43 protein-coding genes are annotated in these 45,536 nt (G+C 67.9%); 28 read left to right on the top strand and 15 right to left on the bottom strand.

Annotated elements, in window-relative coordinates; translation table 11 throughout:
* Positions 1–53 precede the first annotated feature (53 nt).
* The 4 genes from RDU24_RS12250 to RDU24_RS12235 all read right to left on the bottom strand — a co-directional run bounded on the left by RDU24_RS12250 (position 54) and on the right by RDU24_RS12235 (position 4,479).
* Positions 54–3,209 (bottom strand): tetratricopeptide repeat protein, encoded by a 3,156-nt coding sequence (locus tag RDU24_RS12250; RefSeq protein ID WP_308736053.1) that lies wholly within the window; start codon positions 3,207–3,209, stop codon positions 54–56.
* A gap of 111 nt (positions 3,210–3,320) precedes the next feature.
* Positions 3,321–3,785: a hypothetical protein gene (locus RDU24_RS12245; protein WP_308736052.1), complete on the bottom strand. Its 465-nt coding sequence runs from the start codon at positions 3,783–3,785 to the stop codon at positions 3,321–3,323.
* 13 nt (positions 3,786–3,798) lie between these two features.
* A complete protein-coding gene (locus RDU24_RS12240; protein WP_308736051.1) occupies positions 3,799–4,002 on the bottom strand; it encodes a DUF1737 domain-containing protein in 204 nt (67 codons plus the stop codon).
* A gap of 18 nt (positions 4,003–4,020) precedes the next feature.
* The gene (locus tag RDU24_RS12235; protein ID WP_308736050.1) at positions 4,021–4,479 is read right to left on the bottom strand and encodes a DnaJ family domain-containing protein; all 459 of its coding nucleotides are present in this window, start codon (positions 4,477–4,479) and stop codon (positions 4,021–4,023) included.
* 789 nt (positions 4,480–5,268) lie between these two features.
* On the opposite strand from RDU24_RS12235, the gene RDU24_RS12230 reads away from it, so the two are divergent.
* The 9 genes from RDU24_RS12230 to RDU24_RS12190 all read left to right on the top strand — a co-directional run bounded on the left by RDU24_RS12230 (position 5,269) and on the right by RDU24_RS12190 (position 14,386).
* The gene (locus RDU24_RS12230; RefSeq protein WP_308736049.1) at positions 5,269–6,084 is read left to right on the top strand and encodes an undecaprenyl-diphosphate phosphatase; all 816 of its coding nucleotides are present in this window, start codon (positions 5,269–5,271) and stop codon (positions 6,082–6,084) included.
* Positions 6,085–6,185: 101 nt separating this feature from the next.
* Positions 6,186–7,451, top strand: a complete 1,266-nt coding sequence (locus RDU24_RS12225; RefSeq protein WP_308736048.1) for a phenylacetate--CoA ligase family protein — start codon at positions 6,186–6,188, stop codon at positions 7,449–7,451.
* A gap of 39 nt (positions 7,452–7,490) precedes the next feature.
* Positions 7,491–8,786, top strand: coding sequence for a ChaN family lipoprotein (locus RDU24_RS12220; protein WP_308736047.1), 1,296 nt, complete (start codon positions 7,491–7,493; stop codon positions 8,784–8,786).
* Between the two features lie 2 nt (positions 8,787–8,788).
* Complete coding sequence (mutM, locus tag RDU24_RS12215; RefSeq protein WP_308736046.1) at positions 8,789–9,655, top strand: bifunctional DNA-formamidopyrimidine glycosylase/DNA-(apurinic or apyrimidinic site) lyase; 867 nt, start codon at positions 8,789–8,791, stop codon at positions 9,653–9,655.
* A gap of 151 nt (positions 9,656–9,806) precedes the next feature.
* Positions 9,807–10,304, top strand: coding sequence for a hypothetical protein (locus RDU24_RS12210; protein WP_308736045.1), 498 nt, complete (start codon positions 9,807–9,809; stop codon positions 10,302–10,304).
* Positions 10,220–11,110, top strand: coding sequence for an MFS transporter (locus tag RDU24_RS12205; protein ID WP_308736044.1), 891 nt, complete (start codon positions 10,220–10,222; stop codon positions 11,108–11,110). The genes RDU24_RS12210 and RDU24_RS12205 overlap by 85 nt, the downstream gene beginning before the upstream one ends.
* A 259-nt stretch (positions 11,111–11,369) precedes the next feature.
* A complete protein-coding gene (locus RDU24_RS12200) occupies positions 11,370–12,902 on the top strand; it encodes a hypothetical protein (protein ID WP_308736043.1) in 1,533 nt (510 codons plus the stop codon).
* Entirely contained in the window at positions 12,892–13,731 is an 840-nt protein-coding gene (locus tag RDU24_RS12195) for a hypothetical protein (RefSeq protein ID WP_308736042.1), read from the top strand. Before RDU24_RS12200 ends, RDU24_RS12195 begins: the two co-directional genes overlap by 11 nt.
* A gap of 118 nt (positions 13,732–13,849) precedes the next feature.
* Positions 13,850–14,386: an acyl-CoA thioesterase gene (locus RDU24_RS12190; protein ID WP_374989772.1), complete on the top strand. Its 537-nt coding sequence runs from the start codon at positions 13,850–13,852 to the stop codon at positions 14,384–14,386.
* A 52-nt stretch (positions 14,387–14,438) separates the two neighbouring features.
* Here RDU24_RS12190 and RDU24_RS12185 read toward each other — a convergent pair whose 3' ends face one another.
* The 9 genes from RDU24_RS12185 to RDU24_RS12145 form a co-directional block, all read right to left on the bottom strand.
* Entirely contained in the window at positions 14,439–14,831 is a 393-nt protein-coding gene (locus RDU24_RS12185) for a YraN family protein (RefSeq protein ID WP_308736041.1), read from the bottom strand.
* Entirely contained in the window at positions 14,807–15,487 is a 681-nt protein-coding gene (locus tag RDU24_RS12180; protein WP_308736040.1) for a ribonuclease HII, read from the bottom strand. The genes RDU24_RS12185 and RDU24_RS12180 overlap by 25 nt, the downstream gene beginning before the upstream one ends.
* Before the next feature lie 196 nt (positions 15,488–15,683).
* The gene (rplS, locus tag RDU24_RS12175) at positions 15,684–16,034 is read right to left on the bottom strand and encodes a 50S ribosomal protein L19 (RefSeq protein WP_308736039.1); all 351 of its coding nucleotides are present in this window, start codon (positions 16,032–16,034) and stop codon (positions 15,684–15,686) included.
* 42 nt (positions 16,035–16,076) lie between these two features.
* Entirely contained in the window at positions 16,077–17,393 is a 1,317-nt protein-coding gene (gene trmD, locus RDU24_RS12170; RefSeq protein ID WP_308736038.1) for a tRNA (guanosine(37)-N1)-methyltransferase TrmD, read from the bottom strand.
* Between the two features lie 58 nt (positions 17,394–17,451).
* Positions 17,452–18,042 (bottom strand): ribosome maturation factor RimM, encoded by a 591-nt coding sequence (gene rimM / locus RDU24_RS12165; RefSeq protein WP_308736037.1) that lies wholly within the window; start codon positions 18,040–18,042, stop codon positions 17,452–17,454.
* A 3-nt stretch (positions 18,043–18,045) separates the two neighbouring features.
* A complete protein-coding gene (locus tag RDU24_RS12160) occupies positions 18,046–18,279 on the bottom strand; it encodes a KH domain-containing protein (RefSeq protein ID WP_305571572.1) in 234 nt (77 codons plus the stop codon).
* 94 nt (positions 18,280–18,373) lie between these two features.
* Entirely contained in the window at positions 18,374–18,613 is a 240-nt protein-coding gene (rpsP, locus tag RDU24_RS12155; RefSeq protein WP_308736036.1) for a 30S ribosomal protein S16, read from the bottom strand.
* A gap of 83 nt (positions 18,614–18,696) precedes the next feature.
* The gene (ffh, locus tag RDU24_RS12150) at positions 18,697–20,256 is read right to left on the bottom strand and encodes a signal recognition particle protein (RefSeq protein ID WP_308736035.1); all 1,560 of its coding nucleotides are present in this window, start codon (positions 20,254–20,256) and stop codon (positions 18,697–18,699) included.
* Positions 20,257–20,352: 96 nt separating this feature from the next.
* The gene (locus tag RDU24_RS12145; protein WP_308736034.1) at positions 20,353–20,817 is read right to left on the bottom strand and encodes a hypothetical protein; all 465 of its coding nucleotides are present in this window, start codon (positions 20,815–20,817) and stop codon (positions 20,353–20,355) included.
* A 171-nt stretch (positions 20,818–20,988) separates the two neighbouring features.
* On the opposite strand from RDU24_RS12145, the gene RDU24_RS12140 reads away from it, so the two are divergent.
* From RDU24_RS12140 to RDU24_RS12130, 3 genes are read left to right on the top strand one after another with little or no spacing between them, the layout of a single operon-like run.
* Entirely contained in the window at positions 20,989–22,515 is a 1,527-nt protein-coding gene (locus RDU24_RS12140; RefSeq protein ID WP_308736033.1) for a benzoate-CoA ligase family protein, read from the top strand.
* Between the two features lie 27 nt (positions 22,516–22,542).
* The gene (locus RDU24_RS12135) at positions 22,543–22,782 is read left to right on the top strand and encodes an acyl carrier protein (RefSeq protein WP_308736032.1); all 240 of its coding nucleotides are present in this window, start codon (positions 22,543–22,545) and stop codon (positions 22,780–22,782) included.
* 2 nt (positions 22,783–22,784) lie between these two features.
* Positions 22,785–23,924: a hypothetical protein gene (locus tag RDU24_RS12130; protein ID WP_308736031.1), complete on the top strand. Its 1,140-nt coding sequence runs from the start codon at positions 22,785–22,787 to the stop codon at positions 23,922–23,924.
* A gap of 2 nt (positions 23,925–23,926) precedes the next feature.
* On the opposite strand, the gene RDU24_RS12125 is transcribed toward RDU24_RS12130, so the two are convergent.
* Positions 23,927–24,616 carry a histidine phosphatase family protein gene (locus RDU24_RS12125; RefSeq protein ID WP_308736030.1) on the bottom strand — a complete coding sequence of 230 codons (690 nt, stop codon included), beginning with the start codon at positions 24,614–24,616 and terminating at the stop codon, positions 23,927–23,929.
* Between the two features lie 107 nt (positions 24,617–24,723).
* On the opposite strand from RDU24_RS12125, the gene RDU24_RS12120 reads away from it, so the two are divergent.
* The 16 genes from RDU24_RS12120 to rnr all read left to right on the top strand — a co-directional run bounded on the left by RDU24_RS12120 (position 24,724) and on the right by rnr (position 44,476).
* Complete coding sequence (locus tag RDU24_RS12120; RefSeq protein ID WP_308736029.1) at positions 24,724–27,090, top strand: xanthine dehydrogenase family protein molybdopterin-binding subunit; 2,367 nt, start codon at positions 24,724–24,726, stop codon at positions 27,088–27,090.
* The gene (locus RDU24_RS12115) at positions 27,087–27,557 is read left to right on the top strand and encodes a (2Fe-2S)-binding protein (protein WP_308736028.1); all 471 of its coding nucleotides are present in this window, start codon (positions 27,087–27,089) and stop codon (positions 27,555–27,557) included. The genes RDU24_RS12120 and RDU24_RS12115 overlap by 4 nt, the downstream gene beginning before the upstream one ends.
* Positions 27,554–28,393, top strand: a complete 840-nt coding sequence (locus tag RDU24_RS12110) for an FAD binding domain-containing protein (RefSeq protein WP_308736027.1) — start codon at positions 27,554–27,556, stop codon at positions 28,391–28,393. Before RDU24_RS12115 ends, RDU24_RS12110 begins: the two co-directional genes overlap by 4 nt.
* A 760-nt stretch (positions 28,394–29,153) precedes the next feature.
* Entirely contained in the window at positions 29,154–30,758 is a 1,605-nt protein-coding gene (locus RDU24_RS12105) for an ATP-binding protein (RefSeq protein WP_308736026.1), read from the top strand.
* Positions 30,755–31,450 (top strand): response regulator, encoded by a 696-nt coding sequence (locus RDU24_RS12100; protein WP_308736025.1) that lies wholly within the window; start codon positions 30,755–30,757, stop codon positions 31,448–31,450. The genes RDU24_RS12105 and RDU24_RS12100 overlap by 4 nt, the downstream gene beginning before the upstream one ends.
* A gap of 408 nt (positions 31,451–31,858) precedes the next feature.
* A complete protein-coding gene (locus RDU24_RS12095; protein ID WP_308736024.1) occupies positions 31,859–33,277 on the top strand; it encodes an ammonium transporter in 1,419 nt (472 codons plus the stop codon).
* 39 nt (positions 33,278–33,316) lie between these two features.
* Positions 33,317–33,649: a P-II family nitrogen regulator gene (locus RDU24_RS12090; protein WP_308736023.1), complete on the top strand. Its 333-nt coding sequence runs from the start codon at positions 33,317–33,319 to the stop codon at positions 33,647–33,649.
* Positions 33,650–34,007: 358 nt separating this feature from the next.
* A complete protein-coding gene (locus tag RDU24_RS12085; RefSeq protein ID WP_308736022.1) occupies positions 34,008–35,015 on the top strand; it encodes an ABC transporter substrate-binding protein in 1,008 nt (335 codons plus the stop codon).
* On the top strand, positions 35,012–37,081 hold the full coding sequence (locus RDU24_RS12080) for a SpoIIE family protein phosphatase (RefSeq protein WP_308736021.1): 2,070 nt from the start codon (positions 35,012–35,014) through the stop codon (positions 37,079–37,081). The genes RDU24_RS12085 and RDU24_RS12080 overlap by 4 nt, the downstream gene beginning before the upstream one ends.
* 35 nt (positions 37,082–37,116) lie before the next feature.
* Complete coding sequence (locus tag RDU24_RS12075) at positions 37,117–37,449, top strand: STAS domain-containing protein (protein ID WP_308736020.1); 333 nt, start codon at positions 37,117–37,119, stop codon at positions 37,447–37,449.
* A 6-nt stretch (positions 37,450–37,455) separates the two neighbouring features.
* Complete coding sequence (locus RDU24_RS12070) at positions 37,456–37,971, top strand: ATP-binding protein (RefSeq protein ID WP_308736019.1); 516 nt, start codon at positions 37,456–37,458, stop codon at positions 37,969–37,971.
* 263 nt (positions 37,972–38,234) lie between these two features.
* Positions 38,235–38,642, top strand: coding sequence for a universal stress protein (locus RDU24_RS12065; protein WP_308736018.1), 408 nt, complete (start codon positions 38,235–38,237; stop codon positions 38,640–38,642).
* A 100-nt stretch (positions 38,643–38,742) separates the two neighbouring features.
* Entirely contained in the window at positions 38,743–39,861 is a 1,119-nt protein-coding gene (locus RDU24_RS12060; RefSeq protein WP_308736017.1) for a tRNA(5-methylaminomethyl-2-thiouridylate) methyltransferase, read from the top strand.
* A gap of 179 nt (positions 39,862–40,040) precedes the next feature.
* The gene (locus RDU24_RS12055; RefSeq protein ID WP_308736016.1) at positions 40,041–40,754 is read left to right on the top strand and encodes a Bax inhibitor-1/YccA family protein; all 714 of its coding nucleotides are present in this window, start codon (positions 40,041–40,043) and stop codon (positions 40,752–40,754) included.
* 58 nt (positions 40,755–40,812) lie between these two features.
* Entirely contained in the window at positions 40,813–41,925 is a 1,113-nt protein-coding gene (gene lpxK, locus RDU24_RS12050; protein ID WP_308736015.1) for a tetraacyldisaccharide 4'-kinase, read from the top strand.
* A 97-nt stretch (positions 41,926–42,022) separates the two neighbouring features.
* Positions 42,023–44,476, top strand: coding sequence for a ribonuclease R (gene rnr / locus RDU24_RS12045; protein WP_308736014.1), 2,454 nt, complete (start codon positions 42,023–42,025; stop codon positions 44,474–44,476).
* 579 nt (positions 44,477–45,055) lie between these two features.
* Here rnr and RDU24_RS12040 read toward each other — a convergent pair.
* On the bottom strand, positions 45,056–45,536 hold a 481-nt coding region (locus RDU24_RS12040), incomplete at its 5' end, for an RHS repeat-associated core domain-containing protein (RefSeq protein ID WP_308736013.1).

The following is a 45,536-nucleotide window of genomic DNA, read 5'->3' as shown; positions in this document are numbered from 1 at the left end:
CCCTTTCGGCGCATGCTGGGGGTCCGGGGGCCGCTGCCCCCGGCCGCCGGAGGCTACTGCGCCTTGGCCTTTTTCTTGGACGTCTTGCTCTTCTTGGCGGGCTCGTCGTCCTTGGCCTTCTTCTTCGACTTTTTCTTGGCAGTGGCGGGCTGCTCGTCCTCTGCGTTGGATTTCTTGGACTTCTTGGACTTGCGCTTGGGCGGCGGAGTCGGCTCCGGTTCGTCGTCCATGTCTTCCTCGTAGGACTCCGAGGCCTTCTTGAGCTTGGTCATGCCGAGCATGGCGGTGAGGTTGCGCGGGAAGATGGCCAGCGAGCGCGTGAACAGGTTCTGGGCCTGGCCGGGGTGCTCCAGGCCCAGCAGCGCCCAGCCCATGCCCGACAGGGGCGCGGCGTAGGGCGTCTGCGCGTTGTAGGTGCGCAGCCAGTCGAAGGCGTGCAGTGCCTTGTCGTACTTCTTCTGGTGGTAGGCGGCCCAGCCCAGCTTGTCCATGAGGTGGCTCCACTTGTCCCAGGAGGGCGAGGTCTCCGGGGCGCGGGGCAGCAGCTTGTCGAAGGACTTCTCGGCCAGCGCCCAGTCGGCCTGCAGGTAGGCCGTGGCGCCGAGGCCGAACTGGGCTCCAATCTTGTTTGGCGAGGCGGCGAGGATGCGCTCGAACTCGGCGCGGGCCGGGGCCAGGTTGAGGGCGTAGAGCTGGCTCCAGGCCAGGTCAACTTCCAGGTCGCCCAGATGGTAATGCCGCGCAAGGAGGCGGCCCAGCTCCTGGTCATCCAGGTAGGCCGGGTCGAGGTTCAGCCCGGTGAGGAGCTCCTCGCGGGCCTGGCGCGCATCGCCCAGGGCCACCAGGGAGAAGGCCAGCCCGTAGCGCGGGGCGGCAAGGCCAGGGTCTTCGGCCACTGCGCGGTAAAAGTCGCGCACGGCGTCGCGCAGGCGGCCTTCGGACAGGGCGTTGAAGCCCCTGGCGCTCATGCGGTCCAGGCGCTCCAGGCGAGATTTTGGCGAGGATTTCTGCGCGGCCACGGCCTCCTGCTGCTTGCCCTGCCGCGTGAGCAGCAGCACCAGCGCCCGCCATGCCTGGGGGTTGGTGGGCTCCAGGCGCACGGCGTCGCGCAGGTGCGGTTCCGCCATGTCCAGGTGATTGCGGGAGAGCAGCGCCAGGCCGTCGCCCAGGTGCGCGTCGGCGTCGTCCTTGTTCACGGTGAGCAGGGTCTGGAACAGGGCGTGGGCCTTGTCCTCCTGCCCGGCCCAGAAGCTGGCCCAGGCCAGGGCGCGGCGTCCGGCGCGGCTGTTTGGGTTCTGCTGCAGATACTCTTCGAGGTAGGGCGCGGCGGCGGTGGGGTAGAGCTTGCGCGCGTAGGCCTCGCCCATTTCCAGGAACAGCTCGCTGTATTCCGGCCGGGAGCGCATGAGTTCCAGCACTTCCGGGGTGGCGGCGAAGTCCGGGCTCAGGAAGATGGCCTCGGCCAGGCTCTGGCTGGCCCTGTCCGGCTTGTCCTGCTTGGCCAGGGTGATGCCCAGGCCGTAGGCCGCGGCGGGCAGCGACGGGTTCAGCCGGCGGGCCTCGGAAAAGGCCTGGAGCGCGTCGGCGTACTGGCCCAGGCGCAGGCGCGCCCAGCCCAGCCCGTTCCAGGCGGCGACGGAGCGCCGTTCCTGGGTTGCCAGGCGGAAGTACTCGGCGGCGGCGGCGTCGTAGTCGCCGCGCTCGAAAAGGATTTTTGCCGCGGCCATGCGGCTGTCCACGTAGTCCGGGCGGGCGCTCAGGGCGGCGCGGAAGTGTTCCAGGGCCTTGGTGGGGTTGTTCTGCGAGAGTTCCAGGTGCCCCAGGGTGTTCAGGGCCACGGCGTTGTCGGCCTTGGCGGCCAGCGACTTGGCCAGCAGCGCGCGCGCCTCGTCCACGCGGCCCAGGGACAGCGCGGCCGCGCCCATGCCGGCGAGGGGGTCGGAGGGGGCGGCCTTGGCGGCCCGGCCAGCGTCCTTGAAGGCCTCCAGGGCCTGGACGCTCTGGCCCAGGCGCAGGTGGCTCCAGCCCAGGCCGATGAGGCAGTCGTAGTCCAGCGGGTCCACGTCGTCCAGGTAGGCCGAGAGCTTGGACAGGGCCTCAAGGTAGCTTGCGCGGTGGAAATAGGCCAGGCCCCAGTCCTTGTTCAGCGGCCGGAGCAGCGGGTCGGCGGCGATGGTGCGGCTCAGGGGCTCGGCCAGGGTGGGCTCCAGCACCACCAGGCGGCGCAGGGCGGAGAGGGCCTCCGTGGCGCGGGCCTGGGCCAGCAGCAGCCGGGCCTGCCCCAGCAGGGCCTCGGGCTGGTAGAACTGCCCGCCCGCGAGGCTGGCGTAAACGCTCAGGGCCTGCGCGGCGTTGCCGCTGGTTTCGAGGAGCCGGGCGGTTTTGAGTCGCGCCAGTTCGTCGCGCGTCACGTCGCCCTGGAAGCGCGAGGAGCGCCTAGGCACCTCGGCCCAGGCGGCCAGGGCGCTCGAGGTGTCGCCGGCCAGGGCCCGGGCGTCGCCCAGGGCCAGGTGCAGCTCCTTGGGCGAGGCCAGCAGGTCGGTGCCGGTGGTGGCGGCCTGCAGCAGGCGCGTGGCCTCGGCGGCGTTGCCCCGTCCCAGGGCGATGAGCCCCTGGCCGAAGAGGGCGTCGGCGCTGACGGACTCGCGCAGCATGTCCGGAAGGCCGCTGTGCTGGCCGTCGGCCGGGCGCCGGCTCTGGTTCAATGCCTCGGCGAAAAGCTCCACGGCGGCGGAGGTGCGGCCGCGGGAAAAGGCGGCCCAGCCGGAGCCAAGCAGGCCCACGGACTGGAGCTCGGGGCTTTGGCGCACCCGGTTGAACTGGTCCTCGGCCTCGGCCAATTGGTCCAGGCGCAGCAGGGTGAAGCCCAGCACGGCGCGGGTGTGGGCGGCCTCGGGCGATTCGATGGGGCTCGGGAGCTGCTCCGCCTTCTGGACGGGCGAGATCACCGGGGTGAGGCTGGGCCGGGCCGTCGCGGCTTGCGGGGGCGTGGTCGTGGGCAGCGCGTCGCGAAGGAGGCGTGCGGCCTCGTCGTATTTGCCCTGGCGGTAGAGCTCCATGCCCTGAATGTAGGGCGATTCGGCCCGCGCCGTGGCTGGCGCGAGGATGGTCAGGCAGCAGGCGAGGCTGACGGCGGCAAGGCCCAGCGCCAACGCTGGCAGGACCTTGGCGAGAGACAGAGACAATCTGGCGGGCTGGGCGGCGCGCATGGGCACTCCTTGAGGAAACTCGCCTGGCGGCGGACAGGGGGGACTATGCCCCAAGGGGTGCGCTTCCGTCCACAGTCTTGATGCGGGAGGCCGACCCCTTGCGGGCCTGGCTCAGATGGCCCGCTGGTCCGGCGCCGGGGGCTCCGCGGGCGGGCTGTTCTTGGGCTTGTCCGAGTGCTTTTCCAGCTGCTTGTCCAACTCCCGGCTCAGGCGGTCCAGGGCCGCGCGGGAGCCTTCCACCATGCCGCGCAGGGAGTCGCGCAGGGCTTGGCGGGGCGATTTTCCGTTTTTGGCCGCGGCGGGGTCGGCGGCCTTGTCCTGCTCGCGCGTGTCGGCCAGGGTGCGCGAGGCCTCGTCCAGCGAGGCGCGCAGCTCGCCCAGGTCCTGGCGCATGGCGGTGATGTCGGCGGCGAGCCTGGCCCGCTCGGTGGCGGATTCCTGCTCCAGGCGCTCCACCCGGGCGCGCAGCTGCGCCATCTCGGCATCGCGCGCGGCGGGCGGCTGGGACGAGCAGGCCGAGAGCGTCAGAACGGCGAAGGCCACGGCCAGGGCTGGTTTGCGGAACTTGTCGGTCATGTCGTGCCCTGGGTTACATCTTGGAGAGGTCAATGTCCGGCGAGAACTCGCCGACCACTTCCTTGACCACGGCCTGCCCGGCGATGACGCGGCCCTTGGTGGGGTCGAAGGTCAGGGTGGGGCCGCCGTGCAGCTCCCAGCCGTTGCTCAGGGCCTCGCTCACGCGCAGGCAGAAGGCCGAGTCGTCTGGTCCGGTGAAGTAGCGGTACAGTTTCATGGCGTTTCCTTGCTGCGTTCATCCAGGCGTTTTGTCGTTGACCGGCACGCGGGCCACGACCTTGTCGTAGTATTCCTGGCGCGCCTCCAGGTTGATGGGGCGGCGGCGCGACTCGTTGAGCTTGGTGATCATGAGGTTCAGGCGCTGCATCTGCGCGTGGCGCTCGGCCTCGTCGGTCATGCCCGCCAGCAGCTCGCGGGCGGTGTGGATCTCGCGCCGGGCCAGGAGCTCCGGGGGCAGGCAGTCGGCGTTCTTGAGCACGCGCCAGGCCATGCGCAGGTCCTCGGGCACGTGGGCGTCGTCCTCCAGGTCAAGGGGCTTGCCGCGTCCCGGCAGGTCGTCGAAGGCGCCCTGGTCCTGGGCCTGCCTGATGCGCTCCTCGGCGAGCCGCTCGATGAAGGCGAGGTTCAGGAAGCTCATGGGCGGATGGTGCTTCGACAGCGTCCGAAAGTCAATGCGCCAAGGGGTCGAAATCATGTGCCCGCAGGGCGGGAATCCTCCAGCCGGAACCTTTACATTCGCGCCCTCGTGCTTAGGTATAAGGGTACAAGGGACCTGACCGGTCCCGGCCGACTTGATAGCGCGGGGTGAAGGCCCGGAAGGCGAGCGGCGGGGGCGAGGCCACAAGGCCCAAAGGACGTGACGGGGGTCCCAGGCGATACAAGGCGGAAACGCGGAAGGAGGGTAGCCCGGCCTGGCTGAAAAAGCTCTCAACATATGGCGGATAGAGCCGCCCCTCGCACAAAAAGAGAAAAGTGCGCCGTGAACAAGTGCTCGCGGGTCCCTGGAAGCAAGCGGACCGGAGCAGGCCGGAATTACCGGCAAGCGGCGCACGACCATTTTGACGGCCCCGAGGCGCGCTCCCCGGGGCTTTACATCCGGCCCGGCGTGCTTATTTTTTGGGAACAGGGAGCCGCTCTAGGCCCAGCCGCTTCCCGCCGGGGGGCGGGCGGCGAGGGGGCCGATGCCAGTAGGCGTGGCCGCAACGGCGTGGCCTGAGAAGGCGAGTGGCTCCCCCCACAGCGCGTGAGCCTGCCTGGATGGAGGAACGGAGGAGCCAATGTGCAAAGCAGCCGACATATGGCTGATTGAGCAGCCGCCCGCACACAAAGAAGCAAGTGCGCCGTAGACAAGACCTCCGCCGCCCCGATTGCAAGGGACCGGAGCCCCCCGGGTAAACCGGGAACGGCGCACATTCCTTTTTGCCTTTCGCGAGCGCCTCTGCTACCCCGCCCCTATTCGTCCCCGCAAGGAGCACCCCTGTAAATGGCCCCCTGGTACATCGCCGTCGTCATGGGCCTCGTGGAAGGCCTCACCGAGTTTCTGCCCGTGTCGAGCACGGGGCACCTCATCCTGGCGGGGCACGCCCTCGATTTCATCGGGGCCAAGGCCGACACCTTCGAGATCGCCATCCAGCTCGGGGCCATCCTGGCCGTGGTGGTCATCTACTTCGACCGCTTCCTGGGCCTGGTGAAGCCGGACCCGGCGCGCAGCTTTTCCGGTCCGCGCGGCCTCTGGCTGCTGTTCCTGACCTCGCTCCCGGCCCTGGGCCTGGGGTTTCTGGCCCACAAGGCCATCAAGGCGCACCTCTTCGGACCCAAGACCGTGGCCCTGGCCCTGTTCGTGGGCGCGCTCTTGATGTTCGTGGTGGAGGCCCGCGCCGCGCGGCTTAAGCGCCCCCTGAAGCGTCCGGTGGATTCCCTGGACGCCGTGACCCCGCGCCTGGCGCTGGGCATTGGCCTGTTTCAGTGCCTGGCGCTGTGGCCGGGCTTTTCGCGCTCGGGTGCCACCATCATGGGCGGCATGCTGCTCGGGGTGGACCGCAAGACCGCGGCGGAATACTCGTTTTTGGCGGCGGTGCCGGTGATGTGCGCGGCGGTGGGCTACGACATGCTCAAGAACTGGCGCCTGTTCGACACCGCCGACCTGGTCTTCCTGACCATCGGCTTCGCGGTGTCCTTCGTGTCCGGTTGGGCCGCGGTGCGCGGCTTCATCAGCCTCCTGTCGCGCTTCACGCTCAGGCCTTTCGCCTGGTACCGGCTGGCCCTGGCGCCGCTGGTGTGGATCTTCTGGCCGAACTAGGCCCGTCCTCCAGCCTTGCAATTCCGCGCTGCTTCCGTTATGCTGCGCTATTCGGCGAATAGCGCCTCTTTTTCTGTCAACTTTTCAGGAGGATTCCTCACATGACCCGCAAGGACCGCACCGAGGGCATCTACAGCCGTCGCGAGGTGCTCGACGATTCCGAGCGCCGCCAATATTACCAGCTTCAGCTCAAGGACCTGCTGTCCTACGCCTACAGGTATTCCGAGGACGTGAAGAAGCGCTTTGACCGTTCCCAGTTCAACGTGGACAAGTTCAAGGCGCTCTCCGACCTGAAGCACGTGCCCATCCTGAAGAAGAAGGAGCTCATCTTCCTCCAGAGCATGGGACCGCGCCTGGGCGGCCTTCTGACCAAGGACCTGGGCGAGCTTCGTCGCGTCTTCCTGTCCCCCGGGCCTATCTTCGACCCCGAGGACCGCATGGACGACTACTGGGGCTGGACCGAAGGCTTCTACGCCGTGGGTTTCCGCCCCGGCGACGTGGCCCAGATCACCCTGCCCTACCACATGGCCCCGGCCGGGCTCATGTTCGAGGAGCCGCTGAAGAACCTGAACTGCGCGGTGATCCCCGCCGGTCCGGGCAACACCGGCAGCCAGCTCGACATCATGCAGAAGCTGCGCGTCACCGGCTACATCGGCACGCCCAGCTACCTGCTGCACCTGGCCCAGAAGGCCGAGGAGATGGGCCTGTCCCTGCGCAAGGACCTGTTCCTCGAGGTGGCCTTCGTCACCGGCGAAAAATTCTCCGAGAAGATGCGCACCACGCTCGAGAAGAAGCTCGACTGCGTCATGCGCCAGGGCTACGGCACCGCGGACGTGGGCTGCATCGGCTACGAATGCTTCCACAAATGCGGCCTGCACCTCAGTAACCGCGCCTTCGTGGAGATCTGCCACCCGGACACCGGCATTCCGCTGAAGGACGGCGAAGTGGGCGAGATCGTGGTCACGGCCTTCAACAAGACCTACCCGCTGATCCGCCTGGCCACCGGCGACCTGGGCTTCATCGACCGCGCGCCCTGCCTGTGCGGCCGCACCAGCCCGCGCCTGGGCAACATCGTGGGCCGCGTCGACACCACCGCGCGCATCAAGGGCATGTTCGTGTACCCGCACCAGGTGGAGCAGGTCATGGCCAAGTTCGAGGAGATCAAGCGCTGGCAGATCGAGGTCACCAACCCCGGCGGCATCGACGAGATGGTGCTCTCCATCGAGTCCGGCGCCTTCAAGCGCGAGGAGGAGCTGCTGCACACCTTCCGCGAGAAGATCAAGCTGCGCCCCACGCTCAAGATCCTGGCACCCGGCACCCTGCCCCCGCAGATCCGGCCCATCGAGGACAAGCGGACGTGGGACTAGCCGGGGACTAGCCCGGAGCCGCCCGAGACTGGAGGCTTGATGCCCCTGTTGACCATCACCCGCGCCCTGGTTCCTGCACTTCGCAGGGGCCGGGGCGCGTTTTTCGTGCGCAGCGCCGTCCTCCTCGCCGCCCTCCTCCCCGTCTTGGGCCTGGCCGCCTGCGCCGGGCCTGTGCCCGTCAACCAGCCCATGGCCGTGAGCTTCCTGCCCGCGCCGGGCCAGTTCCTCACCGACGGCGGCGATCCTCTCGCGCCCGAGGCCTTCCGCCAGCGCGCGGCCGGCGCCGACTACATCCTGGTGGGCGAGAGCCACGGCAACCCCTGCGACCACGAGGCCGAGGCCCGCGTCATCACCATCCTGGCCCACGCGGCGCTTGGCTCCGGCCCGCAAGTCGTCGTCGGGCTGGAGATGGCCCCGGCCACGCTCAACCCGGTGCTGGCCGAGTTCTCCGCCGGCGGCTTCCCGCCAGAGGACCTGGAGAAGCGCCTGGACTGGAAGACCAACTGGGGCCACCCCTTCGCCAAGTATCTGCCGGTGTTCCGCGCCGTGCGCGACTGGAAGCTCCCGGTCTACGGCCTGAACGTGCCGCCGGGCGTCATCCGCCGCCTCTCCGCCGCGGCCCTTGCCAACGCCACCGCCGCCGATCCCGTGGCCAGCCTCCCGCCCGAGGACCGGGCGCTCTTGCCCGCGCGCATCATTCCCCCCGCGCCGGAGCAGCTGGATTTCCTGCACGAGGTCATGGGCAGCCACCCCGGCAAGGCCAAGGGCCGCAAGGGCGAGAGCGCCGTCGACCCCCGCCGCGAGGCGCGCTTCCTGCTCATCCAGAGCGTGTGGGATTCGGCCATGGCCGAGCAGGCCGTGCGCGCGCGCAAGGCCACCGGCAGGCCCGTGGTGGTGCTGGCGGGCTCGGCCCACGTGGAGGGCGGCCTGGGCATCGCCCGGCGCATCGCGGCCTTCGACCCCGGCGCGAAGGTGCTGCTGGTGTCGCCCTGGCGCGGCGGCGAGTTCGACAAGGCCGACGCCCAGGTGCGCGTGTACTGCCCGGAGAGCTTCGAGAGCCGCATGGGCATGACCCTTGAGACCCGGCCCTTCGGTGAGGGCTTCGAGGTGGTGGTGACGAACGTCCGGCGCGGCTCCATCGCCGAGGGCGCCGGCCTCCGGCCCGGCGACCTGGTCACGCGGGCGGGCGGCTACCGCATGCGCTCGCTCACCACGCTGCACCTGGCGGGCAGCGACGCCTTCCGCGAGAGGAAGAACCTGGTGCTCGTCATCCGCAGGGGCGAGGACAGCTACGTCGTGGACCTCGGCCCCCTGGGCAAGCAGAAGGGGAAGTAGCCATGCCCGAGCTGCCGGAAGTCGAGACCATCGCCCGCACCCTGGCCGGAGAGGTGGAGAGCCGCCTCATCCAGGCCGTGGAGGTGCTGGACGAAAGCGCCGTGGAGCCGGAGGCTGAGGCCTTCTCCGCGCTGGTGCTTGGGCGGCGCATCGCGCGGGTGGACCGGCGCGGCAAGCTGCTGCTGCTGCACCTGCAGGCGGGCGGCGGCAAGGACGGCGGGGTCGTGGCCGTGCACCTGCGCATGACCGGCCGCGTGCTGGCCCTGCCCCTGGGCGAGAACCCGGTGCGGCCGCGCGTCGTCCTCACCTTGTCCGACCGTGGCGGGGGCGCCCTGCAGCTTGTTTTTTCCGACGTGCGGCGCTTCGGCCGCATGCATGCCTTCGCGCCTGGCGTCGGGCCGGGCAGCATTGAGCGTTGGCCCTTCTACCAGAACCTCGGCCCGGAGCCGCTGGGCATGACCGCCGGGGAGTTCCGCGAGCGCCTGGCCCCGCACGGCAAGAAGAGCAAGGCGCGCCTCAAGGCCCTGCTGCTCGACCAGAGCGTGCTGGCGGGCATCGGCAACATCTACGCCGACGAGGCGCTCTTCCGGGCGGGCATCCGGCCCGACGCCGTGGCCGGGGCCGTGAGCGCGCGCAGGCTGGACCGGCTCTTCGCCGCCATCCAGGCCGTGCTGGCCCAGGCCATCGCCGAGAACGGCAGCTCCATCCGCGACTACCGCGACGCCTTTGGCAACGCAGGCGCCTTCCAGAACAGCTTCCGGGCCTATGGCCGCGCGGGCCAGCCCTGCCTGGAATGCGCGGCGCCCATGCGCTCAATCCGGGTTGCGGGCCGCACCAGCACATACTGCCAGCGTTGTCAGACATCGTAATTTTTGCGCCGCTGACCCCCGTTTTCCTGCCGCTCACCGATTGAGAAAGCCGTAAACCCCCTGCCAGTGTATGGGATTGTGCGTTTGGCGAAACGGCCCCGTAAGGGGGCGCTCGCACGCAGCACCCCATCAGCGCACAGGAGGAACACACGTGAAGCACAGGACCGTGGGCCACGCTCACCATCAACCCGCTCAGGACGCAACCGCAACTACCGGGCATGGCAACAAGGGCTGGATCGTCGTCTTTTCCGGCCTCGGCCTGAACCTGGCCCTGGGCGTGCTCTACACCTGGAGCGTGTTCGCCAAGCAGATGACCGAGTCGCTGGAGCTGGGCGGCTGGGGCCTGACCAAGACCGAGGCCAGCCTGCCGTACATGCTGGCCATCGGCGTGTTCGCGCTGATGATGGTGCCCGCAGGGCGCCTGCAGGACCGCCTGGGGCCGCGCGTGGCGGCCATGGCCGGGGCGGTGCTCACCGGCGCCGGGATGCTGGTGTCGAGCCTTGCCGGGCCGGGCAACATGCTGCCCGTGCTCGTGGGCTTCGGGCTCATGGCCGGTTCGGGCTCATGGCCGGTTCGGGCTTCGGCCTGGGCTACGCGGCGGCAACGCCCGCGGCCATCAAATGGTTCCCGGCGGAAAAGAAGGGCATGATCACCGGCATCGTGGTCAGCGGCTTCGGCCTGGCCCCGGTGTATATCGCCCCGCTGGCCAAGCACCTGCTCGGCGCCTACGGCGTGAACGGGGCTTTCCGCATTCTCGGCGTGGCCTTCACCGTTGTCACGCTGCTTCTCGCGCGCATGATCACCAACCCGCCCGTGGCCGTGGCCGCCACCGCCACCGCCGGGTCCGTTCCCGCGCCCGCGCCCTCAAGCTCGGTCTGGCGGGAGATGGTCACCTCGCGCGCCTTCTACCTCCTGTACATCGAATACACCTTCGCGGCCCTGGCCGGGCTCATGATCATCGGCCACCTGGCCAAGATCATCGCCGTGCAGTCCGGCGGACTGGTGCAGACGGGCTTCATGTTCGTGGCCTCCATGGCCGTGTTCAACGCCGGCGGCCGCCTGCTGGCCGGGCTTCTGTCCGACAAGTTCGGGCGCATCCGCACCCTGGCCGTGGTGCTCCTGAGCCAGGCCTGCGTCATGCTCGTGTTCCCCGGCCTGAACGGAATGGCCGGGTTCTTCATTGGCTCTGGCGTCGTGGGCTTCAGCTACGGCGCGTGCCTGGCGCTGTTCCCGGCCACAGTGGCCGACTTCTGGGGCTCCAAGAACTTCGGGCTCAACTACGGCATTCTCTTCACCGCCTGGGGCGTGGGCGGCATGTTCGGCCCGCTCTTGGCCGGGCGCATCGCCGACGCCAGCGGCAGCTACCAGCTTGCCTATTACATCGCGGCCGCCCTGCTCGTGGGCGCCGCCGCCCTGACCACCATCACCAGGCGGCCCGTGCTCCGCGAGGGGTAAGGAGCAAGGTTCCGCTCGGGGCGAGGCCGCAAACCGGCCAGCTCCTCACCACACGGCCCTGCGCAGGCGAATGCTTGTGCAGGGCCTTCGCGCGCCTGGGGAAGGCGAAATAGAATAGTGCTTGAATAATGGCAATGGTTGATATAGCCATAGATTAAAGTCGTTGTATGATATGCCATGCACGATTGACTGGTGGGTGAATGTCCGCATCTGAGGACCGTGGAATGACCGGTTAAAAGCGCAGGGCACAGGGGGAAGCATGCTGAGGGCGAGAATCAGTGACATTGGCGATGCGCTTGTTCGCGCCGCCACAAACGTTAAAGAGGCCGTCCAAAGAGAACAGGGCGGGTTTGAGCTGATCGAGCCGGAGCAGCTAATCCGCGACATGAACATTATCGATCAGGCGACGCGACATGGCCATAACGGTAAACCGCCAGCTGACTCTACCGAGCTCTCCAGCACCGAGAGTTCAGTCAAGGCGCAGGTTGACGCCGCCGCCGCGCGGGCCTGGGAGTACTACAACGGCAGATTCGCGGCCCTTAAGTACAGCATGGGCACGCTCTCGATCTTCAATCGCAGGACCATGATCGAGGAAAAGGCCAGAGGTTTCAGGGGCGAGATGGCGGGCTACATCCAGCAAGGGACGACCGAGCTGCGCAACCTGCTGGGCAGCATGTGTGAACGGTACAGCTCGCTGGAAGCCTTTCGCGAGGAGCATAACCTCCTGCGCGAGGCAAAGCTCACCGATTCAAGCGATCTGTACAAGATGGCGATGCTTGTCATCATCTTCATGGTTGAGGCGTTGACCAACGCGTTTTACATCGGCAGCCGCGTGGAGGGCAGCGTCTTCGTGGGGCTGAGCATCTCCGGCGGCATAGCCGGCCTGAATATCTGCCTGGGCTGGTTCATCGGACGCATGGGCCTGCCCTACCTCTTGCACAAGGCAAAGAACTACAAGGTTCTTGGCGGTTCAGTCCTCTCCGTCAGCGTCGTCTGCGCGCTATTCCTGAACCTGGGTGTGGCTCATATCCGCAATTTCCTCGGGCGCGCCGACACAGGCCTGCAGGAGGCCACCCGCGCGGCTTTCGATATGCTTATGAGCTCTTCGTGCTTCAATATCGGCGACATGCAAAGTCTTGTGCTCCTGTTGATCGGGGCGTTTTGCGTCATAGGCGCCGCCGCGCGCATCTTCAGGTGGGACGAGTATTACCCAGGCTACGCGGAATACGCGCGCAACTTCCTTGTGGCAAACGAGATGCTGAAGGCGCGCCGTAACGATTTGTTCTACGCCATCACTGACATCTGCGAGGATATGCGCGAAAGAACGCAAACGCTCAGGGAATCGATTCTTGGCGATATCGGAATGTATCGGGAACTGGTCTCGGAAATGAGTGAGCTGCAGGAAAGCTACACGGAGCATATCGTGTATCTTCAGGGTGTGCTTAACACGGTGCTGCGCCGCTATCGCGAGATGAACGTCGCGGCACGAAAAGGGCTCCCGACGCCAGAATACTTCAAGGTGGAAGTGACGCTCGTCCCACGTAACCTGCAAGATCTGGCTCCGTACAGAGAGAAAGAGCCTGAACTGCAGGAAGTGGAAGACGCAGTGGAGAGCCAAATCCCAATTGCCCTGGCCCTGATCAACACGGAGCAGGAAAATGCCCAGAGAGAAATTACCCGAAGCATCCCCGAGGACATCGCCCCTTCATCCGCGTGCAGGCAGCAGTCCGGTCGGCGTGCATATCAACCAGCCGACGGAAACGAAGGAGCGGCGGGCTATAATGCAATCTAGCAGGACGGAGAGAAGCCTCAAATCCAGATCGGCCTGTGTGACGCCACCGCCACCGAGGGAGAAGAGCGGCCTTTCCCTCTGCATTGGAATCCTGCTGTTTGCCGTGGTCGCGGGATATTTTGTCTGGCAGAACATGCCTGTGCGCAAGGCCATCGCCAACACTGAAACGAATTGTCCGAACGATATCGCCTCGGTCACCGCTGTCCTCATCGATGTAACCGATCCTCTCAGCGGCGCGCAAAAGCAGCGCATATTGAACGAGATGGAGATACTGTGCAAGAATATCCCACAATACGGACGGATAGATCTTTACGTCCTTGATGGGAACGGCAAGGCCAGCCGATGCTTCTCCATGTGCAGCCCCGGCGATGGAAGCAACGGGAACATTCTGTTCGTGAACAAAGAAATGACGCAGATGAGCTGGAGGAAGAAATTCTACGACAAGGTCATAGAGAGGCTCGAAACAGCCATCGATTCAGGAGGCAACAACAGGTCTCCCCTCATTGAAGCCGTCAACGCCGTGTGCGCGGAATCCTTCAGCGGGCGTTCCGGCACAACTCCGGGCGGCAGCACCCTCATCCTCGTCTCCGACATGGTGCACAACACTCGCGAACTCAACCAGTACAATAGAAGAAGCGTTGGTTTCAGCGAGTTCAAGGGCACAGCGTACTTTGAACTTACGCGGCCGACAAACATGAAAGGAGTGAGGGGGCAGGTCTATTATGTGCGCAGGCCGGAGCTTGGAGCCATACAAGGAAATGCGCACAAGGACTTCTGGCGTTCCTATTTTCGTGAATGCGGCGCGAGCATGGATTTCGTCGAGATCTGACCACTGGGCAGTGGCGCCTGCGACAAGCGCCCAAAGAGTCTTCGCCGCCCCTTGACCCGTGCGCGCAGGCGTCCTAAACCGGGACAGGCTGCGCGCACGCGGCCAAAAGGGGACGCGCATGACCGACAAAGACAACTCCCACCCAAACCAGCCCGAAGCCCCCATCGGCAAGACCGCGGAAGAGTCCGCCGTCATCATGACGCACCAGGTGCTGCCCTCGGACGCCAACCCCGCGGGCAACGTGCACGGCGGCGTCATCCTCAAGCACATCGACACCGCCGCAGGCGTCGTCGCCATGCGGCACGTGCGCGGCTGGGCCGTCACCGCCAGCATCGACCGCATGGACTTCCTCAAGCCCGTCTACGTGGGCGAACTCGTGACCCTCAAGGCCAGCCTGAACATGGTCGGCCGCACCAGCATGGAGGTGGGCGTGCGCGTGGAGGCCGAAAACCTCCTCACCGGCGAGGTGCGCCACACCAACTCCGCCTACCTGACCTTCGTCGCCCTCGACGGCCTGGGCCAACCCCGGCCCGCACCGCCGCTCATCATCCAAGGCGAAGTGGCCGAACGCCGAAACCGCCAGGCCCTGCGCCGACGCGAACTGCGCAGACAAGCCATCGCCGAGGAACGCGCAGGGGATACCACCCGAATATAAACAAGACGCCAGGGGCGCCGGAGGCATCCCAGGCTCCGGCTCCCGGCCCAGTCTACCAGGGCTGCCAGGATCCAGGCGCGTCGGCGCTGAAGGCGTCGGGGGTGTGTTCGATGTGGTGCAGGCTGCCGGCGCGGAAGAGCACGGCGACGAGGTCGAGTCGGCAGGGCCGGTGCCAGAGGTCGTGTCTGGTGAGGTAGGCCTGGGCGGCGCGCAGCAGTCGCGAGCGCTTTTGGCTGGTCAGTCCTTCGGCGGGTGTGGCCAGCGAGCCTTCGGCGCGGGTTTTGACCTCCACGAAGACGAGGGTGTCGCCTTCTTCGCAGACGAGGTCGAGTTCGAGGCGGCCCAGGCGCAGGTTGCGTTCGAGGATGCGCAGGCCTTTGCCTGCGAGCAGGCGCTCGGCGGCGTCCTCGCCCCGGCGGCCTAGGTCGAGATGCCCGGCAGGCATGACTGGCGTTCCTGTTTGGTTTTGGCTGGCGGCTCTGGCCGCACGCCCCGGAAGGTCAGGCGATGGATGCTGCTGGGGCCGAGGCGTTGCAGGGCGTCGAGGTGGGCGGCGGTGCCGTAGCCCTTGTGGATGGCCAGCCCGTACCCGGGGTAGCGGCGGTCGAGCTTTGCCAGCAGGTGGTCGCGGAAGGTCTTGGCCAGGATGCTGGCGGCGGAGATGGCCGGGACGAGGGCGTCGCCCCCGATGACGGTGCGTTGCGGGATGTCGGCCAGGCAGGTCTGGTTGCCGTCGATGAGCAGCAGGGCGGGCCGCAGGCGCAGGTGCGCCACGGCGCGTTCCATGGAGCGCAGGGTGGCTTGCAGGATGTTGACGCGGTCGATCTCCGGCGCCCAGGCGAGGCCCAGGGACCAGCACAGGGCCTGGGTGCGGATGGCGGCTGCGAGCTGGTCGCGCCGTGCGGCCGTGAGGGCCTTGGAGTCGGTGAGGCCGGGCAGGTCGAAGGTGTCCGGCAGGATGCAGGCGGCGGCCACGACAGGGCCGGCCAGGCAGCCGCGTCCGGCCTCGTCGATACCGGCGACCTGGGCTGCGGGCAGGTCGGGCAGGCCCAGGTCGGGCAGGCAGGGCAGGGGGCGCGGGCTGGCGTGGCGTTTGGTCATGGGGAAAGCCTACACGGGCCGCCAGCCGGACGCAACGGCGGAGGCGCTGGTCCCGGTCCCGTCGCTCGGCATGGGGCTGCCGCAAGCGCCAAGTCCCCGGCAACACCTCTTTCGAGGCGCTGCCGGGGACGCTGGTGTCCGGACGATTGGTCTGGCGCTGGTCCGCGGGCTCGTCCGAAGACTGGCCCTGGGAGCCTTAGCTCCAGGCGTTGCGGGACTTGACGCGGGCGGCCTTGCCAGCCAGCTTGCGCAGGTAGAAGATGCGCGCGCGGCGCACTTTGCCCTGGGAAACGACCTCAACGCGGTCGATGGCCGGGGTGTGCATGGGGAAGATGCGCTCCACGCCCACGCCGTCGGAAACCTTGCGGACGGTGAAGGTGGCGTCGGTGGTGCCGCGCTTCACGCACAGGACCACGCCCTGGAAGACCTGGATGCGCTCTTTGTCGCCTTCGATGATGCGGGTGTGGACCTTGACGGTGTCGCCCGCGCGGAAGGCGGGGTGGTCCATGCGCAGGTGTTCGCTTTCGATTTTCTGGATGATGTTCATATGAAGACTCCTTTCTGGAACTATCAGTTCGGTTACGTCGTCCTACCAGGCGTCGCCCAGCAGCCTGTCCACCAGGATGGCCGCGGCGCTGCGCACCGACAGGTGGTTGTACAAAGCAAATCCGCGCACGGGCGAGAGCACCGCATCGGCCCGGGTGAGCACCTCCGGGGCCAGCCCGTGGCCGGTGCCCAGCACCAGGAGCACGGGTCCCTCGGCCAGCCAGCGGCGCACTTGCGCCGGGGGGCAGAAGGCGATGGAACGCTCCTTCGTGCCGCGCGCCGGTCGATAACTCGTCCGGGCGGAGGTGGCCACAACCTTCGGTTGCGCGCCCGCGCTCTCCGCCACCTGGGTGATGGCCTCATCCAGGCTTTCGGCCATGCGGCCCAGGCTGAGGGCGCCTGCCCTGTCCGGGTTGGTCCGGCCGCCTGCGCCTTCGGTCCAGTGCGTCAAAAGCCGCTGGCCCAGTTCCCGCTGATCGACCAGCGGGGTGACGAAACACACCCCCGCCAATTCATATGTGCGGGAAACGCGGCACATATCGTGTATGTCGAGGTTTGTCAAAGAAACCGTGGCCGGTTTTCCCGATTTATCGAGCACCGGGTGGTGCAACAGGCACAGCGTCAGCCCGCGTGCGAGGCTGGCCGGGCGTTTCCCGGCGCGCAGGAAATCTATGTCCGAACCGGACAAATGTGCGGTCTGCAAAAGCTCCGGGCGTCGCGAGAGGGTGCGCCGGAGGGACTCCTCGCGTCGCCACTGCGCGACCTTGGCGTGGGAACCGCCGCGCAGAACTTCCGGCACCTCGCGCTCCCGGTAGACCTCTGGCCGGGTGTAGTGGGGGTGCTCCAAGAGCCCGCCGGAGAAGCTCTCGTCGTCCCCGGACTCCTCTTTGCCCATGAAGCCCGGCACCAGGCGTCCCACGGCCTCCAGCAGGCACAGGGCCGCGGCCTCGCCGCCGTTCAGCACGAAGTCGCCCACGCTGACGCTCTCCAGGCCCTCGTCCTCGATGAGGCGCTCGTCGATGCCCTCGTAGCGGCCGCAGACGAGGGTCAGGGCGGGCTCAAGGGCCAGCTCCCGCGCGAAGTCTTGTGTCAGCGGACGGCCCGAGGGGGCCAGCACCAGCTTGCGGCCCGGCTCGCGGATGCCTGCCAGGGCCTCGGACAGCGGTCCCGGCATCATGACCATGCCCGGTCCCCCACCGTAGGGGCGGTCGTCCACGGTGCGGTGGCGGTCGGTGGCGAAGTCGCGCGGGTTCACCAGGTCCACCGCCACAACGCCGGAGTCAAGAGCCTTGCCCAGTTGGGCGGCCTTGAGGGGTCCGGCGAAGAACTCCGGGAAGAGCGTGAGGATGGTGAAAAGCAAACGGGACTCCAGGTGGACGTTGGCTCGCGGGTTGTACGGACCGGGTATGCGGGCCGGGCTATCCCGGCGTGTCGAGGTAGAGCTCCAGCAGGCCCGGCGGCGGGTCGATGACGATCTTCTTGCGCTTTGCGTCAAGCCCCAGGATGAACTCCGGCACGGCCGGGAACAGTATCTCCGCCCCGCCCCCTTTCGGACCGGGCGCTCGGATGACCCAGGTGATCTGGCCGGGGGTGTCGAGGATGGCCTCGAACACGCCGACCTCGGCGCCGTCCTCGAGGAAGACGCGGGAGCCCAGCAGCCTGAACAGGTACTCTTCGCCCTCGTCGGGCTCCGGCATGTCGGCCTCGGCGATGTACACCTCGGCCCCGCGCAGGAGGTCCGCCGCGGTGCGGTCGGGCACGCCCTTGAGCGTCACCAGCATGCGCCCGGTGTGCTCGCGGCTGGCGGCGATCTCAAAGGGCTTGGGCCGGCCGAGGCCGCCGCCTTTGGGCGCCGGAGCGGCCACGAACAGGGTGCGCCCGGGCGCGAAAAGCAGCGGGGAGCCCGCATGGATGTCCATGCAAAGCTCCCCACGGATGCCGTGCGGCTTGGCCACTCGGGCCACGGCCACCATGCCGTGCGCACTCGCGCGCTCAGGCTTGGCGGTCATGGTCTATTCGATGATCTCAAGCACGGCGCGCCGCTTGACCTTGGCCGAGGCAGCGCCGAGCAGGGTGCGCATGGCTCTGGCCGTGCGTCCCTGCTTGCCGATGACCTTGCCCAGGTCCTCTTTGGCCACCTTGAGCTCCAGCACGGCGGTCTGCTCGCCTTCGATCTCAGTGACCTTTACCTCGTCCGGGCTGTCCACAAGCGACTTGGCGATGTATTCGATCATATCTCTGAGCATGTCGGGTCCCCCTTGAGGAATGTGAGCGGGAGAACGAGCCGTGAACTGGACCCCTGCCGCTTTAAGCCCAAGCTGGCGCTTCGTTTTTTTGAAACTAGGCGGGCTGCTTGGAGACCAGCGAACGAACGGTGTCGCTAGGCGTGGCGCCCATGCCGATCCACTTGTCGTACGCTTCCTTGTTGATGACGACCTCGGCGGGCTCGGTCATGGGGTTGTAGTGCCCCAGGAATTCCAGCGGACGGCCGTCGCGGCGGCTGGCGCGCTCGAGCACGACCAGGCGGTAGAACGGACGTTTCTTGCAGCCCATGCGGGTCAGTCGGATAGTGAGAGCCATGTTGTCTTTCCCCCTGAATGGTTTGATATGCGGTTTAAAGTCAAAATGCAAGCGGATCGCCGCCTGCCTGGTATGGCATGAAGCTAGCGCTTTTTGCGCTGCTTCTTGTTCATCTTCTTTTTCTTGCGTTCGGCCAGGGTCTTTTTGGACAGGCCCTTCTTCGGCTCCGCGCCGCCCATGCCGCCCATGTCGCCCATGTCCGGCATTCCGGGCATGCCCATGCCCATGCCCATGCCCGGCGCGAGCGAGTTCGGCAGGCCGGAGCGCGGCTGGGGCTTGCTTCCCGGCGGGGTGTAGCCCGCAGGCATGCCGGGGATCTTCGGCATCTTCGGGGCCTTGCCGCCACCGCCGCCCAGCATCTGCTGCATCATCTTGTTCATCTGGTCGAAATTCTTCAGCAGCGCGCTGACCTCGTTCACGCTCATGCCGCAGCCCTTGGCGATGCGCGCCCGGCGCGAGGCGTTGATGATGGAGGGCTCCTGGCGCTCCTTCTTGGTCATGGAGCTGATGATGGCCTCGGCCTTGTCGATCTCCTTTTCAGGGACCTGCATGTCGCCGAGCTTCTTCATCATGCCGCCCATGCCCGGCACCATCTTGAGGATGCTCTCAAGCGACCCGATTTTGCGCATGCGGCGCATCTGGGTCATGAAGTCCTCGAGGTCGAACTTGGCCTGCTGCATCTTGGAGGCCAGCTTCTCGGCCTCCTCCTGTTCCATGGTGCCCTGGGCCTTCTCGATGAGCGTCATCACGTCGCCCATGCCCAGGATGCGGCTTGCCGCGCGGTCCGGGTGGAACACCTCAAGGTCGGAGAGCTTCTCGCCCAGGCCCACGAACTTCAGGCTCTTGCCGGTGACGCTCTTGATGGAGAGGGCCGCGCCGCCGCGCGCGTCGCCGTCCATCTTGGTCAGCACCACGCCGGAGATGTCCAGGCGCTTGTCGAAGGCCTCGGCCACGGTCACGGCGTCCTGGCCGGTCATGGCGTCGGCCACGAAAAGAATTTCCTGCGGGGAGCACTTGGCCTTGATGGCGGAGAGCTCCTCCATCAGCGTCTCGTCCACGTGCAGGCGGCCCGCGGTGTCGAACAGGATGGCGTCGCACCCTGCCTCGGCGGCCTTCTTGATGGCGTCGGCGCAGATGTCCACCGGGTTCATGTCCGTGGTGGAGGGGTAGCATGGCACGCCGAGCTGCTTGGCCAGCACGTGCAGCTGCTCGATGGCCGCCGGGCGGTACACGTCGGCCGGGACCAGGTAGGGCTTGAGCTTGTGCTTGCCGCGCAGCATGTTGGCGAGCTTGCTCGCCGTGGTGGTCTTGCCGGAGCCCTGCAGGCCCACCATCATGATCTTGACCGGCTTGCCGCGCAGGTCCAGGCCCTTCTGTTCGCCGCCCAGAAGCTCCACCAGCTCGTCGTGCACCAGCTTGACCAGCTGCTGCCCGGGGGTGAGGCTCTTCAGGACATCGGCTCCCAGCGCCTTCTCGCGCACGCGGTCGATGAACTCCTTGACGACCTTGAAGTTGACGTCGGCCTCGAGCAGGGCCAGGCGCACCTCGCGCAGGCCATCCTGGATGTTGTTCTCATCCAGGCGGGCCTGACCGCGCATCTTGCGGAAGGCTTCTGAGAGGCGGTCTGTCAGGCTGTCGAACAAGGTGTCATCTCCAGTGCGCGCGTTTTGGGCAAAACATTTCCGCACCGGCCATCCCGTAAGGAACGGCGCGGCACCACCTAAAAAAGAAGCTGTGTGTTACATAAGCCGACGGGGCTCGTCAAGGGGCATCGACAGGGGGTTCATAGTGGCGGCAAGGAGCCCGCCGGGGGGCGGCGCGTGTGGTTTTTGTTCCGCATCGCTCGATTTTCTTGCCAAATGGGCACAGCACGCGTCAAGGCCATTCAGCTGACCATCAATAGAATAATATACGTGCCAGTCGCTATCCCCGCCCTTCTTGCCCAGCGGGTCGACCTCCCCATCAGGGCGCCGTGAAGCGCCCGGCCTGAAACCACCGAAGGGGGCGTATTGCATGACCTGCGCAATACCGCCGTCCGTGGTGGCAAGCGCAACCGGAGTGCCGAGCTGGTCCGCTAGGATGAAGTACATGTCCTGGCTGCTGGTCAGGCCGACCGGCGTGCGTCCTTCAAGGTACGCGAACATCCACCACTGCCGCCCGTCGTGGGAATTCGTCCAGGCGCAGCCAACAGGAGTCGTGAACATACTGGATGCGCGGCCCGCCGGGGGGAATGATTCTCCCGGAGAATGGTGGACGTCGTGCCATGCCAGAGCCGCAAAGCTCCGCCACACGGCGTTGACCCAAGTGACGCGAATCTGCTAAGGTCCTGCAAGATCGAGGAACCGACCGCGCCCTGCCCACAGGAGACACCGCCCATGCCTGAGCCTCAGAACGTCGCCGCAGGGCTGCTTGCCGCGAACCTTTCCCGCTGCCCGGACAAGGCGGCCTACCTCTGCAACGACGACACCCTCACCCACCGGGCTCTTGCGGCGGACTCGGCCCGCTTCGCCAATCTGCTGCGGGCGCGCGGGGTGGTCGCGGGCGAGCGCGTGGTGCTGGTGCTGCCGGACAGCTTCGCCTACGCCAAGGCCTTCCTCGGGGCCATGCTGCTGGGGGCGGTGCCCGTGCCCGTCAGCGCCATGCTGACCCGCGCGGACTACGCCTTCATCCTGGCCGACTGCGCGGCCACGGCCCTCGTCACCTGGGAGGACTCGCCAGCGGCGGAGGCCGCGCGCGACGTGCCGGAGACGGGCGTGGTGCTCTGCTGCGGGCTGGACGGCCCCTGGGGCCTTTCCGAGCACTCGGCGGAGTTCGAGCCCGCCGTCACGAGAGACGACGCGCCCGGGTTCATGCTGTACAGCTCCGGCTCCACCGGCCGCCCCAAGGGCGTTCCGCACGCCGCCGCCGACCTGCTCGGCCCGGCCAGCCCCTGGGGTTCGGACATCCTGCGCGCCACCGGGGACGACGTCTTTTTCTCGGCGAGCAAGATGTCCTTCGCCTACGGGCTCATGTCGAGCCTGACGCTGCCGCTTTCCTTCGGGGCCACCGGGGTGTTCTTCCCGGACAAGCCCGGACCGTACGAGCTTTTGGCGGCCATCGCCCGGCACCGGCCCAGCCTGTTCTTCTGCGTGCCCACCCTGTACAACCTCGTGCTGCGCGCCTTCGAGCCGGGCAACCCGGAGCACGACCTCTCGTCCCTGCGCCTGTGCTATTCCGCGGGCGAGGCGCTGCCCGCCAGCCTGTGCCGCCAGTGGCTGCTGCAAACCGGCGTGGAGATCCTGGACGGCATCGGCTCCACCGAGGCCTTCAACCTGTTCCTGTCCAACGCTCCGGGCCGGGTGCATTGCGGCGCCAGCGGCGAGGCCGTGCCCGGCTTCGAGACGCGGCTCGTTGCGGATGGCGGCGACGGCGCGAGCCCGGAAGTCCCCGACGGCACCTCCGGCAACCTGCTCATCCGGGGGCCGGGGCTGGCCAAGGCCTACTGGAACCGGCCGGAGAAGACCGCCGAGACCATGCTGCCGGAGGGCTGGCTGGCCACCGGCGACGTCTACGTGCGCGAGAACGGCGTGTTCACCCACCAGGGCCGCAGCGACGACATGCTCAAGGTGGGCGCGCACTGGGTGTCGCCCGTGCAGGTGGAGGACACCCTGCGCACGCACCCGGCCGTGGCCGAATGCGCGGTGGCAGCGCTGCGCGTGGAGGGGCTCATGCGGCCCTGCGCCCACGTGGTGCTGAAGGACCCCGGCCTGGCCCAGAGTCAGCCGCAGCTCGCCACGGACATCCTGCGGCACGTGCGCGGCCTGTTGCCCGTGCACATGTGCCCGGTGCGCGTGGAATATCACACCGATCTGCCCAAGACCCCCACGGGCAAGATCCAACGCTTCCGCCTGCGCAGCGCGTAGGCCGCAACATAGCCAAAGGAGAGGGAAATGGACGTCACTGGAGTGGATCTCAAGGCGCTGCTGGAGGAGGTCGGGGTCAAGCCCGAGGTGGCGCGGGCCGTGGACCCGTCGGGGCCGCTGCTTCGGCAGGGGCTTGATTCCGTCGACTTTCCGTCCTTCTGCGCCCTGTTGGAAGAGCGCTACGGGTTGCGCCTGGACGACGAGGCCGCGCTCAAGCTGCGCACACTGAACGATTTTGCCGCCGCCGTGAACGGCCTGAAAGGATAGCCATGGACAGAAAGACAGCCATCGCCGCGCTCATCAAAAACGCCAAGGACCCCGTCCCTGGCCAGAAGGTCACGGCGGGCGCCTTCCGCCCCGAGGACGCCCCCGGCGTGGGCCGATTGTTCGTGCAGGTCTACGGGGAGGACTATCCCGTGGACGATCCCTACGTGCCGGAGCTGCTCATCGAGGCCAACAAGAGCGGGCGCATCTACACCGTGGTGGCCCGCGCGGCGGACGGCACCGTGGTGGGCCAGGGCGGCGTGTACCAAAGCTCCCCGCCCAACCGCCGCATGTACGAATACGGCCAGATCCTGGTGGACAAGGCCTACCGCAACACCTTCGCGGCCTTTCGCATCCACAAGTACGCGTCGGAGAACATGTTCGGCAAACTGCCCAACGTGGACGCCATGTTCGGCGAGGCAGTGTGCCACCATCTGGTGACCCAGAAGATGTCGCGCGGGGTGGACTTCTTCGAGTGCGGGCTGGAGGTGGGGCTCATGCCCGAGGAGGCCTACGCGGGCGAGGGCGTCAGCGGCCGGGTGAGCTGCCTCCTGCACGTCCGCGTGGACCACGACCGCCAGGCCGACCTCTTCGTGCCCGAGTGCTGGGGCGGGCAGGTGCGCCGGCTGCTGCCCTTCTGGCCGCTCAAGCGCAACGTCAAGCAGGGCGGGAGCGGGCACGTTCCCGCTGCGGACGAGGCCACGGACATGGCCGTGCAGCAGTTCGGCTTCGCCGGGGTCACGCGCTGCAACGTGGCCGAGGTGGGCGCCCAGTTCGCCGAGCGCGTCGCCCAGGAGATACGCGAATCCGAGGAGCTGGGCCACTCGCTCATCCAGTTCTACCTGCCGTGCGGCTCCCCCTCCTGCGGCTATGCGGCCGAGGTGTTGCGCCAGGCGGGGTGCTTCTTCGGGGGCTTTTCGCCGCTGTGGTTCGGCTCTGCCGGGCAAGGCCCGGACGCCGTGCTGGTGCAGCGCCTGCTCCGGCCCGTGGGCCTCGCGCCCATCAAGACCCAGAGCGACGCCGGGGCCATGGTGGTGCGGATGGTGCTGGAAGACATGGAGCGGGCCGGGCGGGAGTTCGGCGCGCCGGTGGGCGTTCCGGTCCCTCAGGCCGCTGCGGAGCAGCCGGAGAGCACCCAGGGGTGAGGCTAGCGGAGGCTGGCCGCCAGCCAGCCCGGAGCCAGCGCCGCCGGGCGCAGGTTTATCGCCCGCACGGTGAAGCGCTCGCCGTCGAAGTCCAGCAGGTTCAGGCAGCCGTAGTCCTGGGGCAGCGCCAGCACGCGCGAGAGCGGCAGTTCCAGCGCCGCGCAGAGCACGGCCCGGTTGACCCCGGCGTGGGCCACGGCCAGGACGGCGGTTTGGCAGGGGCCCTCGCCTTCGGCGTGGGCTTCTCCTGCCAGCCGGGTCAGCGCCCGCATGGCCCGTGCCGTGACGTCGTTGTAGTTCTCCCCGCCCGGAGGCCGGTATCCGGCCAGGTCCGCGCCGCGCGCCTCAAACCCGCCGGGGGTGAGCCTGCGCACCTCCTCCGGGTAGAGCCCCTGCCACTGGCCGACGGAGATCTCCCGCAGCCCCGGCTCCACCGCCAGGCTCGGGGCCGGATCAAGCCCCGCCACCGCCAGGGCGAGGGTGTCCCGGCTGCGCGAGAGGTCGCTCGACACCGCCCGGCGCAGCGAATACCCGTCGCCCAGGCGCGCCAGCGCCAGCGCCGCCTCCCGGCCCTGGGCGCGGCCCACGTCGTCCAGGGGCAGGTCGCGGTCGCCCACGAAGCGGCGCGTGCCGTCCGGGGCCTGCGGCTCCTGCACGATCTGCCCGTGGCGCATGAGCAGCACGGCGGTCATGCGCGAGCCCGCCTGCCCGGCGCAAGGCGCCCGCCCGCGGCGATATTTGCTGGATTTCCCATGCGAGGCTAGGTATCAGGAGTCTAGCCCAAGTGGCAAGGAGCCCCATGTCCCCGAAGTCGCGTGTTTCCGCCGCCCAACGCCCCTGCCCGCAACCTTCCGTCCGCGCCGACGCCTTGTCCAAGGCCACGGGCGCGGAGCGCTACGCGCTTGACCTCGCGCCTGCGGACTGCCTTTTCGCCGGGGCGTTCCGCCCGGGCGCCCCTTCTGGGTCGTCGCCCGGCATCGCCCACGGCCGCGTGCGCGGCCTCGACACCGCTGCGGCCCTGGCCGAGCCCGGGGTGCTGCGCGTGCTCACCGCCGCCGACGTGCCGGGCACGAACCTCCAGGGCATCGTGCACAAGGACCAGCCCGTGCTCTGCGGCGAGGTCATCCGCCACGCGGGCGATCCCGTTGCCCTGGTGCTTGCGGTTTCCGCCGAGGCCTTGCGCCGGGGCCTGGCCGCCTTGCGGGCCGACATCGAGCCGCTCCCCGGCGTGTTCGACCCCGCTGCCGCGCTGAAAAAGGGCGCGCCCCTCGTGCACGCGCAGGGGCACGCCGCGCCAAAGGGCGGCAACCTGCTGCTGCGCGCCGTCATCGAGAAGGGCGACGCCAGGAAGGCCCTGCGGGACGCGCCCGTGGTGGTGCGCGGCGAATTCTCCACGCCTGCGCAGGAGCACGCCTTCCTCGAGACCCAGTGCGGCTTCGCGCAGGTCTTGCCCGACGGCGTGCTGGACATGACCGTGAGCACGCAGGCCCCCTTCCGCGACCGTTTCGAGATCGGCCACGCCCTGGGCCTCGACCCGTTCCGCATCCGCGTGCGCGCGCCCTATCTGGGCGGCGGCTTCGGCGGCAAGGACGGCGCCACCGTGCAGTGCCTGCTGGCACTGGCCGCGCTCAAGGCCGAGGGGAGGCCGGTGCGCATGGCCTGGGACCGCGAGGAGAGCATCCTGGCCGGCTACAAGCGCCACGCCGTGCGCCTGCGCTGCGAGCTGGGCGCGGACAGCGACGGCACGCTCCTGGCCTATTCCTGCCGCGCCCTGTACGACACCGGGGCCTACGCGCACCTGGGCGGGGAGGTCATGGAGCTGGGCATGGAGCACGCCGCCGGACCCTACCGTGTGCCGCACACGTTCGTCGAGGGCCGCTGCGTCTACACCAACAATCCCGTCGCCGGGGCCTTCCGGGGCTTCGGCGTGGCCCAGATGAGCCCGGCCTTCGAGGGCCTCATGGACGCCCTGGCCGCCAGGCTTGGCATGGATCCGCAGGCCCTGCGCCGCAAGAACGCGCTACGCACCGGCGACACCAACTCTTCCGGCGTCACCCTCACCAGCTCGGCGCACCTGGCCGAGTGCCTGGACGCCCTGGAGGCGCACCCCCTCTGGGCCGGGCGCGAGGCCTGGCGCGAGGCTGCGCCCCCCTTCATCCGCAGGGGCGTGGGCGTGGCGGCGGTGTTCAACGGCATGGGCTACGGCCGGGGCCTGCCGGACATGGCCATCGCCAAGCTGGAGCTCACCGGGGAGGGCGACTTCCTCGTCTACAGCGCCGTGGCCGACATGGGCCAGGGAAACGCCGCCGCCTTCGCCACCCTGGCCGCGCAGGAGCTGAACCAGCAGCCCGGCGCCGTGCGCCTCCTCCAGCCGGACACGGAGCGTTGTCACCCGTCGGGTTCGTCCAGCGCGGGGCGCACCACCTACACCTTCGGCAACGCGCTATTGAAGGCCTGCGCCGCCATGCGCGACAAGCTGCTCTCCCGCGCGGCCCTGTTCCTGCTGGCGGACGACATCGCCGCCCTGGAGCTCGTGCCCGGCGCGGTGCGCCACAAGGCCACGGACCGCATGCTGCCGCTGGCCGTGCTGGGGCGGGCGCTGGAGCGCGACGACCGCGTCTGCGTGGCCGAGTTCCTCATGCCCGTGGCCCAGGACCCGCCAGACACCGGGCGCGGCTTCGTCATCGGCTTCCCGCACCTGTTCTTCGCCTATGCCGCGCACCTGGCGCGCATCGAGGTGGACGAGCTCACGGGCCGCGTGCGCGTGTGCGACTACGTCTGCGCCACGGACGGCGGGCGCGTGCTCGACCGCTCCTGCTTCGACCAGCAGGCCCAGGGCGGCGCGGCCCAGGGCATCGGCTTCGCCCTTACCGAGGACTTTTCGACCCGCCAGGGGCTCATCCTCACCGGCGACCTGTCCACCTGCCTCATGCCCACGGCGCTGGACCTGCCCGACATCCTGTCCCTGGCCGTGGAGGGCGACGAACCCACAGGCCCGCGCGGCCTCAAGGGAGTGGGCGAGGTGGGGCTGAACGGTCCGGCCCCGGCCCTGGCCTCGGCCCTGGAAGACGCCACCGGCGTGCGGCTGCGCGACTTTCCCCTTGCCCCCGAGCGCGTGCTGGCGGCGCTCAAACAACGCCAGGGGCGCGCCCGGAGGAAGGCATGAAGCTTGCGTTTACCCTGAACGGCGCCCTGGTGCGCGTTGACGCGGACCCGGACCAGCGGGCCGTGGACCTGCTGCGCGAACTGAACGCGCTGGACGTCAAGGAGGGCTGCGGCACCGGCGAGTGCGGGGCCTGCTCGATCCTGGTGGACGGCGTGCACAAGCTCTCCTGCCTGCTGCTGGCGGCCCAGTTGCACGGCCGGGAGCTGACCACCGCCGCGGGCCTGGGCTCGGTGAAGAATCCGCACCCCATCCAGAAGGCTTTTGCCGAGCACGGGGCGGTGCAGTGCGGCTTCTGCACGCCGGGCATGACCATCGCCGCCAGCGCGCTCCTGGCCGCCAACCCCGACCCCACCCGCGACGAGGTGCGCCAGGGCCTCTCCGGCAACCTCTGCCGCTGCACCGGCTACGTCAAGATCGTGGACGCCGTGCGCGCCGCGGCCCGAAAGGGCGACGGGGGCGAGGCATGAACGTGCTGTTTCCGCGCAACATGCCGCAACTGGTGAAGGCGCTGGGCGAGCCCGGCGCGCGCATCCTGGCGGGCGGCACCGACCTGCTGGTGCGCCTGCGCGCCCAGCCGGACGCGAAGCTGGCGACGCTTGTCAGCCTGGACAGGGTGGCCGCCCTGCGCGGGGTGGCCCTGGAAAAACCCGGCACGGTTTTACGCATCGGCGCGGCAAGCACCCACGCGGAGCTGCTGGCGCACCCGCTCGTCCGCGCGCGGCTGCCCATGCTGGCGCAAGCCCTGGCGACCCTCGGCTCGCCGCCCATCCGCAACATGGGCACGCTGGGCGGGAACATCTGCACGGCCTCTCCGGCCGGGGACACCCTGCCGCCGCTGCTGGTCCTCGGCGCGGAGCTGGAGCTGGCCTCGGCGTCGGGCACGCGCAGCCTGCCCCTGGCCGACTTCCTGCTCGGCCCTGGCCGCACCGCGCTCCAGCCCGGCGAGGCGCTCACCGCCGTGCGGGTGCCCCTGCCCGAGCCGTCCGCCCGGCAGCACTTCGAGAAGGTCGGCCGCCGCGACGCCCTGGCCGTGGCCGTGGTCAGCCTGGCCGCGCTGGTGCGCACCGGCGGCAAGGGCGCCATCACCAGCGCCAGCCTGGCCTGGGGGGCCGTGGCGCCGGGCATCTGGCGCTGCCCGGAGGCCGAAGCCGCCCTCGTCGGGCGCAAGCTGACCCTTTCCGCGCTGAACAGCGCCGCGCGCATCGCCAGCAGCCGCGTCCAGCCCATCAGCGACGTCCGCGCCAGCGCCGACTACCGCCGGTCCGTCACCGGCAACCTGCTTCTGCGCCTCGCAGCGCTTTAGCGCCACCTCCGCCCGGTGTCGGCGGCACCTTGAACAAAGAAGAGCCCTCGCCGGGGCATCAGTGTCGGCGAGGGCTCCATCCCACAGGAATCTGGCGAGCGGGGCTCTACTACCGCGCGTCAAATGCCTGAGGGAGATTTGTCGGCGTCAGCGTCAGCGCCCATCCCGAAGTTGCCGTTCGGCGGGGCGGCCAGGGCAGGGGGGGGCTGGTGCGTGCGAAGCACGGCCAGCGGCCTCTTGTCCCAGGCCTGCCACGTGTCCGCCATCGCGGTCTCGTGACATTGTCTCTCGTCCTTCCTGCATGGCGCGACCTTAGGCCAGTGCGTTTCGTGCAATAAGGCAAATGTCGGGCCATTTTCGCAACACGCTGATAATAATAAATAATAACATGTCTGGCGCTCTCCAGTGAGGAAGGCGTGCCCAGGAATGTAAAAATTTGGTAAAAATTGAATCAGTTGCAGAAGTTGTGCGTGTTAAGGATTGTATCAGCAATACAACATGTTATGCGAATGCAGCTTGTGTTGCATTATGGTCGGTGGGTATGGCTTGTAAGGATGGCGTAAGGTCGACTTCCGTCGTCGCCGCTAGCCAACAGCCCATGTTTCAAGTACTTTTGTTGACAGCCAGAGGGGCATTGTTTGCCAGCCTGGGTAAGTGTTTCGCAATTTTGCTCATTTTTGCCGCCAGGTGCGGCGGGGATGCCTTTTTTGTTATTTTGCGCGGGGCCGCGGACTCGCCGAGGGGCACGACGGGGCAGACTATGATCGCGACTGGCTTCGAAGCCGTGGCTCCTGAAATGAGCCGAGTGAGGGCGTTGCTGCTGCGCTACGGCACCAACGTGCTCATTGTGGCGGCCTGCACGCTCGTTTGTCTCGCCGTTTTCCCCCACCTCGATCTCGTCAGCTTCACCATGGTGTACGTCCTCGGCACCGTCAGCATCGCCAGCGTCTGCAGCCTGCCGTCGGCCCTGCTCGCCTGCTTCCTCAGCGTCCTGGCCTACAACTATTTCTTCGTTCCGCCGCGTTTCGGCATCGGCATGGTTGAGGGCGAGGACTTGTTCACCATGGCGATGATGTTCGTGGTCGTCATCGTCGTCAGCCGCCTGACCGAGCATTTCCGCACGCAGGCCAGGAACGCGAGCGCCCGCGAGGCTCAGACCCGGCTCATGATGGAACTCACCCGGGAGCTGGCCAGCGCGCGTGGCACGGACACCCTCCTCGACATCGCCACGAAGCAGATCGAGCGGCTATTCGGCTTTTCCGCCGCGGCCTACCTGCTGGACGACGCGGGGCTGGTGCTGAGCCGCGCGGGGGCCGCAGAGGACTTCCGCAACCTGCCCGACGCCGAGGCGGCCGCCCGGTGGGTTCTTTCGAACAATCAACCCGCCGGGCTGGGGACGGGGCACATGCGCCAGAACGCGGCGCTCTACCTCCCGATGTCCGGCGTTGGCGGAACGCTGGGAGTGCTTTGCGTGCGCCCGCCAAGGGACGCCACGGGATTCCCTCCCGAGCAGCTGCACGTCATTGAGACCCTGGCGCGGCAGGTGGGCCTGATGCTCGAAGTGGAGCGCCTTGAGGCCGACCGGATGCGCGCCCGGATGGAGATCGAGGCGGAGCGGCTGAAGACCTCCCTGCTGTCCTCGGTGACGCACGACCTCCAGACCCCGCTGGCCGTCATCATCGGCTCCGCGGAAAGCCTGATGGCCGTGGGCGAGGAACTGACGCCGGAGGAGCGCCGCGAACTGTCTGAGAACATCCATGACAGGGCGGCGCGGCTCTCCAGGCTGCTGGGCAACCTCCTGCGGATGACCAGGCTGCAGTCCGGCACGCTCAAGCCGGACTTCCAGCTCCAGCCCCTGGACGAGCCCCTGGGCGCGGCGCTCTCGCTCATCGGCAAGGAGCTTGCGGCCAGGCGGGTGGAGGTGGACATTCCGCCAGACCTGCCGCTCCTTATGATGGACGGGGTGCTCATGGAGCAGCTGTTCCTGAACCTGCTTGAGAACACCCTGAAGCACACGCCCCCGGACTCGCCGGTGCGAATTGCCGCCAAGCGTGTCGGCCCCGAGGTCGAGGTCGAGGTGGCGGACAGGGGGCCAGGCCTGGACGAGGCGGAGCTGGAGAAGGTGTTCAGCCTGTTCTACCAGGGGAGTCCGTCCGCTTTGCAGGCGGGCGGCCGGGCGGGCGAGCGCAAGGGGTATGGCCTCGGGCTGGCCATCTGCCGCGCCATCGCCCAGGTGCACGGGGGGACCGTCCGGGCGGAGCACCGCGCAGGGGGCGGGCTGGTCATGCGCGTCACGCTGCCCGCGCCCGCTGATGCTCTCTGCCTGCCGACGGATGGCGCGAGCTGCGCCGAGGGGGTCTTGTGAGCGCTACTGAGTCGCTGGTGCTGGTCATCGAGGACGAAAAGCCCATCCGGTGCTTTTTGCGCGCCTATCTGGAACGGCGGGACTTTCAGCTCATCGAGGCCGAGGACGGCGAGGAAGGGCTGGCGCTTGCGGCGGAGCATCGTCCCGCGCTCGTGCTTCTGGACCTCGGCCTGCCCGGCCTGGACGGGGTGGAGGTGATCCGGCGGCTGCGCGGCTGGTCCGCAACGCCGATCATCGTCATCTCGGCCCGGGGCAAGGAGCAGGACAAGGTGGACGCGCTGGACGCCGGCGCGGACGACTATCTCACCAAGCCCTTCGGCGTGGCCGAGCTGGCCGCGCGGATGCGTGTCTGCCTGCGCCATTCCGCCACGCGGTCGAAGGATGACCAGCAGGGCGTGTACCGGTCGGAGGAGCTTTTTGTGGACTTGGCGAAACGCCAGGTGCGCCTCAACGATCGGGAGGTCCGCCTCACGAAGATCGAGTTCAAGCTGCTGTCCTATCTCATGCAAAACGTCGGCAAGGTGGTGACCCACCGCCAGATTTTGAAGGCTGTCTGGGACAGCGACCGTGCGGACCAGCTCCACTATTCCCGCATCTACGTCCGGCAACTGCGTAGCAAGATCGAGCCGGATGCCGCGGCCCCGCGCCATCTGCTGACGGAAACCGGCGTGGGCTACCGCCTGGTGGGCTAGGGCCGCACCGGCCCGCCGCACCTCCGCGCCAGCCCGCCGCCGCATCGCCCCAAGACCCCGGGGCCGGTTCGGCTCCTGCCGGGGGCTGCGGCCATTATTCCCCTTACCCATCCTTTGCAGTGGGCGTCCGCGCCTTGTGCGACCAACCACGCCATCCGCCCCGCAATACGCCGCACGAACGACCTAAGGGACAGCCAGCCGGGTAATTCTCCAAGGATGGTATTTCCATTCCGTATCTAACGACACGATTGTCACTATTTTTACATTTTTTTACATTTCTTTACATTCGCTATTTCCGCAGAATCGGCAAATAATACAAAATCCTCTTTTAATTCAAGCTTGTACAGTGTTGGCCCGTGGCTTGCTTAGGGCGAGTAATCTTTCATACTTTTTCCAAGGAGGATTTGTATGTCGTTCGTAAAGTCGTCCAATGTAACATGGCTCAAGGGAGCCCTCAGGGTGGCGGCCCTGCTCGGTTTCGCCCTGGTGCCCTCGCTGGCCCTGGCTCAGGATCAGCCTGATGCCGCGGCCACCGTGACCAACGCCGCCGAGAAGGCCGTGGAGTATCTCTCCCAGTCAAACGCCAACATCATGTGGACGCTCATCGCCTCCATCCTGGTGATGTTCATGCAGGCGGGCTTCGCCATGGTTGAAGCAGGCCTTACCCGCGCCAAGAACAGCGGCAACATTCTTATGAAGAACATGTTCGACTTCGCCGCTGGCGGTCCGGTGTTCTTCCTCGTCGGCTTCGCGCTGATGATGGGCACCGACCAGGGCGGGCTCTTCGGCTGGTCGAACTTCGGCCTTTCCGATTTTTCGCCGCTGAATGACGAAGGCACCTGGGGCTTCACCTACTGGTTCTTCCAGTGCGTGTTCGCCGCCACGGCCACGACCATCGTGTCCGGCGCCATCGCCGAGCGCACCAAGTTCGTCGGCTACCTCGTCATCTCCGTGGTCATCACCGGCCTCATCTACCCCATCTCCGGCCACTGGATCTGGGGCGGCGGCTGGCTGGCCAAGCTCTCGACCCCGATGATCGACTTCGCCGGTTCCACGGTCGTCCACTCCGTCGGCGGCTGGATCGCCCTGGCTGGCGCCATCCTCATGGGGCCCCGCATCGGCAAGTACTCGGCTGACGGCACTTCCCGCGCCATCCCCGGCCACAACATGCCCCTGGTGGCCCTGGGCGTCTTCATCCTGTGGTTCGGCTGGTTCGGCTTCAACCCGGGCAGCACCACCGCCGCCCAGGCCAACATCGCCCTCATCGCCGTGACCACAAACATGGCCGGCTGCACCGGCGGCGTCGCGGCCATGATCATCTCCTGGATCCGTTACGGCAAGCCGGACGTCTCCATGAGCCTGAACGGCGTGCTCGCAGGCCTGGTGGCCATCACCGCCGGCTGCGCCAACGTCAGCCCGGCCAGCGCCATGATCATCGGCCTCATCGCCGGCGTGGTCGTGGTCTACTCCGTCGACTTCCTCGACAAGGTGCTCAAGATCGACGACCCGGTGGGCGCCATCTCCGTTCACGGCGTCTGCGGCGCGCTGGGCACCATCTGCGTCGGCCTGTTCGCCAGCCCCGACTACGGCGGCACCGGCGCGGTGGCCGGCCTGTTCAACGGCGGCGGCACCGCCCTGCTGATGACGCAGCTCATCGGCGTGGGCAGCGTGTTCGTGTGGGCGTTCGGCACCGGACTGGTTCTCTTCTTCCTCCTCAAGGTGACCATCGGCATCCGCGTGCCCGCCGAGGAAGAGGTCAAGGGTCTGGACATTACGGAACACGGCCAGGAAGCTTACAGCGGCTTCCAGATCTTCACCAACGAATAGTGTTTGGCCTGAAGAGCGCAATACGAGGAGGAAACAAGAATGAAGCTGATCATTGCCTACATCCGGCCTGATCGACTGAACGCGGTCAAGCAGGAACTGTACTCCAGGGAAATATACTCCCTCTCCGTGACCAACGTGTTGGGCGCGGGCCGCCAGAAGGGATTCACCGAGACCTACCGCGGCGTCGTCATGGAAGTGAACCTTCTCAAGAAGGTGCGTCTGGAGATCGGAGTCAACGACGACTTCCTGAACAAGGCCATCGAGGCGATCAACAAGGGCGGCCAGACCGGAAGCGAGGGCGACGGCGTGATCTTCGTGGTGGAGCTGGCGCAGGCCATGCGCATCCGCACCGGCGAACAGGGAATCCTCTAGGCCAAGGTCCAATGCAACCAAGGGGCGGCTCCGGCCGCCCTTTTTTTTGCCTGCGGATCGGGAATCCGGCCCACGGGCGGCGCTCGGAGGAGTGGGCGGCCCAAGCGGAGCGCCTCCAGGCGGTGGCAAGCTGCGGACCATTTCGGCCAGAAATAACAATATTGTAGATTTGTGACGAGGCAGCGGCTCTCGTGCGGCCGTGGAGAGACTTCCCATATCCGCCGCGCGTTTCGCAGGCGCATCCCGCAAGCCTGCCCGCATTCCCGAGGGGGTGCGCCCGCTGCGGCCTCGGCGGACAACCTGCTCGCCGCACGGCCTTCCGTCTGGACACTTCAAGCCCATCCGGCTAAGGGAAAGCATGGCGAAACATCTGTCCCGCGCGCTGCCCTTGGCGGCGCTCCTGTTTTTCTCTCTCTGCGCGGCGAGCCCGGCTCTCGCCGGGGAGGCGAAGCAGGCCGCGTTGGTCTTGCAATGGCAGCCCCAGGCCCAGTTCGCGGGGTTCTACGTGGCCATGGAGAAGGGCTTCTACCAGGAGGCCGGGGTGGACATGCGTGTCATTCCCGGCGGGCCTGACGTCGTCGCCTCCAAGCTCCTGGCCGAGGGTCGCGCCCAGTTCGCCACCATGTTCCTGTCCACCGGCATCGAGCGCCGCGCCGACGCAGGACGCAGCCCGGAGGGCCTGCCCGTGGTGCTGCTGGCCCAGCTGGTGCAGCGCTCGGCGCTCATGCTCATCACCCGCGCCGACTCCCCCATCAAGTCGCCCAAGGACCTGGACGGCAGGCGCGTGGGCCTGTGGGACAACGAGTTCCGCGTGCAGCCCCTGGCCCTGTTCAAGCGCCTGGGCATCCACCCGGTCATCGTGCCGCAGTCCAACACCCTGAACCTGTTCCTGCGCGGCGGGGTCGATGCGGCCTCGGCCATGTGGTACAACGAGTATCACAGCCTGCTGGCCTCGGGCCTGGACGAGGCCGACCTGCGCGTGTTCTTCTATCGCGACCTGGACCTGAACTACCCCGAGGACGGCCTGTACACCCTGGAGTCCACTTTTGAGCGCGACCCGGAGCTCTGCCGGGCCGTGACGAGCGCCAGCCTGCGCGGCTGGCGATACGCCTTCGAGCACCCGGACGAGGCGCTGGACATCGTGCAGGCCCGCATGCGCGAGGCGCACCTGCCCACCAGCCGGGCGCACCAGCGCTTCATGCTGGCCCGCATGCGGGACATCATGGACGCCAGCCCCACCGGCTTCGCCGCCTTCGGAACCCTGGACCCGGCGGACTACGCCCGCGTGGCCGACGCCCTGGCCACCCAGAAGCTCATCCCGGCGCGCCCGCCTCTCAGCGAATTCTTCCGGGGGCAGTTGCGATGAGCGGCAGCAACGGCGGCAACAACGGCGGCAGCAACGGCGGCACCGCCATCCGCGCCGGGCGGGGCATCGCCTTCCGGCTCTCGGCCCTGGTGCTCACCGCCGTGGGCGTCATCTTCGTGGCCATGAGCGTGGCGACGTACCACCTCGCCCGAGAGGCCCTGCTGAAGAACGCCGAGCAGAACGCCCGCACCCAGGCCCAGGCCCTGGTCCAGCGCATCGAGGCCCGGCTTGCGCCCATCAGCCGCGTGCCTCTGGCCCTGGGCTACGAGCTGTCCGACGGCCTGCTCGATGACGCGGGCATCCTGCGCCGCCAGCGCCAGATGCTCCTGGACAACCCCGAGATCTTCGGCACGGCCGCGGCCTTCGAGCCCTTCGGGCGTCATCCCGGCCAGGAATACTTCGCGCCGTACACCTTCCGCGCGCCGCTCGGCATCACGCACACGCAGCTGGGCAGCGCGGCCTATCGCTACCACGCCATGGACTGGTACCAGATCCCGCGCGAGCTGAAGGAGATCGTCTGGAGCGAGCCCTACTACGACGAGGGCGGCGGCAACACCCTCATGTCCACCTGCTCCGTGCCTTTCTACAAGGGCCAGGGCGAGGAGCGCCGCGTTGCCGGCGTGGTCACGGCGGATGTCTCCCTCGACTGGCTCAAGCGCCTGGTGGCCTCTGTTAACGTGCTCGACACCGGTTACGCCTGGCTCATCACCAGAAACGGCACCTACGTGACCCACCCGGCCCAGGGCGTGGCCTTCAACGAGAGCATCTTCAGCCGGGCCGAGGAGCACAACGACCCGGAACTCCGGCGCATCGGCCAGGACATGATCCGGGGCGGCTCCAAGCTGGTGGAGAGCACCAGCCTGCACACGGGCAAGCCGGGCTTTCTGGTCTATGCGCCCCTGCCGAGCATAGGCTGGTCGCTCGGGGTGTTCTCCCCGCGCGACGAGCTTCTGGCCGACGTGAACCGCCTGGCCCTGGTGAGCGCCGGACTGGGCGGCGGCGGGTTCCTCATCATTGCGTTGCTCACGGCGGCCATCGCCCGCGGCATCACCGGGCCGCTCCGGCGGCTGCGCGGCGCCGCGCGCGAGGTGGCGGGCGGGCATCTGGACGCGGCGCTGCCCGAGGTGACGAGCCGCGACGAGGTGCACGACCTGGCCATGGCCTTCGGCAACATGCAGCGCTCCCTGAAGGAGCACATCCGCGACCTCACGGCGGCCACGGCCACCCGCGAGCGCATCCAGAGCGAGCTGCGCATCGCCAGCGAGATCCAGCTGGGCATCCTGCCCAAGACCTTTCCGCCCCTGCCGGGCCACACCGAGTTCGACCTCTACGCCAGCCTGACCCCGGCCCGCGAGGTGGGCGGCGACTTCTACGACTTCTTCCCCTGCGGGCACGACGGCTTCTGCTTCCTGATCGGCGACGTGTCCGGCAAGGGGGTGCCCGCGGCCTTCTACATGGCGGTGTCGCGCACGCTGCTCAAGGCCGTGGCCGAGTCCGTGGCAGGCGCAGGCCGTCGGCGCGGGGCCGATCCCAACGGGGCGGCCGGGGCGCAGCGCCGCAGCCTGCCGGATCCGGGGCGCATTCTGGCCCGGGCCAACAACGGCCTGGCCGAGGACAACGAGTCGTGCATGTTCGTCACCGTGTTCTGCGCGGTGCTCGACTACACCACCGGCGAGGTGCACTACGCCAGCGCCGGTCACAACCCGCCGGTGCTGCTGCGCGCGGGCGCGGCGCCGGAATATCTGCCCACCCACGGCGACCCGGTGGCCGGGGCCATGCCGGGGGTGGAGTTCACCACCGACAGCCTGGTCCTGAACCCCGGCGACGCGCTGGTGCTCTACACCGACGGCGTCACCGAGGCCATGAACCCGGCCCTTGAGCTCTACGGCGAGGAGCGGCTGACGGCCCGGCTCGCGGCCTTCGAGGCCGGAGACGCCCGGACCATCTGCGAAGACTTGGCCAAGGACGTTCACGCCTTTGCCGACGGGGCGGAGCAGTCCGACGACATCACCATGCTGGTGCTGCGCTATAACGGCGGCGCGCCGGACAGCGCGGACAAGACCTGAAAAAGCGCGGGAGAAGTCCCGCAGGAGGAAATCATATGGAATGCACAGGCAGCAAGCAGGGCGCGTTCTACGTGCTTGAGGTCACCGGGCGCATGGACGCCCTCACTTCCCAGGGCTTCGAAACCGAGTGCCAGGGCCGCCTGGAGGCCGGGGACAAGCGCATCGTGGCCGACCTGAGCGGGCTTGAGTACATCAGCAGCGCGGGCCTGCGCAGCATCCTCTCGGCCGCCAAGAGGCTCAAGGCCGCCGGGGGCGATCTGGCTTTCTGCGGGCTCTCCGGCATCGTGTCCGAGGTCTTCACCGTGTCGGGCTTCGCCAAGCTTCTTCCCGTGTACGCCACCCGCGAAGAGGCCTTGGCCCGGAGCTAGAGGCCGATGCCCCCGGCAACGGAAGCTTTCGTCCCGCAGCTGGCCCCGCGCCTGCGCCTGCCCGCCCATGAGGAGAGCCTGCCCGCCTTCCGCGAGCTGGCCCTGGCCTGGGCAGGGCGCGCGGGGCTGGCGGACGAGTTCGTGCAGCGCCTGGACCTGGTGCTGGAGGAGACGCTCATGAACGTCTTCCACCACGCCTATCCGGGGGAGCTGGGCGAGGTGGAGCTGGCCCTGGTTCCCTCCGGGCAGGGCGGCCAGCCCCGCGACGGCGAGCCGCCGGGCAGCCTGAGCGTGAGCCTCACGGATTGGGGCGTGGCCTTCGATCCGTTGGCCCCGGAGGACCAGGCCCTGGAAGAAGGGCTGGAGGCCAACCTGGAGGCCGGGCTTGAGGCGCGCGCGCCCGGCGGCATGGGCCTGTTCCTGCTGCGTACGCTGGCCAGGGGCTCCTACGCCCGCGTCGGCGCGGCCAACGTGCTGACCCTGACCTTCGGGCCGGAGTCGGCTCCCGTTTCCGGCGCCTGATTTTTCCTGCCATTTCCGGCCAGATCCGGCTCCGGCAAAAGGGCGTCCTGAGTTGGGCCGGAGTAAGGCCAATGCGCGCAGCCGTCCTCGCGCCCCTTGACTTGTGAGTATTTTCACAATATATTTACAACTGGGATGGCCCCATTCCCCCCCCGTCCCCGGCGTTTCTGCTCCTGGCTTGCTTTGCTGGATCCATCCTCCTGGAATCGTGTGGTTTCACGAGGTGCGCATAGTCCGCAACGTCATCAGCAAGGGGGTACCGCATGAAGATTCTCGTCGCAGTCGATCCGTCCGATTCCGCTCACCTCGCCGTGACCAAGGGCGCTGAAATGGCGAAGAAGGAGGGCGCGCAGCTGACCCTGCTCGCCGTGGCCGAGACCTTCCTCGACATGGAGAACCTGTTTGGCAACGAGGCCGGAGAGCGCATGAAGGAACGCGCCGCCAAGGCCCTGGATGCCGCCAAGGCAATGGCGGCGGTGGCCAAGCCCAAGGCCGTGCTCAAGACCGGGGTCTCGCCCGAGGACATCATCGTTGAGCAGGCCGAGAAGGGCGGCTTCGACCTCGTGGTCATGGGCACGCGCAGCAAGAAGGGCAAGGGCGGCCTGCGCCTGGGCAGCGTGGCCAGCCGGGTGGTGGCCAACGCCCCGTGCTCCGTGCTGGTCGTCCGCTAGCCGCAGCTCCGCAGCAACCCCGGCCCCTGGCTTGCCCCCCAGCCGGGGGCCGGTTATCCGCCCCCTTGCCCTCCCGCTTGGCCTGACGTAGAAGCCCGCCATGCACGATTCAACCGCATCTGATCCGAAATACCACGCCCTGGCCCTGCTCTCCGGCGGGCTGGACAGCCTGCTCGCCATCAAGGTGCTGCAGGAGCAAGGCCTGCGGGTTCTCGGCCTGCACTTCGTCAGCCCCTTTTTCGGCAAGCCACACCTCATCAGCCACTGGCGCGAGGTCTACGGCATCGAGGCCGTCAACGTGGACATCCGCCGGGCCTACCTGGACATGCTGTCGCGCCCGGCCCACGGCTACGGCAAGCACCTGAACCCCTGCGTTGACTGCAAGATCCTCATGCTGACCCACGCCAAGACGCTGCTGCCCAAGTACGGCGCGAGCTTCCTGGTCAGCGGCGAGGTGCTGGGCCAGCGCCCCATGAGCCAGCGCGCAGACACGTTGAACCTCATCCGCAAGGACGCGGGCGTGAAGGACCTGCTGCTGCGCCCGCTCTCGGCCCAGAAGCTCGGCCCCACGCCCATGGAGGAGTCCGGGCTGGTGGACCGCTCGCGCCTGCCGGGCATCTGGGGCCGCGGCCGCAAGGACCAGCTGGCCCTGGCGGCGCACTTCGGCATCACCCTCATCCCCACGCCCGCCGGGGGCTGCAACCTGGCCGAGGCCGAACCCGCCGCCCGCTACCTGCCCATCATCTGCAACCTGGCCGAGGCGTCCTCCCGCGACTTCAGCCTCTCGCACCTGGGGCGGCAGTACTGGGCCGGGCCGTACTGGCTGTCCATCGGCCGCAACCAGCACGACAACGAGGCCCTGGAAAAGGCACGGCGCGAGACGGACATCCTCTTCCGCCTGCGCGACCTGCCCGGCCCCTGCGCCCTGGGCCGCCAGTACGAGCCCGCCGCCGGCGTTGCGCCCGGGATGACGCCGCAAGCCTGGCCGGACGACGTGCTGGCCGACGCCGCGTCCTTTGCCGCGTCCTACTCGCCCAAGGCCAGGACATTCTCCGAAGGGGGGGCCGAGGCCGGACGCCCGGTGGTGGTGCTGGTGCGCCGGGGCAAGCCAACCTCCGAGGTGGTGACCGAGGTCGTGGTGACCCCGGCCCGACAGACGCCGCTGGCCTGGACCGAGCCCAAGCACGAGGCCCTGGCGGCCTGGAAGCGCCGGTCCTGATCTCCCAGCCAGCCCGAGTTCACACGTCGGCCCGCCCGCTGGCCCGCCCACTGGCCCGTCGGCCCGCCTGAAACCCCGACCCCTTGCCAAAGTCCCCGGCAGGGCTTATCTTGCATGAATTGTGGCGGACTCTTCCGCCCCCAGAACACAGAACATATTCCTTTCAGGAGGAACGTTACATGGCAGGATATCCTTCCTACCCCGGAGCGCAAGCCAGCGTCTCCAAAGCCGAAACCATCAACGCGTTCATGCGCGGCGTGTATGGCTGGATGAGCACCGGCATGCTGATCACCGCCTGCGCCGCCTGGCTCACGGCCAACAGCCAGTTCGGCGTCACCCTGCTGCAGAGCCCCGGCCTGGTCATCGGCCTGGTTTTGGTGCAGTTCGGCCTGGTCATCGGCCTGTCCGCGGCCATCAACAAGCTCTCCGGCAGCGCGGCCTCGATGATGTTCCTGCTCTACAGCGCCCTGACCGGGCTGACGCTGTCGTCCATCTTCTTCGTGTACAGCGCGGCCAGCATCTTCCAGGCCTTCGTGGTCACCGCGGGCATGTTCGGCGCCATGAGCATCTACGGCATGGTCACCAAGCGCGACCTGACGAGCATGGGCAGCTTCATGTTCATGGGCCTCATCGGCATCGTGCTGGCCTCCCTGGTGAACATGTTCGTCCAGAGCTCGGCCTTGAGCTTCGGCATCTCCATCATCGGCGTGATCGTTTTCGTGGGCCTCACCGCCTATGACACCCAGAAGCTCAAGTACATGGGCGAGGCCATGCCCCTGGGCGACGGCACCGCCATCCGCCGGGGCACCATCCTGGGCGCGCTGACCCTGTACCTGGACTTCCTCAACCTGTTCCTGATGCTGCTGCGCCTCTTCGGTTCCAGCCGCGACTAGCCAAATCCCGCCGGGACCGCCTTGCGCACGCCGCGCGGGGCGGTCCCCGCACTCCTCCATGCCGAACATCCCCCAACTGCAACGCGCCTTACGGCCACTCCTGCTGCCCCTTGGCGTGCTCTATGCCCAGGTCATGCGCCTGCGGCGCTGGCTGTACGGGCGCGGCGCGCTCAGCTCCTGGCGGCCGCCCTGCGTCTGCGTCAGCGTGGGCAACATCGGTTGGGGCGGCTCCGGCAAGACCCCCCTCTGCGGCCACATCCTGCGCTGGGCGGGCAAGCATGAGGAGCATGGCGTGGTGCTCACCCGGGGCTACCGGGCCAAGCCAAAGCGCCTGCCGCTGCTCGTCACCCCCGGCGCGGACCCGGCTCAGGCCGGCGACGAACCCCTTCTGCTGGCCAAGACACACCGACTGGCGCGCGTCGTGGTGGACCCCAAGCGCAGACGCGGCGGGGCCTGGGCCTGCGAGCGCTTCGACCCGGATTTCGTGCTGCTGGACGACGGCTTCCAGCACCTCCCCGTGGCCCGCGACATCGACCTGGTGCTGCTGACCCCGTTCGACCTGCTGGAGGGCTGGGGGCGCGTCTGCCCGCTGGGAACCTGGCGGGAGGGCGCAAGCGCCCTGGACCGCGCCACGGCGTTCCTCATCAAGGTGGTGCCCGGCAAGCAGCCCGGCCTGGCCGAGGCCATCGAAACGCGCCTGAAGCCCAAGGGCAAGCCCGTCTTCACCTTCGCCCTCAAGCCCAAGGGGCTGGCGCGGCTGGACGGCTCCGCCCGCGCCCGCGACCTGGGGAGCGAGGGCTACGTCATCGCCACCGGCATCGCCGACCCGGCGCAGGTGGCGGCCACGGCGGCCATCCTGCTGGGCGCGGAGCCGAGGCAGGTCATGGCCTTCGCCGACCACCAGGCCTTCACCCAGGCCGACGTGGCCAAGATACGCGAGGCCGCCCAGGCCGAAAACGGCGCGCACGTTGTGGTCACCCCCAAGGACGCCGTGAAGCTGCGCCTGCTGGACGGCACCGGCGGCTTCTGGACCCTGCGCACGGAGGTGCGCTTCGGCCCCAAGTACAACTCCGACGCGGAGTTCGACGACTGGTTCGCCGCGCGCTTTGACGAGCTGTCCGAACCGCACCGCCAGGCCTACCGCGAGGCCATGCGGAAAAAGCTGGCCTAGAGCCGGCGCTCCCCGCCTCGCCATACCCCGCGCCGCCCCCCTTCCGACTCCGCACGGCGGCGCAACCATCCAATTTCCTTCAACATACGAGACGATAATGAAACTGAAAAAGAAGAAGAACCCAAGCAGGCCGCCCCTGCCCACGGACCATAAGACCCTCTTGAAGCTCATGCGCGAGGCCAAGCGCCCGCTGGCCCCCGACGACCTGCTGCCCGTGCTCGGGCTGCACCGCCGCAAGCGCGGCGAGGTGGACGACATGCTGAAGGACCTCGTGGTCGAGGGCAAGCTCATCCAGCTGGGCCGCGCCTACGCGCCCATCGAGCGGGTCAACCTCATCACCGGCAAGGTGCAGATCCAGCGCTCCGGCGTGGCCTTTCTCATCCCCGACGACCCCCGGCGCAAGGACGTGTTCCTCGGCCAGGACACCGCAGGGGCCTGGCACGGCGACCGCGTTGCCGTGGCCATCACCCGCGAGAGCAGCACCCGCAACCATGAGGGCCGCGTCGTGCGCATCGTGGAGCGCGGCCGCAGCGTCCTGCCGGTGCGCGTCATGCGCTCCGCCGGGCAGGACAGCCTGCTCTGCAAGCCCACGGACCCGCGCCTGGACTTCGCCATCCTGGCGGAAGGCGTGGACCCCGGCCTGGGGCTGCAAAAGGGCGACATCGCCCTGGCCGCGCCCGCGGAGCAGGTGGACGCCGCACTCTGGGCGGGCAAGATCCTCTCGCGCCTGGGGTCGGAGTCAGAGGCCCAGGTGCAGGAAGCCCTGGTCAAGGCCAACCACAACATCCCCTCCGGCTTCGCCGACGACGTGCTGGCCGAGGCCGCCGGCCTGCCCCTGGTCCCGGCGGAGTCCGACTACCTCGGGCCGAAAGCCCGTCGCGAGGACCTGCGCGGGCTGCCCTTCGTCACCATCGACGGCAAGACCGCGCGCGACTTCGACGACGCCATCTACGTCGAAAGGAAGGGCAAGGGCTACGTGCTCTGGGTGGCCATCGCCGACGTGGCCCACTACGTGCCGCTCGGCTCCGCGCTGGACCTGGAGGCCTACGAGCGCGGCAACTCCTACTATTTCCCGTCCTCGGTGGAGCCCATGTTTCCCCAGGCCCTGTCGAACGGCCTGTGCAGCCTGAACCCCGGCGTGCCGCGCCTGTCCATGGCCGTGCGCCTGGAGGTGAACGCCAGGGGCGAGCGGGGCGAAACCCGCGCCATGAACGCCGTCATCAGCAGCCACGCCCGGCTGACATACTCCCGCGCGCGTGACGTCTGCGTGGACAAGGTGCCCGAGGCGCGCGACGGCCTCCGCGCCGAGGTCGACGCCAAGATCCCTGGCGCGGGCGGCGCGGTGGTCGACATGCTCGACACCGCCGAGGAACTGGCCCGCAAGATGCGCAAGCTGCGCATCGCGCGCGGCAGCCTGGACTTCGACCTGCCCGAGGGCGAGGTCCAGTTCGACGAGAACGGCCAGCCCACGTCCGTCATCCCCAAGGTGCGCCACTTCGCCCACCAGCTCATCGAGGAGTTCATGATCGCCGCCAACGAGGCCGTGAGCGAGTTCCTCCAGGCCCACGCGCTGCCCTGCCTGTACCGCGTGCACGCCGCGCCCGACCGCGAAAAGCTGGAGACCCTCTACAACCTGCTGGCACGCCTGGACGGCGAGGCCGCGCCAAAACGCGCCCGCACCGACCGCTTCAGCGAGGAGGACTTCACCCCCGAGGCCCTGGGACGCCTGCTGGCCGCCGTCGCGGGGACGGAGCGCGAATTCCTGGTGCACCGCCTGGTGCTGCGCAGCATGAAGCAGGCGCGCTACCAGCCGGAAAACGAGGGCCACTACGGCCTGGCCAGCGAGTCCTACGCGCACTTCACCTCGCCCATCCGCCGCTACTCGGACCTCATCGTGCACCGGCTGCTCAAGCGCGCCCTGGGCGACAGCTCCCTGCCCGTGCCCGGCTTCAAGAAACTGGCCGAAATGGGCCAGCACCTCTCGGCCCGCGAACGCGTGAGCCAGGAAGCCGAGCGCGAATGCCAGAAGCGCTACGTCTGCCTCGTGCTGCGCGGACAGGAAGGACGCGAGTTCACCGGCGTCGTGGCCGGACTCATGGACTACGGGTTCTGGGTCGACCTGCCGGAAGTCATGGCCGAAGGCTTCATCCGCCTGTCCACCATGCTCGACGACTACTACGGCTACATCAAGGAGCGCGAAATGCTCGTGGGCAGCCGCACCGGGCGCGTCATCCGCGCCGGGCAGGCCGTGCGGGTCAAGCTCATCGGCGCGCACCTGGACCGCCTGGAGATCGACCTGGAACTGGCCCCGGACACCAAGACCAGCCCGAGGCAGGACGGCGACGTGTTCCCCGAGCTGCCCCGCGCAGTCTACCGCGAGCAGCGCGCCCAAAAGGACCGCGCCCGCGTCGACCAGGCCAGGCAGAAACGACAGGGCAAGGCCAAGTCACCCGGCGGCAAAAGCCCTGGCGGCAGAAACGCCTTTGGCCAAAAGGTCGGCGGCAAGAAATCGGAAGGCAAAAAAACCGGCGGCAAACGCGGCGGGAAGTAGAACGTAGCCAGGGGGCGGCGCCCCCTGGACCCGGTCAAGAGAATAAGCGCAACACCCAGTTGAGCGCCTCATAAACGCCGACGGGGCGAGGAGCACGCCAGCTCCCCGCCCCGTTGTTTCTTTCTCTACCCTCCACACATCCACCCGGTTCACCGGGTCATTGACACAATACCCGTACCAGTCGCTGTCGCCGCCTTTCTTCCCCAGCGGGTCGAGGGCCGTGAAGCGCCCGGTGTCGGCGTCAGGTGTGGGACAAAGCACTGGAGAGTTAGCGAGGTCGGGTCAGTTCACTTCCGCACGAATTGCATCGATGAGACTTCTTACGCAGATCGTAGCCGAAGACAAAGCAGGGCAAGGCAAAAATTGTCCCCGAGAGGACGAAGTCAAGCCAGCCGCCTCGCCAAAGGCTCCAGCCAAGAATGCCAGCCCCAATGATGAACAACGCTGTCCCATTTTCCTTCCAGCTTGGCCTGTGCTCTGCACTGCATTGCGGACACTGGCGAACTATGCTTGGCATGATCCACCTCAAGGGGGGCGTGGCGGTTCCACCACGCCCCCTGCTCTTCAATGGCGCGCGACCTACTTCCGACTGTACCAGTCTTGCAACGCCTTAGTTTGTTCCATCATGCTGTCGGAAATCTCCTTCGCCTTGTCGCTAATGCTATCCCCAAAGTATTGTGTGTAGATTTCTGTTCCAACTCCTTTCAGCAGTCCCACCGGGAGGCCAACCCCGGCACCGGCGATTGCGCCGGAAATGGCCCCGACCCCACCGGCGGCCACTCCGGCCCCTGCGCCTGTAATAGCACCGGTTGCCATTCCCTGAACGCCACTAGCAACAATGCGGCCACCAGCAGACTTGCTCCAATCCCACTCCCACTCCAACCCCCACACGTCCACCCGATTCACCGGGTCATCGACGCAGTAGCCGTACCAGTCGCTATCCCCGCCCTTTTTGCCCAGCGGATCCAGGGCCGTGAAGCGCCCGGTGTCGGCGTCGTAGTCTCTCCAGACAAACCGCGTCAGGCCGGTGTCGGCGTCGAACAGCCCGCCCGCAAAGCCG

It is taken from the genome of Humidesulfovibrio sp., from assembly GCF_031082295.1.
Lineage (GTDB): Bacteria > Desulfobacterota > Desulfovibrionia > Desulfovibrionales > Desulfovibrionaceae > Humidesulfovibrio.
This window is presented reverse-complemented; position numbering and strand designations above follow the sequence as displayed.

Excerpts from the sequence above, each read along its gene's own strand:
- RDU24_RS12250 (WP_308736053.1), bottom strand. The coding sequence starts at position 3,209 with ATGCGCGCCGCCCAGCCCGCCAGATTGTCTCTGTCTCTCGCCAAGGTC.
- RDU24_RS12245 (WP_308736052.1), bottom strand. The coding sequence starts at position 3,785 with ATGACCGACAAGTTCCGCAAACCAGCCCTGGCCGTGGCCTTCGCCGTT.
- RDU24_RS12240 (WP_308736051.1), bottom strand. The coding sequence starts at position 4,002 with ATGAAACTGTACCGCTACTTCACCGGACCAGACGACTCGGCCTTCTGC.
- RDU24_RS12235 (WP_308736050.1), bottom strand. The coding sequence starts at position 4,479 with ATGATTTCGACCCCTTGGCGCATTGACTTTCGGACGCTGTCGAAGCAC.
- RDU24_RS12230 (WP_308736049.1), top strand. The coding sequence starts at position 5,269 with ATGGCCCCCTGGTACATCGCCGTCGTCATGGGCCTCGTGGAAGGCCTC.
- RDU24_RS12225 (WP_308736048.1), top strand. The coding sequence starts at position 6,186 with ATGACCCGCAAGGACCGCACCGAGGGCATCTACAGCCGTCGCGAGGTG.
- RDU24_RS12220 (WP_308736047.1), top strand. The coding sequence starts at position 7,491 with ATGCCCCTGTTGACCATCACCCGCGCCCTGGTTCCTGCACTTCGCAGG.
- mutM (WP_308736046.1), top strand. The coding sequence starts at position 8,789 with ATGCCCGAGCTGCCGGAAGTCGAGACCATCGCCCGCACCCTGGCCGGA.
- RDU24_RS12205 (WP_308736044.1), top strand. The coding sequence starts at position 10,220 with ATGGCCGGTTCGGGCTTCGGCCTGGGCTACGCGGCGGCAACGCCCGCG.
- RDU24_RS12200 (WP_308736043.1), top strand. The coding sequence starts at position 11,370 with ATGCTGAGGGCGAGAATCAGTGACATTGGCGATGCGCTTGTTCGCGCC.
- RDU24_RS12195 (WP_308736042.1), top strand. The coding sequence starts at position 12,892 with ATGCAATCTAGCAGGACGGAGAGAAGCCTCAAATCCAGATCGGCCTGT.
- RDU24_RS12190 (WP_374989772.1), top strand. The coding sequence starts at position 13,850 with ATGACCGACAAAGACAACTCCCACCCAAACCAGCCCGAAGCCCCCATC.
- RDU24_RS12185 (WP_308736041.1), bottom strand. The coding sequence starts at position 14,831 with ATGCCTGCCGGGCATCTCGACCTAGGCCGCCGGGGCGAGGACGCCGCC.
- RDU24_RS12180 (WP_308736040.1), bottom strand. The coding sequence starts at position 15,487 with ATGACCAAACGCCACGCCAGCCCGCGCCCCCTGCCCTGCCTGCCCGAC.
- rplS (WP_308736039.1), bottom strand. The coding sequence starts at position 16,034 with ATGAACATCATCCAGAAAATCGAAAGCGAACACCTGCGCATGGACCAC.
- rimM (WP_308736037.1), bottom strand. The coding sequence starts at position 18,042 with ATGACCGCCAAGCCTGAGCGCGCGAGTGCGCACGGCATGGTGGCCGTG.
- RDU24_RS12160 (WP_305571572.1), bottom strand. The coding sequence starts at position 18,279 with ATGCTCAGAGATATGATCGAATACATCGCCAAGTCGCTTGTGGACAGC.
- rpsP (WP_308736036.1), bottom strand. The coding sequence starts at position 18,613 with ATGGCTCTCACTATCCGACTGACCCGCATGGGCTGCAAGAAACGTCCG.
- RDU24_RS12145 (WP_308736034.1), bottom strand. The coding sequence starts at position 20,817 with ATGTTCACGACTCCTGTTGGCTGCGCCTGGACGAATTCCCACGACGGG.
- RDU24_RS12140 (WP_308736033.1), top strand. The coding sequence starts at position 20,989 with ATGCCTGAGCCTCAGAACGTCGCCGCAGGGCTGCTTGCCGCGAACCTT.
- RDU24_RS12135 (WP_308736032.1), top strand. The coding sequence starts at position 22,543 with ATGGACGTCACTGGAGTGGATCTCAAGGCGCTGCTGGAGGAGGTCGGG.
- RDU24_RS12130 (WP_308736031.1), top strand. The coding sequence starts at position 22,785 with ATGGACAGAAAGACAGCCATCGCCGCGCTCATCAAAAACGCCAAGGAC.
- RDU24_RS12125 (WP_308736030.1), bottom strand. The coding sequence starts at position 24,616 with ATGACCGCCGTGCTGCTCATGCGCCACGGGCAGATCGTGCAGGAGCCG.
- RDU24_RS12120 (WP_308736029.1), top strand. The coding sequence starts at position 24,724 with ATGTCCCCGAAGTCGCGTGTTTCCGCCGCCCAACGCCCCTGCCCGCAA.
- RDU24_RS12115 (WP_308736028.1), top strand. The coding sequence starts at position 27,087 with ATGAAGCTTGCGTTTACCCTGAACGGCGCCCTGGTGCGCGTTGACGCG.
- RDU24_RS12110 (WP_308736027.1), top strand. The coding sequence starts at position 27,554 with ATGAACGTGCTGTTTCCGCGCAACATGCCGCAACTGGTGAAGGCGCTG.
- RDU24_RS12105 (WP_308736026.1), top strand. The coding sequence starts at position 29,154 with ATGATCGCGACTGGCTTCGAAGCCGTGGCTCCTGAAATGAGCCGAGTG.
- RDU24_RS12095 (WP_308736024.1), top strand. The coding sequence starts at position 31,859 with ATGTCGTTCGTAAAGTCGTCCAATGTAACATGGCTCAAGGGAGCCCTC.
- RDU24_RS12090 (WP_308736023.1), top strand. The coding sequence starts at position 33,317 with ATGAAGCTGATCATTGCCTACATCCGGCCTGATCGACTGAACGCGGTC.
- RDU24_RS12085 (WP_308736022.1), top strand. The coding sequence starts at position 34,008 with ATGGCGAAACATCTGTCCCGCGCGCTGCCCTTGGCGGCGCTCCTGTTT.
- RDU24_RS12080 (WP_308736021.1), top strand. The coding sequence starts at position 35,012 with ATGAGCGGCAGCAACGGCGGCAACAACGGCGGCAGCAACGGCGGCACC.
- RDU24_RS12075 (WP_308736020.1), top strand. The coding sequence starts at position 37,117 with ATGGAATGCACAGGCAGCAAGCAGGGCGCGTTCTACGTGCTTGAGGTC.
- RDU24_RS12070 (WP_308736019.1), top strand. The coding sequence starts at position 37,456 with ATGCCCCCGGCAACGGAAGCTTTCGTCCCGCAGCTGGCCCCGCGCCTG.
- RDU24_RS12065 (WP_308736018.1), top strand. The coding sequence starts at position 38,235 with ATGAAGATTCTCGTCGCAGTCGATCCGTCCGATTCCGCTCACCTCGCC.
- RDU24_RS12060 (WP_308736017.1), top strand. The coding sequence starts at position 38,743 with ATGCACGATTCAACCGCATCTGATCCGAAATACCACGCCCTGGCCCTG.
- RDU24_RS12055 (WP_308736016.1), top strand. The coding sequence starts at position 40,041 with ATGGCAGGATATCCTTCCTACCCCGGAGCGCAAGCCAGCGTCTCCAAA.
- lpxK (WP_308736015.1), top strand. The coding sequence starts at position 40,813 with ATGCCGAACATCCCCCAACTGCAACGCGCCTTACGGCCACTCCTGCTG.
- rnr (WP_308736014.1), top strand. The coding sequence starts at position 42,023 with ATGAAACTGAAAAAGAAGAAGAACCCAAGCAGGCCGCCCCTGCCCACG.